The 53,933-nt window shown below is 72.2% G+C and carries 53 protein-coding genes and 3 pseudogenes (2 of these 56 cut by a window edge); 28 read left to right on the top strand and 28 right to left on the bottom strand.

The window, feature by feature from the left end; translation table 11 throughout:
* The 3 genes and pseudogenes from ACZ6B8_RS26080 to ACZ6B8_RS26090 all read left to right on the top strand — a co-directional run.
* Positions 1-91: the 3' end of an alpha-hydroxy-acid oxidizing protein gene (locus ACZ6B8_RS26080; RefSeq protein ID WP_471608834.1), read on the top strand. The gene continues 1,109 nt to the left of window position 1, outside the view; the window shows 91 of its 1,200 coding nt (coding positions 1,110-1,200); its start codon lies off the left edge, out of view; it ends in the stop codon at positions 89-91.
* Complete coding sequence (locus tag ACZ6B8_RS26085; protein ID WP_471071049.1) at positions 88-885, top strand: class I SAM-dependent methyltransferase; 798 nt, start codon at positions 88-90, stop codon at positions 883-885. The genes ACZ6B8_RS26080 and ACZ6B8_RS26085 overlap by 4 nt, the downstream gene beginning before the upstream one ends.
* 212 nt (positions 886-1,097) lie before the next feature.
* Positions 1,098-1,328: pseudogene (locus tag ACZ6B8_RS26090) on the top strand (hypothetical protein); the annotation flags it as partial.
* A 144-nt stretch (positions 1,329-1,472) separates the two neighbouring features.
* Here ACZ6B8_RS26090 and ACZ6B8_RS26095 read toward each other — a convergent pair.
* The 3 genes from ACZ6B8_RS26095 to ACZ6B8_RS26105 all read right to left on the bottom strand — a co-directional run bounded on the left by ACZ6B8_RS26095 (position 1,473) and on the right by ACZ6B8_RS26105 (position 4,390).
* On the bottom strand, positions 1,473-2,495 hold the full coding sequence (locus ACZ6B8_RS26095; RefSeq protein WP_471071046.1) for a glutathione S-transferase family protein: 1,023 nt from the start codon (positions 2,493-2,495) through the stop codon (positions 1,473-1,475).
* A complete protein-coding gene (locus tag ACZ6B8_RS26100; RefSeq protein WP_471071043.1) occupies positions 2,492-2,800 on the bottom strand; it encodes a hypothetical protein in 309 nt (102 codons plus the stop codon). The genes ACZ6B8_RS26095 and ACZ6B8_RS26100 overlap by 4 nt, the downstream gene beginning before the upstream one ends.
* Before the next feature lie 87 nt (positions 2,801-2,887).
* Positions 2,888-4,390, bottom strand: a complete 1,503-nt coding sequence (locus tag ACZ6B8_RS26105; protein WP_471608835.1) for a cytochrome P450 — start codon at positions 4,388-4,390, stop codon at positions 2,888-2,890.
* A gap of 108 nt (positions 4,391-4,498) precedes the next feature.
* Between ACZ6B8_RS26105 and ACZ6B8_RS26110 the strand changes: the two genes are divergently transcribed.
* The gene (locus tag ACZ6B8_RS26110; RefSeq protein WP_471071037.1) at positions 4,499-5,107 is read left to right on the top strand and encodes a TetR/AcrR family transcriptional regulator; all 609 of its coding nucleotides are present in this window, start codon (positions 4,499-4,501) and stop codon (positions 5,105-5,107) included.
* Between the two features lie 28 nt (positions 5,108-5,135).
* Here the strand turns inward: ACZ6B8_RS26110 and ACZ6B8_RS26115 are convergent, their stop codons facing one another.
* The 6 genes from ACZ6B8_RS26115 to ACZ6B8_RS26140 form a co-directional block, all read right to left on the bottom strand.
* Positions 5,136-5,591, bottom strand: coding sequence for a hypothetical protein (locus ACZ6B8_RS26115; RefSeq protein ID WP_471071034.1), 456 nt, complete (start codon positions 5,589-5,591; stop codon positions 5,136-5,138).
* Positions 5,588-6,178 (bottom strand): hypothetical protein, encoded by a 591-nt coding sequence (locus ACZ6B8_RS26120; protein ID WP_471608836.1) that lies wholly within the window; start codon positions 6,176-6,178, stop codon positions 5,588-5,590. The genes ACZ6B8_RS26115 and ACZ6B8_RS26120 overlap by 4 nt, the downstream gene beginning before the upstream one ends.
* Positions 6,179-6,382: 204 nt before the next feature.
* Positions 6,383-7,771, bottom strand: coding sequence for a GH1 family beta-glucosidase (locus ACZ6B8_RS26125; RefSeq protein WP_471608837.1), 1,389 nt, complete (start codon positions 7,769-7,771; stop codon positions 6,383-6,385).
* 20 nt (positions 7,772-7,791) lie between these two features.
* On the bottom strand, positions 7,792-8,700 hold the full coding sequence (locus tag ACZ6B8_RS26130) for a carbohydrate ABC transporter permease (protein WP_471608838.1): 909 nt from the start codon (positions 8,698-8,700) through the stop codon (positions 7,792-7,794).
* Positions 8,693-9,688 (bottom strand): carbohydrate ABC transporter permease, encoded by a 996-nt coding sequence (locus tag ACZ6B8_RS26135; RefSeq protein ID WP_471071022.1) that lies wholly within the window; start codon positions 9,686-9,688, stop codon positions 8,693-8,695. The genes ACZ6B8_RS26130 and ACZ6B8_RS26135 overlap by 8 nt, the downstream gene beginning before the upstream one ends.
* A gap of 10 nt (positions 9,689-9,698) precedes the next feature.
* A complete protein-coding gene (locus tag ACZ6B8_RS26140; RefSeq protein WP_471608839.1) occupies positions 9,699-11,018 on the bottom strand; it encodes an ABC transporter substrate-binding protein in 1,320 nt (439 codons plus the stop codon).
* Positions 11,019-11,191: 173 nt separating this feature from the next.
* On the opposite strand from ACZ6B8_RS26140, the gene ACZ6B8_RS26145 reads away from it, so the two are divergent.
* Entirely contained in the window at positions 11,192-12,520 is a 1,329-nt protein-coding gene (locus ACZ6B8_RS26145; RefSeq protein ID WP_471608840.1) for an ROK family protein, read from the top strand.
* A 124-nt stretch (positions 12,521-12,644) separates the two neighbouring features.
* Positions 12,645-13,433 (top strand): SDR family oxidoreductase, encoded by a 789-nt coding sequence (locus ACZ6B8_RS26150; RefSeq protein ID WP_471608841.1) that lies wholly within the window; start codon positions 12,645-12,647, stop codon positions 13,431-13,433.
* A 164-nt stretch (positions 13,434-13,597) separates the two neighbouring features.
* On the opposite strand, the gene ACZ6B8_RS26155 is transcribed toward ACZ6B8_RS26150, so the two are convergent.
* Positions 13,598-14,494 (bottom strand): LysR family transcriptional regulator, encoded by an 897-nt coding sequence (locus ACZ6B8_RS26155; RefSeq protein WP_471608842.1) that lies wholly within the window; start codon positions 14,492-14,494, stop codon positions 13,598-13,600.
* A 175-nt stretch (positions 14,495-14,669) separates the two neighbouring features.
* On the opposite strand from ACZ6B8_RS26155, the gene ACZ6B8_RS26160 reads away from it, so the two are divergent.
* The 4 genes from ACZ6B8_RS26160 (at position 14,670) to ACZ6B8_RS26175 (ending at position 18,392) form a co-directional block, all read left to right on the top strand.
* Positions 14,670-15,482, top strand: a complete 813-nt coding sequence (locus tag ACZ6B8_RS26160; protein ID WP_471608843.1) for a maleylpyruvate isomerase N-terminal domain-containing protein — start codon at positions 14,670-14,672, stop codon at positions 15,480-15,482.
* 257 nt (positions 15,483-15,739) lie between these two features.
* On the top strand, positions 15,740-16,981 hold the full coding sequence (locus ACZ6B8_RS26165) for a serine hydrolase domain-containing protein (RefSeq protein ID WP_471608844.1): 1,242 nt from the start codon (positions 15,740-15,742) through the stop codon (positions 16,979-16,981).
* Positions 16,982-17,137: 156 nt separating this feature from the next.
* A complete protein-coding gene (locus ACZ6B8_RS26170) occupies positions 17,138-17,989 on the top strand; it encodes an aldo/keto reductase (RefSeq protein ID WP_471608845.1) in 852 nt (283 codons plus the stop codon).
* 40 nt (positions 17,990-18,029) lie between these two features.
* Positions 18,030-18,392: a hypothetical protein gene (locus ACZ6B8_RS26175; RefSeq protein WP_471070998.1), complete on the top strand. Its 363-nt coding sequence runs from the start codon at positions 18,030-18,032 to the stop codon at positions 18,390-18,392.
* 80 nt (positions 18,393-18,472) lie between these two features.
* On the opposite strand, the gene ACZ6B8_RS26180 is transcribed toward ACZ6B8_RS26175, so the two are convergent.
* Positions 18,473-19,243, bottom strand: a complete 771-nt coding sequence (locus tag ACZ6B8_RS26180; protein ID WP_471608846.1) for a response regulator — start codon at positions 19,241-19,243, stop codon at positions 18,473-18,475.
* 109 nt (positions 19,244-19,352) lie between these two features.
* Between ACZ6B8_RS26180 and ACZ6B8_RS26185 the strand changes: the two genes are divergently transcribed.
* Positions 19,353-20,963, top strand: a complete 1,611-nt coding sequence (locus tag ACZ6B8_RS26185) for a sensor histidine kinase (protein WP_471608847.1) — start codon at positions 19,353-19,355, stop codon at positions 20,961-20,963.
* Positions 20,960-22,156: a PP2C family protein-serine/threonine phosphatase gene (locus ACZ6B8_RS26190; protein WP_471070991.1), complete on the top strand. Its 1,197-nt coding sequence runs from the start codon at positions 20,960-20,962 to the stop codon at positions 22,154-22,156. The genes ACZ6B8_RS26185 and ACZ6B8_RS26190 overlap by 4 nt, the downstream gene beginning before the upstream one ends.
* Positions 22,157-22,207: 51 nt before the next feature.
* Here the strand turns inward: ACZ6B8_RS26190 and ACZ6B8_RS26195 are convergent, their stop codons facing one another.
* Positions 22,208-23,167: an alpha/beta hydrolase family protein gene (locus tag ACZ6B8_RS26195; protein ID WP_471608848.1), complete on the bottom strand. Its 960-nt coding sequence runs from the start codon at positions 23,165-23,167 to the stop codon at positions 22,208-22,210.
* 198 nt (positions 23,168-23,365) lie between these two features.
* Between ACZ6B8_RS26195 and ACZ6B8_RS26200 the strand changes: the two genes are divergently transcribed.
* Positions 23,366-23,965 carry a TetR/AcrR family transcriptional regulator gene (locus ACZ6B8_RS26200; protein ID WP_471608927.1) on the top strand — a complete coding sequence of 200 codons (600 nt, stop codon included), beginning with the start codon at positions 23,366-23,368 and terminating at the stop codon, positions 23,963-23,965.
* 76 nt (positions 23,966-24,041) lie between these two features.
* Here the strand turns inward: ACZ6B8_RS26200 and ACZ6B8_RS26205 are convergent, their stop codons facing one another.
* Positions 24,042-24,461: an ATP-binding protein gene (locus tag ACZ6B8_RS26205; RefSeq protein WP_471073413.1), complete on the bottom strand. Its 420-nt coding sequence runs from the start codon at positions 24,459-24,461 to the stop codon at positions 24,042-24,044.
* A 255-nt stretch (positions 24,462-24,716) separates the two neighbouring features.
* On the opposite strand from ACZ6B8_RS26205, the gene ACZ6B8_RS26210 reads away from it, so the two are divergent.
* Both ACZ6B8_RS26210 and ACZ6B8_RS26215 read left to right on the top strand, forming a co-directional pair.
* Positions 24,717-25,772 (top strand): hypothetical protein, encoded by a 1,056-nt coding sequence (locus ACZ6B8_RS26210; RefSeq protein ID WP_471608849.1) that lies wholly within the window; start codon positions 24,717-24,719, stop codon positions 25,770-25,772.
* Positions 25,772-26,878, top strand: coding sequence for a hypothetical protein (locus tag ACZ6B8_RS26215; RefSeq protein WP_471608850.1), 1,107 nt, complete (start codon positions 25,772-25,774; stop codon positions 26,876-26,878). The genes ACZ6B8_RS26210 and ACZ6B8_RS26215 overlap by 1 nt, the downstream gene beginning before the upstream one ends.
* 144 nt (positions 26,879-27,022) lie before the next feature.
* On the opposite strand, the gene ACZ6B8_RS26220 is transcribed toward ACZ6B8_RS26215, so the two are convergent.
* The 3 genes from ACZ6B8_RS26220 to ACZ6B8_RS26230 form a co-directional block, all read right to left on the bottom strand.
* Complete coding sequence (locus tag ACZ6B8_RS26220; RefSeq protein WP_471608851.1) at positions 27,023-27,319, bottom strand: DUF1330 domain-containing protein; 297 nt, start codon at positions 27,317-27,319, stop codon at positions 27,023-27,025.
* A gap of 167 nt (positions 27,320-27,486) precedes the next feature.
* Complete coding sequence (locus ACZ6B8_RS26225) at positions 27,487-28,470, bottom strand: zinc-binding dehydrogenase (RefSeq protein WP_471608852.1); 984 nt, start codon at positions 28,468-28,470, stop codon at positions 27,487-27,489.
* 71 nt (positions 28,471-28,541) lie between these two features.
* Positions 28,542-29,120 carry an NADPH-dependent FMN reductase gene (locus ACZ6B8_RS26230; protein ID WP_471608853.1) on the bottom strand — a complete coding sequence of 193 codons (579 nt, stop codon included), beginning with the start codon at positions 29,118-29,120 and terminating at the stop codon, positions 28,542-28,544.
* Positions 29,121-29,522: 402 nt separating this feature from the next.
* On the opposite strand from ACZ6B8_RS26230, the gene ACZ6B8_RS26235 reads away from it, so the two are divergent.
* A complete protein-coding gene (locus ACZ6B8_RS26235; protein ID WP_471608854.1) occupies positions 29,523-30,395 on the top strand; it encodes an ABC transporter substrate-binding protein in 873 nt (290 codons plus the stop codon).
* 74 nt (positions 30,396-30,469) lie between these two features.
* On the top strand, positions 30,470-30,799 hold the full coding sequence (locus ACZ6B8_RS26240; RefSeq protein WP_471070972.1) for a DUF952 domain-containing protein: 330 nt from the start codon (positions 30,470-30,472) through the stop codon (positions 30,797-30,799).
* 73 nt (positions 30,800-30,872) lie between these two features.
* Here the strand turns inward: ACZ6B8_RS26240 and ACZ6B8_RS26245 are convergent, their stop codons facing one another.
* The gene (locus ACZ6B8_RS26245) at positions 30,873-31,715 is read right to left on the bottom strand and encodes a TioE family transcriptional regulator (protein ID WP_471608855.1); all 843 of its coding nucleotides are present in this window, start codon (positions 31,713-31,715) and stop codon (positions 30,873-30,875) included.
* Between the two features lie 64 nt (positions 31,716-31,779).
* Positions 31,780-32,103, bottom strand: a pseudogene (locus ACZ6B8_RS26250) (CGNR zinc finger domain-containing protein); the annotation flags it as partial.
* A 198-nt stretch (positions 32,104-32,301) separates the two neighbouring features.
* On the opposite strand from ACZ6B8_RS26250, the gene ACZ6B8_RS26255 reads away from it, so the two are divergent.
* Positions 32,302-32,688, top strand: coding sequence for a PPOX class F420-dependent oxidoreductase (locus ACZ6B8_RS26255; protein ID WP_471070969.1), 387 nt, complete (start codon positions 32,302-32,304; stop codon positions 32,686-32,688).
* Here ACZ6B8_RS26255 and ACZ6B8_RS26260 read toward each other — a convergent pair.
* Together ACZ6B8_RS26260 and ACZ6B8_RS26265 are read right to left on the bottom strand one after the other, a co-directional pair.
* Positions 32,678-33,712 carry a tetratricopeptide repeat protein gene (locus ACZ6B8_RS26260; protein WP_471608856.1) on the bottom strand — a complete coding sequence of 345 codons (1,035 nt, stop codon included), beginning with the start codon at positions 33,710-33,712 and terminating at the stop codon, positions 32,678-32,680. The genes ACZ6B8_RS26255 and ACZ6B8_RS26260 overlap by 11 nt on opposite strands.
* A gap of 168 nt (positions 33,713-33,880) precedes the next feature.
* Positions 33,881-35,047, bottom strand: coding sequence for a hypothetical protein (locus tag ACZ6B8_RS26265; RefSeq protein WP_471608857.1), 1,167 nt, complete (start codon positions 35,045-35,047; stop codon positions 33,881-33,883).
* A gap of 162 nt (positions 35,048-35,209) precedes the next feature.
* Between ACZ6B8_RS26265 and ACZ6B8_RS26270 the strand changes: the two genes are divergently transcribed.
* Entirely contained in the window at positions 35,210-37,177 is a 1,968-nt protein-coding gene (locus ACZ6B8_RS26270; protein ID WP_471070961.1) for a M13 family metallopeptidase, read from the top strand.
* 79 nt (positions 37,178-37,256) lie between these two features.
* Here ACZ6B8_RS26270 and ACZ6B8_RS26275 read toward each other — a convergent pair whose 3' ends face one another.
* Positions 37,257-38,018 (bottom strand): PIG-L family deacetylase, encoded by a 762-nt coding sequence (locus tag ACZ6B8_RS26275; RefSeq protein WP_471608858.1) that lies wholly within the window; start codon positions 38,016-38,018, stop codon positions 37,257-37,259.
* 81 nt (positions 38,019-38,099) lie between these two features.
* Here ACZ6B8_RS26275 and ACZ6B8_RS26280 point away from each other — a divergent pair, with 81 nt between their 5' ends.
* Complete coding sequence (locus ACZ6B8_RS26280; protein ID WP_471608859.1) at positions 38,100-38,405, top strand: hypothetical protein; 306 nt, start codon at positions 38,100-38,102, stop codon at positions 38,403-38,405.
* Positions 38,406-38,557: 152 nt separating this feature from the next.
* Positions 38,558-39,982, top strand: coding sequence for an FG-GAP and VCBS repeat-containing protein (locus ACZ6B8_RS26285; RefSeq protein WP_471608860.1), 1,425 nt, complete (start codon positions 38,558-38,560; stop codon positions 39,980-39,982).
* A 2-nt stretch (positions 39,983-39,984) separates the two neighbouring features.
* Here the strand turns inward: ACZ6B8_RS26285 and ACZ6B8_RS26290 are convergent, their stop codons facing one another.
* Positions 39,985-41,070 (bottom strand): alpha/beta fold hydrolase, encoded by a 1,086-nt coding sequence (locus ACZ6B8_RS26290; RefSeq protein WP_471608861.1) that lies wholly within the window; start codon positions 41,068-41,070, stop codon positions 39,985-39,987.
* 95 nt (positions 41,071-41,165) lie between these two features.
* Between ACZ6B8_RS26290 and ACZ6B8_RS26295 the strand changes: the two genes are divergently transcribed.
* Positions 41,166-41,738, top strand: coding sequence for a helix-turn-helix domain-containing protein (locus tag ACZ6B8_RS26295; RefSeq protein ID WP_471070949.1), 573 nt, complete (start codon positions 41,166-41,168; stop codon positions 41,736-41,738).
* 123 nt (positions 41,739-41,861) lie between these two features.
* Complete coding sequence (locus ACZ6B8_RS26300; RefSeq protein ID WP_471608862.1) at positions 41,862-42,401, top strand: hypothetical protein; 540 nt, start codon at positions 41,862-41,864, stop codon at positions 42,399-42,401.
* Between the two features lie 15 nt (positions 42,402-42,416).
* Here the strand turns inward: ACZ6B8_RS26300 and ACZ6B8_RS26305 are convergent, their stop codons facing one another.
* Positions 42,417-44,696 carry an FUSC family protein gene (locus ACZ6B8_RS26305; protein ID WP_471608863.1) on the bottom strand — a complete coding sequence of 760 codons (2,280 nt, stop codon included), beginning with the start codon at positions 44,694-44,696 and terminating at the stop codon, positions 42,417-42,419.
* 197 nt (positions 44,697-44,893) lie between these two features.
* Between ACZ6B8_RS26305 and ACZ6B8_RS26310 the strand changes: the two genes are divergently transcribed.
* Entirely contained in the window at positions 44,894-45,364 is a 471-nt protein-coding gene (locus tag ACZ6B8_RS26310; RefSeq protein ID WP_471070940.1) for a peroxiredoxin, read from the top strand.
* A 1-nt stretch (position 45,365) separates the two neighbouring features.
* On the opposite strand, the gene ACZ6B8_RS26315 is transcribed toward ACZ6B8_RS26310, so the two are convergent.
* Positions 45,366-46,106 (bottom strand): SDR family oxidoreductase, encoded by a 741-nt coding sequence (locus tag ACZ6B8_RS26315; RefSeq protein WP_471070937.1) that lies wholly within the window; start codon positions 46,104-46,106, stop codon positions 45,366-45,368.
* Positions 46,107-46,197: 91 nt separating this feature from the next.
* Here ACZ6B8_RS26315 and ACZ6B8_RS26320 point away from each other — a divergent pair, with 91 nt between their 5' ends.
* The gene (locus tag ACZ6B8_RS26320; protein ID WP_471608864.1) at positions 46,198-46,704 is read left to right on the top strand and encodes an RrF2 family transcriptional regulator; all 507 of its coding nucleotides are present in this window, start codon (positions 46,198-46,200) and stop codon (positions 46,702-46,704) included.
* A 21-nt stretch (positions 46,705-46,725) separates the two neighbouring features.
* Here the strand turns inward: ACZ6B8_RS26320 and ACZ6B8_RS26325 are convergent, their stop codons facing one another.
* Positions 46,726-47,463 carry an alpha/beta fold hydrolase gene (locus tag ACZ6B8_RS26325; RefSeq protein WP_471070931.1) on the bottom strand — a complete coding sequence of 246 codons (738 nt, stop codon included), beginning with the start codon at positions 47,461-47,463 and terminating at the stop codon, positions 46,726-46,728.
* A 152-nt stretch (positions 47,464-47,615) separates the two neighbouring features.
* Here ACZ6B8_RS26325 and ACZ6B8_RS26330 point away from each other — a divergent pair, with 152 nt between their 5' ends.
* From ACZ6B8_RS26330 to ACZ6B8_RS26340, 3 genes are all read left to right on the top strand, one after another.
* Entirely contained in the window at positions 47,616-48,179 is a 564-nt protein-coding gene (locus tag ACZ6B8_RS26330; protein WP_471608865.1) for a PadR family transcriptional regulator, read from the top strand.
* A 95-nt stretch (positions 48,180-48,274) separates the two neighbouring features.
* Entirely contained in the window at positions 48,275-49,999 is a 1,725-nt protein-coding gene (locus ACZ6B8_RS26335) for an acyl-CoA dehydrogenase family protein (protein ID WP_471608928.1), read from the top strand.
* A gap of 179 nt (positions 50,000-50,178) precedes the next feature.
* Positions 50,179-50,559: a hypothetical protein gene (locus ACZ6B8_RS26340; protein ID WP_471608866.1), complete on the top strand. Its 381-nt coding sequence runs from the start codon at positions 50,179-50,181 to the stop codon at positions 50,557-50,559.
* 55 nt (positions 50,560-50,614) lie between these two features.
* On the opposite strand, the gene amaB is transcribed toward ACZ6B8_RS26340, so the two are convergent.
* From amaB to ACZ6B8_RS26355, 3 genes and pseudogenes are all read right to left on the bottom strand, one after another.
* The gene (gene amaB, locus ACZ6B8_RS26345) at positions 50,615-52,141 is read right to left on the bottom strand and encodes an L-piperidine-6-carboxylate dehydrogenase (RefSeq protein ID WP_471608867.1); all 1,527 of its coding nucleotides are present in this window, start codon (positions 52,139-52,141) and stop codon (positions 50,615-50,617) included.
* Positions 52,142-52,160: 19 nt separating this feature from the next.
* Positions 52,161-53,552, bottom strand: coding sequence for a 2-oxoadipate dioxygenase/decarboxylase (gene hglS / locus ACZ6B8_RS26350; RefSeq protein WP_471608929.1), 1,392 nt, complete (start codon positions 53,550-53,552; stop codon positions 52,161-52,163).
* Between the two features lie 73 nt (positions 53,553-53,625).
* Positions 53,626-53,933 (bottom strand): annotated as a pseudogene (locus ACZ6B8_RS26355) (NAD(P)/FAD-dependent oxidoreductase); it runs 812 nt beyond the window's last position.

The following is a 53,933-nucleotide window of genomic DNA, read 5'->3' on the forward strand; positions in this document are numbered from 1 at the left end:
GCTCGCTCTCACCGGCCACCACCGCTGCGACACCTTGTCGCCGCGGGATCTCACCCCCGTCATCCCACCGCACCTGAAAGGAACGCCATGAGCACCCGACCGGCACACACCGACCTCCCCTACACTCACGCCGGTGACGAGGACCAGGCCCGCCTGGAAGCCCTGAGCGAGGCCCTCGACCCGATCACCATCTCCGTTCTGGAAGCTCTTCCGGACACCGGCGACGCGGCCTGCCTGGAGCTGGGCGCCGGAAGCGGCACCATCGCCCGCTGGATGGCCGACCACTTGCCCTCCGCGCAGGTCACCGCAACCGAGCTGGACCTGCGCCACCTGGAGGCCGAAGGCCGCAAGAACCTCGACTTCGTCCGCCACGACGTGACCCAGGACCAGTTCCCCGAGGCAGCCTTCGGCCTCATCCACGCCCGCTGGCTGCTGCACCACCTGCCGGTCCGCGAACGTGTCCTGTCCGAGATCACCAAGTGGCTGGCCCCGGGCGGCCACCTGGTCCTGGAGGAGCCGGCTCTCTTCCCCCTGCAGGCCACCCAGGACGAGACCTACCGCCGTGTCTCCCTCGGCGCTCTCACCGTGCTCGCGCAGCGCGTCGGCACCGACTGCGGCACGCCCTCCCTCAACCTGGCCCACCAGCTGGCCGAACTCGGCCTGAGCGACGTCACGATGCGTGTCACCTGCCCCACCGTCGCAGGCAACACTCCGGCAGGCCGGTTCTGGCGACTCACCCTCCAACACCTCGCCGACGACATCGCGGAGCTGCCCGACATCCACCGCGACGACGTCACCACAGTCATCGACCGACTCTCCCAGCCCGGGTTCCTCGAGCTGGGCATGGCCACGGTCACAGTGACAGGAACGAAACCGCGAACCTGAAGCGTCTTCAAAGCCCCATCGAGCAGGCATCGTGCCTGAGGAAGGATCCCTGTCGGACGAAGCGGCGGCTTACCAGCACAGGCCCCGACCGGAGTCTTGGTCGGGGCCACCGCCTCAGACCTTCTCTGAACGCTCTGAACGAGCGCTGTCCCGTAGCCCGAGCGGCCGAGTGACGAGGCGGGACTACGGGTCGGGGTGGAAGAGTTCCAGGCATGACCGAAAGCGCGTATCTGTACATGGCGAAACCCCGGATCACGGTGCTCGGTGTCCAGCCCGGACACCCGCCGTTCCGCATCGTGGAGATCGACGGTGAGGTCGTCGGCAAGGCGAAGACCGTGACGGACGTCCTGGACGCGGCCGCGATGGCGGGCATCACCGTGCACGACCTCGACGACCCGGACGCGGTGCGGTGGGTGGGCGGCGACAAGTTCACCTGGCGTCCCGGCAAGGAGCCGTTCCCGGAACGGCCCCGGGAAGGGACCCAGGAACGGCTCATCGACCCGGCCCAGGGGCCGCTCGCGGACCCGGGCAACGCGACGGGCTGAGAGGGCCGCCGCCCGGCGGGGGCCCGAGGCCACCGGAAGTGCTCAGGCCCCGGGCCACCCCGTGGCCGGCACCTCCTCCCCGGCGGGTACCGGCCCCGGCGGTGTCCCGTCGCCGAAGGGGCGCCCGCCGAGCTCCTCCCGGTGATGTTGCGTCAGCCAGCCGGAGAGGTCCGGGCCCAGCGGCACGATGGCCGTCGGGTTGATGCCGGTGTGCACCTGGTAGTAGTGCCGCTTGATGTGGTCGAAGTCGATGGTGTCGCCGAATCCCGGGGTCTGGAACAGATCCCGGGCGTACGCCCACAGGACCGGGTCCTCGGACAGCTTCCTGCGGTTGCACTTGAAGTGGCCGTGGTAGACCGCGTCGAACCGCACCAGCGTGCTGAACAGGCGGATGTCCGCCTCCGTGATGGTGTCCCCGACCAGGTAGCGGCGGCTCGCCAGGCGCTCCGAGGTGAGTTCGAGGCGGCGGAAGAGATCGCGGTACGCCGACTCGTACGTCGACTGGTCGGGGGCGAAGCCCGCGCGGTACACGCCGTTGTTGACGTCGCGGTAGATGCCCTCCATGACGGTGTCGATCTCGTCGCGCAACGGCTCGGGGTACAGATCGGGCGCCCCCTCGCGGTGCAGCGCGGACCACTCCGTGGCGAGGTCGAGCGTGATCTGCTGGAAGTCGTTGGTGACCAGCTTGCCGCTCGGCACGTCCACGATCGCCGGGACGCTGACCCCGCCGGGATACCCCGTCTCGCGGGCCTCGTACGCCTCGCTGAGGAAGCGGATGCCGAGCACCGGGTCCCGGCCGTCCGGATCCAGTGTGAAGCGCCAGCTGCGGTCGTCCTGGACCGGGTCGGTGACGCCCAGGGAGAGGGCGTCCTCCAGGCCCAGCAGCCTGCGTGCCACCATCGCGCGGCCCGCCCAGGGGCAGGCCCGGCTCACCACCAGGCGGTAGCGCCCCGCCTCCACGGGCCAGCCGTCCGCGCCGTCCGCCGTGACGCGGTCCGCGAAGTGGCTCTTGGACCGCTTGAACTCCTTGTGCCCGTACGAGGCGTTGCCCTGCTCCGAACTCATGACTGGCTCCTCTCGCGCGCGCAGGACCGGGTCATCGGTACCCGCTGATGACGAGTGTCCTCGGCGGCGGCGCGGGATGGCGGAGGCGGGGCCAGATCGTAGATGCGGTCGATCAGTGCCGCCTCGTTGCCCGCGAGGCCCGCGCGGCGCAGCGCCTCGTCGGCCTCCGCGATCGGACCCGCCAGCAGCGTCGCCGCGGCCACGGGGGAGACCGATGCGGAGTCGGAGAGCGCGGCGCGCGCCGTGTGCAGCAGACGCAGGCAGGCCTGGGCGGCGAGCAGTTCCTCGGACGTCGTGCCGGTCATGTCGTGCGACTCCTCTGCGCTGGGGGGCGTGTACGGCATTGCGGGATGCCACCTCCCACTCTCGCGCACGGGTCTGACAACGGCGCTCTACGCGGCCGGGGCGCGGCGGGTGAGCCGCAACGTGAGGCCGTCCGGCATCAGCGTGAGCCGCTCCGCGACGCGCAGCCGGTAGGCGGGATCGGCGTGCAGGTCGTAGCGGCGCAGCAGCAGGCCGAGCACCAAGGTCGCCTCGTGCAGGGCGAACTGACGTCCGATACAGGCACGCGCGCCGGTGCCGAACGGCTTGAAGACATGGGCGGGCCGGGCCCGTACGGCCGACGGGGCGAACCGGTCGGGGTCGAACTCCTCGGCGTGTTTGCCCCAGGCCGCCGGGTCCCGGTGCAGCATCGTCGCGAGCACCAGCGCCCACGCGCCCCGGCGCATCGGATGGACGCCCCCGAGGACGGTGTCGGCGCGCGCCTCGCGGGCGAACGCCGGCGCCGTCGGCCACAGCCGCAGGGACTCGTCGAGCACCCGGCGCAGGTACCGCAGTTTGGCCACCTGTTCGTACGCGGGCTCGCCCGCGGCGCCCCAGACCTCGTCGACCTCGGCCCGCGCGCGGGCGAGCACCTCCGGGTGGCGCGACAAGTAGTGCAGCGCGAACGACAGGGCGCCGGACGTCGTCTCGTGACCGGCGACCAGGAACGTGATGACCTGGCGGCGGATGTTCTGCGGGGTGAGGCGCTCGCCCGTGTCGGGGTGGGCGACCTCCAGCATGCGGTCGAGCAGGTCGCCGTGGCCGCCCGATCCAGAGGCCGTGCGGCGGGCGGCGACCACCGCGTCGACGGTGCGGTTGAGGTAGGCCATGTCGGCGTCGTTGCGCCGGTCGGCGCCGCGCAGCAGCAGCGGGGTCAGCAGGGGCGGTACGACGTTGCGCCGCTGGGCGAAGGAGAGGGTGCCGACCATCGCCGAGACGAAGGGGTGCGGTGCGGACCGTTCGAAGGAGCCGAAGTCGTGGCCGAAACCGGTGCGGGCGATCGTCTCCAGGGTCAGCTTCGTCATGTCGCCCGGCACGTCCACCGCGCGGCCCGCCGCCTCCCGCTCGTCCCAGCGCGCCGTCAACTGCCGGGCCACGTCCAGCATCAGAGGGTGGTAGCCGGCCATCGCCTCGCGGCTGAACCCGGGAGCGAGGATGTCGTGGGCCAGCTGCCAGTTGGGCTCGTGGTTGTACGCCGTGAAGAGGCCGTCGCCCGCGACCGGCCGCAGGTTGGCGACACCGAGGCCCACGTGCTTGGCGAACCGCGACTCGTCGGCCAGGTCCGCCGCCAGCTCGGCGCCCCACACGAACACGAACTCCTTGCCGAACGCCTTGCGCCGGAAGATGGGCCCCAGAACACGCGCCATCTTCATCGAGTCCTGCAGAGGCGTACGGACGTCGGCGCCCAGGATGTCGCCGAGCAGCGGGATCCGACGCGGCGGATGCGGGATCCGGTGCAGCTCGGGCCAGCCCAGCTCGGCGCTGCGGAACCCCTTCTCCGGGGCGGCCGGTGCCCCCTGCCCGCCCGGTCGGCCGGAACCCGGTGCCGCCGCGGACCGCGTCGTCTGCGCCATCTGCCCATCTCCCTTGTCCGACGGGCCCGTTGGGCCTGTTGTACGTGGATTCAATAGGAGCTTCCAGTCTGGTACCGCTATTGAATTCGCGTCAAGTAAAGTGCCCGCATGGCCGCGAACCCCCAGGAGCGCACCCGCCGCAGACTGAGCACCGAAGAGCGCCGTGAGCAGCTGCTTTCGGTCGGGGCGCGGCTGTTCGCGCAGAAGCCGTACGACGATGTGTGGATCGAGCGGGTGGCGGAGATCGCGGGCGTCTCACGCGGGCTCCTGTACCACTACTTCCCCACCAAAAGGGACTTCTTCGCCGCTGTCGTGCACCGCGAGAGCGCGCGCATGCTGCGCCTGACCGCGGCCGAACCCGGCCTTCCGGTCGACGAGCAGATCACCGCGGGCCTCGACGCGTTCCTCGGCTATGTGGAGAGCCACGCCGAGGGATTCCGCGCCTTCCACCGGGCCGAGGCGGCGGGTGACCCGCTGGTGCGCGAGGTCTACCGCAACGGCCTCGCCGCCCAGGAGCGGCAGATCCTCGCGGCTCTCGCCGCGGACCCGGACGCCGCGGACATCACCCAGGACGCGCCCGCGCTGCGCCTCGCGGTGCGGGGCTGGCTCGCGTTCATGGTGGCGGTCTGCCTGGAGTGGCTGGCGGAGCCCGGGCTGAGCCGGGACCAGGTGCGCGACCTGTGCGCCAAGGCGCTGCTCGGCGCGATCACCCGCTGAGGCCCGACCGCGGCGGGCACAGCCGGGGTCACGGCGGGGCGAAGCCCGTCAGGAAGTGGGCGAGGAGCGTACGGCGGGACGCTTCGGTGGCCAGGCGGTCCGCCGCCCACAGGAAGAAGTCGTCGGCGACCGCGTCGAGCCAGTCGTAGGCCGGGTCGAAAGGGCCTGGATCCGGTGCGGGGTAGGGGAGTTCGAACCGCGCGGCGCCGTCGGGCCCGGTGACGGTGAACCGGCGGCCGCCGCCGGGAAGGGAGAGCTGCCGGACGGTCACCGTCGCGCAGTCCCAGCGCCGCGCCCCGTACTGCAGCCAGAGCGTCCCGGCGCCGGGGCCCGTCGCGTACACGGCGGTGGCCGCGTGCGCGTCGGGCCCCGGCAGGTGGACGAACCCGTGGCAGTGTCCGCCGGGTGCGGGGGAGAGGAGCCCCGTCACGGGGGCCAGTTCCCACACCCGGCCGTGCCGGTCGTAGTCCGCCAGGAGGGTCATCGGCCGCGGGGCGCCAGACCGAGTTCCTGGTCCACGGCCGCGCTGCTGCGGGTGGCGGCCTCGATGACCGCGCCCCAACTGCCGTACCGGGCGAACTGCTGGTCCGCCGTCGGGCCCAGCGGGTTGCCGTACTTCTTCATGTTCCGCTCCTCCAGGGCCTTCACCGCCTCGGGGGACATGCCCGCGCGGGTGATGTCCTTCGCGTCGTTGCGCATGTCGACCAGTGTGCGGGCGATCTCCTCGTCCGAGGCGCCCGCGGCCCGCATCTCGTCGGCCACGCGCTCCATGTCGTCGAGGAGCCCGTGATAGCGGATCCGGACCTCACGCGCCTGCTCGCGCTGTTCCGGGGTCATCTCCCGGATCATGCAGACGGCCGGGTCCTTGCTGGTGCAGGCTTCGTCGGCGGCGGCCGAGACCGTCGACAGCCGGTCCACGGCGGGCACCTGGGCGGCGTGCGCCTGTCCGGGGGCGACGAGGAAGCCGCTCGCCGCGGTGAGCAGCGCGAGAAGGAACAGTGTGAGGGAGCGGGTCAGCGGGGCCGCGCGATGGGCCGGCGGTCCGGCGCAAGCGGGTGCACATGTCGGCATGGGGGAGGGGTCTTCCTTCGCCTGAGTCACGACGGTCGGGGGACGAATCGGACGTTACGGCGGGAAGGCGGGGGCTCGCGCGCGTGTCGAACGGGGCGTCCGGGTGACCGTGTGAGCACGACGCAGACCGGACGGCCGCACAGGACGCTGCCCGGCCCGCGCGTGGACGGGACCGGGCAGCGACCGGCGGAGGCGGGTGGTGGCTCAGGCCGCCCGTGCCGCGCGGTGCCGGTGGGACCGGACGAGGTCCGCGTAGTGGCGGCCGCTGGACTTCACCGTGCGGCGCTGCGTCGCGTAGTCGACGTGGACCAGGCCGAAGCGCTTGTCGTAGCCGTACGCCCACTCGAAGTTGTCCAGGAGCGACCACGCGAAGTACCCGGCCAGCGGGGCGCCCCGGCGGGCGGCCCGGGCACACGCGGCCAGGTGCTCGCGCAGGTACTGGGTGCGCTCCTTGTCGTCGACCGTGCCGTCGGCGCCGACCACGTCGGGGTAGGCCGAGCCGTTCTCGGTGACGTACAGCTTTCGTGCGCCGTACTCCTCGGTCAGCCGCATCAGCAGGTTCTCCAGGCCGTCCGCGTCGATCTCCCAGTCCATGCCGGTGTGCGGCACCTCGGGCCGGTACACCTGGCGGGCGAACGGCGCCGGGCCCGCCGGGTCGTGGGCGATCACGGCCGGGAAGTAGTAGTTGAGGCCCAGCCAGTCCAGGGGCTGCGCGATGGTCACCGCGTCGCCCGCCCGCTCCGGCAGGTCGACGCCGTACACCTCACGCATGTCGGCGGGGAAGCCGAGCCCGTGCAGCGGGTCGAGCCACCACCGGTTGGTGTGCCCGTCGACGCGCCGGGCCGCGGCGATGTCCTCCGGCCGGTCGGAGGCGGGCCGCACCGGGGAGAGGTTGTTGACGATGCCGACCTGCGCGCCCGGGGCGGCCGCGCGGATCGCCTGCGTGGCGAGCCCGTGCCCGAGCAGCAGGTGGTACGAGGCCCGTACGGCGGCCGTCAGATCGGTGAGCCCGGGCGCCATGCGGCCCTCCAGGTGCCCGATCCAGGCGGAGCACAGCGGCTCGTTGAGCGTGGCCCAGTGGCCGACCCGGTCGCCGAGCCGCTCGGCGACCACCGAGGCGTACGTCGCGAAGTGCTCGGCGGTCTCGCGCTCCGGCCAGCCCCCGCGGTCCTGCAGCGCCTGCGGAAGGTCCCAGTGGTAGACCGTCGCGCTCGGGGTGATGCCCGCCGCCAGGAGCGCGTCGACGAGCCGGTCGTAGAAGTCGAGGCCCGCCGCGTTGACCGGTCCGTCGCCGCCCGGCACCACGCGCGGCCAGGCGAGAGAGAAGCGGTAGGCGTCGACGCCGAGCTCCCGCATCAGCGCGATGTCCTCGGGCCAGCGGTGGTAGTGGTCGCAGGCCACGTCGCCGGTGTCCCCGCCGTCGATGGCACCGGGCACACGGGAGAAGGTGTCCCAGATCGAGGGCGCCCTGCCGTCCTCGGCGACGGCCCCCTCGATCTGGTACGCCGAGGTGGCCACGCCCCACGCGAAGTCCTGCGGCAGGGCGGAGAGGTCCAGGGGCGAGGGCTCGGTGCGGGGGGAGGGGTCGGTCACGGAATTCCTTTCGGGGAGGGTCACTTGACGGCTCCTGCGGTGAGTCCGGCGACGAGGTAGCGCTGCAGCAGCAGGAAGCCGGCGACGACGGGGACGCTCACGACGAGCGAGGCGGCCATGACCTGGTTCCAGTACACGTCGTTCTGGGTGGCGTAGCCCTGCAGGCCCACCGCGAGCGTGCGCGTGGTCTCGTTGGTCATGACAGAGGCGAAGAGCACTTCTCCCCAGGCGGTCATGAAGGCGTAGACGGCGACGGCGACGATGCCGGGGATCGCGGCGGGCACCACGACGCGGAAGAGCGCGCCCAGCGGCCCGCACCCGTCGACCAGCGCCGCCTCGTCCAGCTCCCGCGGCACCGAGTCGAAGTAGCCGATCAGCATCCAGATGGAGAACGGCAGGGAGAACGTGAGGTAGGTGAGGATGAGTCCGGCCCGCGAGCCGAACAGGGCGATGCCGGTGGCGTCGCCGACGTTGACGTAGATGAGGAACAGCGGCAGCAGGAAGAGGATGCCGGGGAACATCTGCGTCGACAGGACGGTCACCGTGAACACCCGCTTGCCGCGGAAGCGGTACCGGCTCACCGCGTACGCCGCGAACACCGCGACGACCACCGAGCACAGCGTCGCCGCGCCGGCCACGATCAGCGAGTTCACGAAGTAGTCCGCCAGCGGCACCGTCTTCCAGATGTCGAAGTACGGCCGCACGGTGAACCCGCTGGGCATCCAGCGGAACGACCCCGACACGTCCTGCAGCGGCTTCAGCGAGCTGCTCACCATCACGTACACCGGAAGCAGCACGAACCCGGTCAGCAGCGTCAGGAAGACGCGCCGCGCCCAGAGGAAGGAGCGGGGCGGCGCGCTCGGGGAGCGCGCCGGGAGGGACGGGGCCCGCGGCACGGACGGAGCCCGCGTCTTCAGGGACTCAGACATCGGCGGTCTTCCTTCCCCGCGAGGTGACGAGCAGATAGCCGGCCGTCACCAGGAGCAGGAAGAGCAGCAACAGGACCGACATGGCGGAGCCCGTACCGAAGTTCCAGGTGACGAACGACGACTGGTAGATGTGGATGGAGATGAGGTCCGCCGCCTCGGGCGCCGACTTGCCGAACAGCACGTACGGCGTGTTGAAGTCGTTGAACGTCCACAGGAACAGCACCAGGACGAGCACCTGGTTCACCGGGCGCAGCGACGGCAGCGTGATGCGCCGCACTTGCTGCCACCTCCCGGCGCCGTCGATCGACGCCGCCTCGTACAGCTCCTTGGGGATGTTCTGCAGCCCCGCCATGACGATCAGGAAGGCGAACGGCCAGCCCTTCCACACCGACACGGTCAGCAGCGCGACGAAGCTGTTGTCGCCGATCAGCCAGAACGGCGGGCTGTCGGTGAGCCCCAGTTGGTCGTGCACGACGTGGTTGATCAGCCCCGTGTCCCGCTGGAACATGAACGACCAGGTGATGACGGCGGCGTACACGGGCAGGGCGTACGGCGTGAGGAAGACGGCCCGCAGCAGGCCGCGGCCGCGGAAGTTCTCCTGCATGAAGACGGCGGCCGCCGTGCCGATGAGCCAACAGAGGCCCACGGACAGGACGGTGAACGCCACGGTGACGAAGAACGAGTGCAGCAGCGCCTCGCCGACCGGGGCGTCGAAGTCCACCGCCATCTCGTAGTTGTCCAGGCCGCTCCACGGCGCGGAGCCCCAGTCGCGGATGAAGAACTGGGTGAGCTCCTTGAAGCTCATCACGATGCCGACGCCCATCGGCACCAGATGGACGATGAGTTCGAGGAGCAGCGCGGGAAGCAGCAGGAGGTAGGGGAGCGAGACGCGGCGCAGCCGGTCGGGCAGCCGTGGGCGCTTCGGGCGCCGGCCGGAGGGCGGCGCGGCGCCCTCCTCGGCCGTGGGGGGAGTGGTGAGCGTGGTCATGGCACCGCTCTCAGCTCTTGGGCATCTGCTGCTGGGCCTTGGTCAGTTCGGCCGTCACGGACGCCGTGGTGACCGGCCTGCCGGCCGCCGCGTCGGCGAACAGCGCCTTGATGGCCGTGCCCACCGTCGTCTCGAACTGCGACTCGTTGGGCACCTGCGGCAGCGGGGCCGCGCTCTTGCGCAGGGTGTCGCGCAGCACGGCCGTGTCGGCCCGGTCGAAGGCGGCGTCCCGCTGCGCGGTCTTGACCGGCGGTATGGATCCGTACGCCTTGTTGAGCAGGGCCTGTTCGGCGTCGCTCGTCATGAACTTCACGAACTTGCGGGCGCCGTCGAGGTTGTCGGAGTTCTTGAAGACGGCCATGTTGATGCCCGCGACCATCGAGTTGACCTGCCGGTCCGCGCCGGGCTTGCCCGACTCCACGGGGACCGGCGCGACGCCCCACTCGTCGGGCTTCATGCCCTGCGCGGCGAAGGTGGTCGCCGCGGCCTGCCAGAGCACCATCGCCGTCCTGCCCTGGGCGAAGTCCCGCAACGACTGGTTCTGCGCGTACTCGGCGTTGCCCGGCGCGATGATCTTGTCCTTGGCCATGAAGTCGACGTACTGCTTCACCGCGGCCACCGCACCGTGCGAGGTGAACGTCGGCTTGCCCTGCGCGTCGAAGAAGTCGGCGCCGTGCTGCTTGCCGAGGGCGAAGGCCTGGTGGATGTTGTTCACGAGGTTCGAACCCTCGGCCCCCAGCGCCCACTTGCCGCCCCTGGAGAGCTTCTTGCCGGCGGCGACCAGCTCGTCCCAGGTGGCCGGCGGCTTGCTGATGCCCGCTTCCTTGAACATCGCCTTGTTGTAATAGAGGGCGTACGACAGCGAGTACAGCGGCACCGCCGCCGGGTCCTTGCCCGCGGCGCCGGTCGAGCCGAGGGCCGCGTCGACGAAGCGGTCCCGGCCCCCGATCGCCTTGAAGTTCTCGGCGTCCCAGGGCAGCAGCGCGCCGCTGGCCTGGAGCGACGACGACCAGGTGTTGCCGATGTTGAGGACGTCGGGGCCCTGGCCCGACGTGGTCGCCGCCAGGATCCGGTTGAGCAGGTCGGACCAGGGGACCACCTCCAGCTTGACCTTGATCCCCGTCTCCTCCTCGAACTTCTTCAGCTCGGGAGTGAGGATCTTCTTGTCCGCGGAGACGCTCGGACCTTGGTTGGAGGCCCAGTACGTGAGGGTCTTGGGCGAGGCATTGCTGCCCTCGCCGCCGCTGGTGCCGCCCCCGCAGGCCGTGAGGGCGGCACCGGTGAGAGCGGTCACGGTGGCAAGGGCTGCCACGGCTCGGAATCTGCGCATGGCGGATCCGTCCCTTTCGTGGTGGATGACAGGGATTGAGAACGGGCAGGTGAGCGCGCCGAGTTCGGCGTCCGAACGGATTCACGGCTTAATTTAGGACGTGAGTTAAAACCTGAGAGATAGTCGCGTCAAGAGGTGGCGCACGGGTATGTTGCCGGACGGAGAGGAGCCACATGGCCGAGCGGAGCAGCAGAACGGTGCGCGACCTGCGCGTGGGCAACCGCGCCTCGGTACTGCAACGGTTGTATTTCGACGGCCCGATGAGCCGTCAGGCGCTCGGGCCCGCGACCGGACTCAGTTCGGGTTCCGTGAGCAACGTCGTCGCCGAACTCACCGCGGACGGCATCCTGGAGGAGGCGGGCAGCGTCGAGTCCGACGGCGGCCGCCCGCGCACCCTGCTCCGCGTCGCGCCGTCGAGCGGACGCCTCATCGGTGTGGATGTCGGGGAGACCCGGGTCCGCGTGGAGGCGTTCGACCTGGCCCTCACCGAACTGGCCCGCACCGAACGTCCGTTGACCGACAGCGGCTATGACGTGGAGACCATCGTCCGCCACATCGGCGAGGGCGTGGCGCAGGTCGCGACGGAGGCGGGCATCGAAGTCGACGCCCCCTACGGCTCGTTGATCGGCGTGGGCGTCGGCGTGCCCGGCATCGTCGACCGTGACGACGCGGGCGGCACCGTGGTGCACGGCCAGACCATCGGCTGGGACGCCGTCCCGCTGGAACGGATGCTGCGCGAGACGATCCCACTCCACGCCGACACCGCCTACTTCGTCGACAACGGTGCCCGGGCCCTCGGTCAGGCCGAGATGTGGTTCGGCGGCGGACGCGGGGCGCAGGACGCGGCGATCGTGCTGATCGGCTCCGGCGTCGGCGCCTGCGTCGTCACCGGCGGGGTGATCCATGGCGGTGCGCGCGGCGGGCCCGCCGAGTGGGGCCACTTGACCGTCAGCGTCCGCGGTCGGCGCTGCCGCTGCGGGGCGCGGGGCTGCCTGGAGGCGTACGCCGGAGCCGAGGCGCTCCTGGCGCGGTGGCGGGAAGAGGGCGGCAGGGTGCCGGCGGGCGCGGACGAGGAGACGGCGCTGAGCGCCCTGCTCGCTGCGGCGCACCCGCAGGACGGCACGGCACCGGACCCGGTCGCCGCGGCCGTCCTCGACGAGACCGCCGAGTACCTCGGCGCCGGCATCTCCGACCTCGTCAACCTCTTCGGCCCGGAGCGTGTACTCGTCGGCGGCTGGGCCGGGCTCCAACTGGGCCCGCATCTGCTGCCCGCGATCAGGCGGTACGCCGAGGCGTACTCGCTGCGCCACCCCGCCGCCCGCGCCACCGTCACGCTGGGGCAACTCGGCCCGGACGCGGTCACGGTGGGCGCGGCGACGCTCCCGCTGGCCGACTTCTTCACCCGGGGCGGCCGTCGGCGGACCGATGCGGCCCGGACGGAGTCCTCGGTGGCCGGGGTGCCGGGCTGGCAGGCGGTGCTGGAAGGGCGGGGGGCGCGCTGAGCCCTCTGCCATAGGCCCTCTCTATACCCCCTGCTGAATCTACGTCTTTGTCGCGCCCTCTTTCCCGGACGTACCGTCAATACATCGTTACGGGAACACATACGGAATTGAGAGGGCCGGTGGCATGACCACAATGGAAAGCGTTACGGGTAGGCGGGAACTCGCGGGAAAGCGGGCCCTGGTCACGGGCGGCACGCGCGGAATCGGCGCCGCGGTCGTGCGCCATCTTCTCGACGCCGGCGCCGAGGTGCTCACGACCGCGAGGTCGGAGGCGGGCACGCTGCCGGAGGGGGCCGCCTTCGTGAAGGCCGACGTCGGGACACGGAGCGGCGTGGAGGCGCTCGCCGCGGCCGCCCAGGAGAAGCTCGGCGGCATCGACATCGTCGTGCACAACGCGGGCGGAGCGCGGCCGCACGAGGGCGCCGTGGCCATCCCGGACGAGGAGTGGCAGGACGCGCTGGACCTGAACTACCTGGCGGCGGTGCGGCTGGACGCCCTGCTCGCGCCGGGGATGCGGGAGCGGCGGTCCGGGGCGATCATCCATGTGTCCTCGGCCGCGGTCCTCGCCCCGCCGGGTCCGTTCCTGCACTACACGGCGGCGAAGGCGGCCCTGGAGAACTACAGCAAGGGACTGGCCCTTGAGCTGGCCCCGTTCGGCATCCGGGTCAACACGGTGTCGCCGGGCAGGACCGCCACGCCCGGCGGCGAGGAGACGCGGGAGAAGTGGGCGGAGGTGTCCGCGCGCATGGGCGGGGGGCCGGTCATGACCAATGCCGACGACAGCACGCCGCTCGGGCGCGACGGACTACCGGAGGACATCGCCCAGGCGGTGCTGTTCCTGGTGTCCGACCGGGCGAGCTGGCTGACGGCGAGCAACCTCGTGGTGGACGGGGGTGAATTCCCCAGGGGGTGAACGGGAAGGAGAGGGTGATGGGCGTCGCCGAAACGACTCTGTATTCCTCGTCCGTTATTCCTCGTCCGGTCGACCGACTCCAGATTTCCGGATGTGGTCATGGCGGCTCGGAATTCCAATGAACGAGGGGAAGAAGGCGGCGGCGCCCGCTCACCTTTCGTCCGTCAGGACGCCGAAGAGAGGGCAGTGGAATCGGTCCAGGTCTCCTGCCGGAGGAGTTCGAGCAGCGCCGTCTCCGCCGGGCCCGCCTCCTGCCGGAGTACGGCGATGACGGGCTGGGACACCGACGGCGACGTCGGACGCACGAGGTGCTCGTGCCCCTGCGGCACCGCGGAGGCCGGGACCAACGTCACCCCGAGCCCGTGGGCCGCCCAGCGCACGGCGGTGGCCGTCTGGGAGACACGGGCGGCCGTGACCGGGGCGAGAGCGTTGTCCCGCAACACGCTGAGCATGACACCGTCGAGCGCGCTGTCGCGGTCGAACCGCACCCACGGCTCACCGTCCAGCTCGCGCAGCTCGACCCGGTCCGCGGCGAGCTGCGCGTGCCCGGCCCCCAGCACCACCACGAACTCCTCCGCGCCCAGCCGGTGGGCGTCGGCGGGGGTCCGCTCGCACGCCGCCATCAGGGCGAGGTCCAGCACACCCTTGGCGCAGAGCCGGTCCAGCTCGGCGGAGCTCTGCTCCTCGAAGACGGTGACCTCCAGCCGCGGGTAGCGTCGCCGCAGCGCCGCGAGCGCGCCCGGCAGTTGCCGCGTGCCGAAGCCCATCTGCACCGCGACCGTCAGCTCGCCCGTCAGCTCGTCGGCCCCGGCCCGCGCCGTGGCCCGCGCCCGGCGCGACGCGCTCACCGCGACCTGTGCCTCGCGCAGGAACGCCCGGCCGACCACGGTGGGCACGAGGCCCGTCGGTGTACGGGCGAACAACTGCACACCGAGCTCCCGCTCCAGGCCGCGGATCTGCTGGGACATCGACGGCTGGGCGACGTGCAGCAGCTCGGCCGCGGCCGTCACCGAGCCCGCCTCGGCGACAGCCAGGGCGTACTCGTACTGACGAAGGCTCATCGGGCTCCCCGCTCGTCTCGATGCAGTGACCCTGCGATGCCCCTGCGCCAACGTCGTCATGATAAGTCGCCGCCGCCGGGCGTCCCGGCGGCACATCCGCGAACCGTCGGCGGTGCGCCTCAACTGCCGCTGGAACGCGCCCGGTACGCCGCCATACGTGGTCTACCGTGACGTCATGACGCGTCCGAGCCCCGCCGCGGTCCACGACCGCTACGCCGACCGAATCATCGACCAGACCGCCCTGCTGACCTCCGCCGTCGCCGGCGCCGAGGCCACCGCGCCCGTCCCGGGATGCCCCGGCTGGACCCTCGCCCATCTGCTGCGCCACGTGGGCGGCGCGCACCGCTGGGCCGAGACGGTGGTGCGGACCCGCGCCACCGAACCCGTCTCCGACGAGCAGGTCAACGCCGTCACTCCCGAGGCGGACGACGACATCCCCGCGCTGTCCGCCTGGCTCACCGAAGGCGCCGCCCAGTTCGCGGAGACGCTGCGGGAGGCGGGGCCCGAGGTCAAGGTGTGGACCGTCGCCCCGGGCGGCACCCCGCTCTTCTGGGCCCGCCGGATGACGTACGAAACCGTCGTGCACCGCTTCGACGCCACGGCCGCGGTGGGCGGCACGTTCACGCTGACCGCGGACGTCGCGCTGGACGGCCTCGACGAGTGGATGGAGTTCAGCACCCTGCCCCAGGCCTACGCGTCCGAGGAGGCGCACCGCGCGCTGCTCGGCCCCGGCCGCACGCTCCATCTGCACGCGACGGACGCACCCGAGGGGACGGGGGAGTGGCTGATCGACCTCACCGAGGAGCCGGTCACCTGGTCCCACGCCCACGAGAAGGCGACCACCGCCGTCCGCGGCACCCTCGCCGACCTGCTGCTCCTCCTCTACCGGCGCCGCAGCGCGACCGCCGCTGACGGCATCGAGGTCCTGGGGGACGAGAAGCTGTTCACGGAGTGGGTCTGGGGTGCCGGGGACTGGCTGAGGGGCTGACCCGGGCCGGAGACCCGCGCCCACTCCTCCCGGCTCCCGCCTCGCCCGCTGTTCCCACGCCCGCCCGTCCACCGAGGGTGGGGTTACCCGTAGCGCCCCTCAGGGGGGTTCCTCCATGGCCGTCCGCCGCTCCCGCATGGGTCAATGATCTCCAGGCGGCCGCACGGTCGACCGCTCGCGCACCGCCCTCCAACGCGGCCTGAAACACGCTGGGTTGGCGGATGCCGCGCACCTTCCAGCGATGTGAGGAACCCGCCATGACGCAGCCGCGAAGCTCCGTACCCCGCGCCGACGGCACCACCGCCGTCCGCCCCCGGACCGCCCCCGTACGACGCCGGGTCGCCCTCGGATCGGTCACGGCGATCGCCGTCGCGGCGACGCTGGCGATGCCGGTCTCCGGTGCCTGGGCCCGGTCGGACACCGGCCCGGGTGGAGGGTACGGCCGCGCGGAGCTCCAGCGGGGCCTGGACGACATCGTCCGCAAGGACGGGGTGGTCGGCGCCGAGGCGACCGTCGTGGACGGCGGCCGGCGCACGTCCGCACGCAGCGGCAGCGCCGAACGCGGCACCGGCCGCCCGATACCGCGCCAGGGCTACTTCCGGATGGGCAGCAACACGAAGACGTTCGTCTCCACCGTCGTGCTGCAACTGGTCGCCGAGGGCCGCATCCGGCTCGACGACACCGTCGACCGGTGGCTGCCCGGGGTGGTCGAGGGCAACGGCAACGACGGCGGTCGCATCACCGTACGGCAGCTGCTCCAGCACACCAGCGGTCTGCCCGACTACGACGACGACCTGCCCATCACCGACGAGAAGGAGTTCCAGAAGCACCGCTTCGACCGCTTCGAGCCGCGTGATCTCGTCGACATGGCGCTGCGGCACCGGCCCCTCTTCGAGCCCGGCAAGGGCTGGGGGTACTCCAACACCAACTACATACTGGCCGGGATGATCATCGAGAAGGCGACGGGGCACGCCTGGAGCGACGAGGTCCGCCGACGGATCATCGAGCCCCTCGGTCTCCGGCACACCTTCTCCGCGGGCACGCGTACCGGCCTGCCCCGGCCGCACGCCAAGGGCTACCAGCAGTTCAAGCCCGGCGGCCGGCTGGTCGACAGCACCGAGGTGAGCATGACCTGGGGCGGCTCCGCGGGTGATCTCGTGACCACCACCCATGACCTGACCCGCTTCTGGCGGGCTCTCCTCGGCGGCGAGCTGCTCGCGCCCCGGCAGATGGCGCAGATGCTCGACACCGTGCCCGCCCCCGACGACAGCAGCGAACTGGTCCAGCGGATGGGCCTCGGCATCTTCTGGACGCAGCTCAGCTGCGGAGGCGGCTACTGGGGGCACGGCGGCACCACCCTCGGCCACCTGAACTCCAACGGCTTCGTCGACAAGGGCAGGCGCGGCGTCGTCGTGATGCGCTCCACCAACCTGGCGTCGGAAGACCGCGACACCCGCACCGACCAGCTCGTCGACGACGCGCTGTGCGCGCGGAAGTGAGCGTGCCGCAGGGCCGCCCGCGCCCGGTCGGCCGTCTGGGCGAGCGCGCGCCGGGGGCGCGGGTCACAGTGGATCCGTGAGTGGTCGAGGGACCGCCGGCACACCTGCCCCGGCACCGAAGCCCGGCATGCCTGCCCCGGCACCGAAGGAAGGCTCATGCAGCACGTCACCCTGAACAACGGCGTCGAGATGCCGATCCTCGGATTCGGCGTCTACCAGATCCCGCCGGAGGAGACCGAGAAGGCTGTCTCCGAGGCCCTCGCCACCGGCTACCGGCTGCTGGACACCGCCGCGGCCTACGGCAACGAAGCGGCCGTGGGACGGGCGATCAAAGCCAGCGGCATCCCGCGCGAGGACCTGTTCGTCACCACCAAGCTGTGGGTCCAGGACGCCCCCGCCGAGGAGAACACCCGCCGCGCCTTCGACACCTCACTGGGCCGGCTGGGCCTCGACCACCTCGACCTGTACCTGATGCACCAGCCCTACGGGGACGTGTACGGGCAGTGGCGCGCCATGGAGGCCCTCGTGCGCGAGGGCCGGGTCCGGGCCATCGGCGTCGCGAACTTCTACCCCGACCGGCTGCTCGACCTCATCCTCAACAACGACATCACGCCCGCGGTCGACCAGATCGAGACCCACCCCTTCTTCCAGCGCTCCGCGGATCACCACCTCATGCGCGAGCACGGCGTCCAGCTCCAGTCGTGGGGCGGCTTCGCCGAGGGCAGGAACGGCCTGTTCGCCACCCCGCTGCTGCGGGAGATCGGCCGGCAGTACGGGAAGTCCGTCGCACAGGTCGTCCTGCGCTGGCTGACCCAGCGCGGCATCGTCGCGATCCCCAAGTCGGTCCGCGCGGAGCGCATGGCGCAGAACATCGACGTCTTCGACTTCGAGCTCTCCGACCATCAGATGGCCCAGATCAGCACCCTCGACACCGGGCGGTCACTGTTCTTCGACCACCACGACCCGGAGATGGTCGCCCAACTCGCCGGGCGACGCATGGACGGCTGAACCGGCCATCGGTGTTCCGCCAGCGTTTAGGCTTCGAGGTATGGAGCAGCGCGAGATCATGCAACGAGTCGTCGGCATCCTGACCGAGGCGATGGAAATGCGCCGCCAGGCCCGCGAGAATCCGGACGGCGAGATCGAGAACAGTGGCGCGGTGGGCGCGATGCTCGAGGAGATGCTGCCACGCATCGAGATCCCCTCCGAGGCGACCCCCATCGAAGTGGCGGCGGTGGTGGGGCAGGAGCTGGGACCCGTCATCGAGCAGATCACCTCCGCCTTCGCCCTCTCCTTCGCCCAGCTGGCCGAGGTCCATGACGAGGGGCACACGGAGGTGTCGTCGGCGGACGTGCTCCGGTCCATCGCCCTGCACTTCGAGCACGAGGAGAGCGACGAGAGCGAGGAGTAAGCGAGAGCAGGGGCAGCGCACGACGACGGGGCGGCCGCGGAAGGATCCGCGGCCGCCCCGTCGTCGTGCCGGACGGCTGTTCAGGCGCGGGGGCGCGTCGCCGTGTCGAGGTAGAAGGCGTCGATGCTCTGGACGGCCGTCTCGAACTCCTCGAGGTTAACCGGCTTGGTCACGTACGCGTTGGCGTGGCTGCTGTACGCGCCCGTCACGTCCTCCGGGGCGGTGGACGTGGTGAGCACGACCACGGGGATGCTCTGCAGGTTCTCGTCGGCCTTGAGCACCTTCAGCAGGTCCCGGCCGTTCATCCTCGGCATGTTCAGGTCGAGGACGATGAGGTCGGGGCGCGGGGTGCCCGGGGTGCGCAGGTGCTCCAGCGCGGCGACCCCGTCGGTGACCTGAACCAGGTTGCGGGCCCCGCGCTCGGAGAGGGCTTCCTCGATGAGCATCGCGTCGGCGACGTCGTCCTCGACGAGCAGGACGTCGAAGGGGCGGGCGGGGGTCGTCATCATTGAACGCTCCGTGCGTTTCTCGTTGGAGTGGTTGAAGAGCCCCGGCCAGCGGCGTCGTGCGCCTTGGCGGGTCATGCCACAGGCGGCGCCGATCTGGGGGTATCCGGCGCCCGCTTGGGCGGCGGCCCCGGCCGCCTCCCGCTGGAGTCGCTCAGTGGCCTGCTGAAGCTGGTCCAGCACATGGAGCAGCAACAGAGCCTGTGCCGGGTCGTCCGACGCGATCTGTGCGGGGCCGTCCAGCAACTGCCAGGCGAGGCGCTGCGCGACGTCGCCGACCGCCGTGTCCGCGATGGCGGCCGTCTCTTGCGGCGTCGCCCGCAACTCGAAGTGCTTGCCTGACATGTCAGGCACTCTAGGTCTTCATGACCACTGGCGACAACAAGTGTTGTCAGCCTTTAGAGTGTGCGGGCCGCACTCTGCAACGCGGCTTTCGCAACAAGGAGTCCACAGGATGACCGGCGAGGAAAGGCAATCAGGCGTGCGGACGCTTTCTGCGTGGACGACCCGCAGGTGGCTCCGCGTGGGCGTCGCCGCGTCCCTGGTGGTGCTGACGCTGCTCGGCGTGACAGGCGCATGGGTTCTGGCGCGTACCGCGGACATCAGCAAGGATCTGGTGGACGTGCGCTCGCCCACGCTGACGACCGCGATCCGCCTCGAGGCGGCCATCCTCAACCAGGAGACCGGCATACGGGGGTACGGCCTCACCGGGACGCCCGCCTTCATCGACCCCTACCGGCGCGGGGTCACCGAGCAGCGCGAGAACGCCCGCCGGCTCGAGACCCTGCTGGAGGGCGACACCGAGGGCGAGAAGGACCTGAAGGCCGTCCAGGAGGCCGTGGCGAGCTGGCAGAAGAGGATCGCCCGGCCGGTCGCCGCCGAACCCTCCGGTTCGCCGTCCCAGTTGGCCACCGACCGGGCGACGGAGGGCAAGGAGTCCTTCGACCGCGTCCGGGTTGCCCTGGACCGGCAGCAGAAGCGGCTGCGCGCGGAGCGTGCCGAGGCCAGGGACGAGCTGATGGCCACCACCACCCTGCGCAACTGGGTGTTCTCCGCCATCGCGCTGCTCATCCTGCTGCTGACCGCGCTCGTCTTCGAGGGGCTGCGCCGCGGCATCAACCGGCCGCTCGAACAGCTCGGCACCGAGGCCAGGACCATCGCCGCCGGCGACTTCGACCACCCCATCACCCCGACCGGCCCCGCCGACCTGCGGCAGCTCAGCGGCGAGATCGACTTCATGCGCCGACGCCTGGTGCGGGAACTGGCCTTCAGCGAGGAGGCGCGGCTGCGCCTCGACGCGCAGGCCGCGGACCTGCAGCGCTCCAACGCCGAGCTGGAGCAGTTCGCCTACGTGGCCTCGCACGACCTCCAGGAGCCGCTGCGCAAGGTCTCCAGCTTCACCCAGCTCCTGCAGCGCCGTTACGCGGGACAGCTCGACAGCCGGGCCGACCAGTACATCGACTTCGCGGTCGACGGGGCGAACCGCATGCAGACCCTCATCAACGACCTGCTGGACTTCTCCCGGGTGGGCCGGCTGCACCACGCCCACCAGAGCGTCGACCTCGACACCGTGCTGGAGCGGACGCTGTCCGCGCTGAGCGTATCCATCGAGGAGGCCGACGCGAAGATCACCCACGATCCGCTGCCCACCCTGGTCGCCGACCCCACCCAGATGGGCATGCTCTGGCAGAACCTCGTCGGCAACGCCGTCAAGTTCCGCAGGCCGGGAGTGGCACCGGAGATCCACGTGGCGGCGGTCCGGGAAGGCGAGTTGTGGCGGTTCACCGTCACCGACAACGGCATCGGCATCGAACCGGAGTACGCCGAGAAGGTCTTCGTGATCTTCCAGCGGCTGCACACGAAGGACACCTACTCCGGCAGCGGCATCGGCCTGGCGATGTGCAAGAAGATCGTGGAGTTCCACGGCGGCACCATCCACGTCGACCCGGACTACACCAAGGGCGCCCGCATCACCTTCACGCTGGCGCCCGAGCCCCCGGAGACCCACGGCCCCTCGACGCTGCCGGAGGCGACCCGCCGTACCGACGCGGAGCCCGCACGATGACCGCAGCCGTGCCGGTCGCTCCGGACGAGCAGCTGTACCGCATCCTGCTGATCGAGGACGACCAGGGGGACGCCCTGCTCGTCGAGGAACTCCTCTACGACACCGGGCTCCGGTTCGAGCTGACTGTCCGTACGACGTTGGACGAGGCCCGCGCGGACCTGGCCGGCGGGGCGGTCGACTGCATTCTCCTCGACCTCCACCTGCCCGACGTGTCGGGCGTCGACGCCGTCACCTCGGTCCGGGGTCTCGCCCCGCACACCGCGGTCATCGTCCTGACCGGGCTGTCCGAGGCCAAGGCGGGCGCCGAGGCGATGACCGCCGGGGCGCAGGACTATCTCGTCAAGGGGAAGGTCGACGGGGACCTGCTGCACCGCACGGTGCGCTACGCCGTCTACCGCAGCCGGACCGAGCGGACGAACTCCGAGGCCCAGGCAGCCCGGCTGCGGGCCGAGGAGAACGCACGCCTCGAACGCGGCCTGCTGCCCCAGCCCATCCTCGACACCTCCATGGTCAGGGTCACCACCCGCTACCTTCCCGGCGCCGCGTGGGCCCTGCTCGGCGGGGACTTCCTCGACGTGGTGGAGGGGGACGACGGGCTGCTGCACGCCGTCGTCGGCGACGTCAGCGGGCACGGTCCCGACGCGGCGGCGCTGGGCGTCTTCCTGCGCATCGCCTGGCGCTCGCTGGTGCTCGGCGGGCACCGCGGCAACGATCTGCTGCACCTGATGGAACGCATCCTCATCGCGGAGCGCGGCAGCCAGAACCTGTTCGCCACGTGCACGATCCTCACCCTCGACCAGAGCGCCGCCACCGCCACCCTCCACCTGGCCGGTCACCACGAGCCCCTGCTCACCACGGGAGACGGGACCCAGGAGCTGGCGGCCGCGCACGGCATCGCCCTGGGTGTCGTCCCCGGTCTGCGCAAGTGGCCCTCCACGGTCGTCCCGCTGCCGGCCTCCGGCGCCCTGACCCTCTACACCGACGGCCTCACCGAGGGGCACAACGGCGCCACCGGCGAGCGGCTCGGCGTGGACGGCTTGCTGACGCTGATCGGGAACCTGCCGACGGCGGACCCGGCCGCCCACGTCGATCTGCTCATCGAGGAGACGAACGCGCTGAACGCGGGGCGGCACTCCGACGACCTCGCGGTGCTCCGCCTGGACTGGGGGAGCCAGCCCGGCCGGCGTGCGTGACCCGGTCCGACCGGGCCGGAGTGGCCGGGCCCGACTGCCGCCGGGGCGGGGCTACTTGGACTCGACCCGGCCCACCGCCTCGGGTCCGGTGGTCAGCGCCTGGGCCGCGGTCGGCCAGGTCGGCGCGCCGGGGTGGAGCCGGGTGTGCAGGTAGGCCGCGGTGAGCCGGGCGACGGCGGCCACGCGTGCGGGGTTCTCGTCGGTGGTCTCGGCGGCGTCGTATCCGGAGATCCCGCCGAGTCCGTGCTCCGCGTCGAACAGGGTGAGCAGGGTCTTGGGGCCCGGCGCGAGGGTGTAGGGGTCGGCGTGCCAGTCCGGCCCCATGTCCGTGAAGTGCCGGGGGTCGTCCTTGTCGCCGGTGACGACCAGCGCGGGCGTGGTCATGGTGGAGAAGTCGACGGCCCCGATGACCGGCCACTGCGCGGCCACGGGTCCGTTGTAGACGTCGCCGCCCCTGCCGGGCGGGGCGAGCAGTACACCCGCCTTGATGCGGGGCTCCGCGAGACGCACCAGTTGCCCCGTCTCGGGGTCGGTGACACCGGCGCCCAGGAGGAGGGAGGCGGTGAAGCCGCCGAGCGAATGCCCGGCGAGGGCGACCTTGTCGGGGTCGACGCGGCCGGCGAGCTGGGGCACGGCGTTCTCGACGACGTCGAGCCGGTCGAGGATGTCGCTCATGTCCTGGGCGCGGGAGCGCCAGAAGACGGGCGCGCCGGGGGCGTCGGCGACCCGCTCGGTCAGGGTGCGCGAGGTGAGGTGGGTGGGCTGGATGACGACGAATCCATGAGCCGCCCAGCGGTCGGCGAGGGGAGCGTAGCCGTGCAGCGAGGAGAGGTGGTTCGAGGGTCCGTGGCCGTGCGAGAGGAGGATGACGGGCAGGCCGGATCCGGTCGCGGGCGCGGTGACGCGCAGCTGGAGGTCGACGGGGCGCCCGGGGACGGGTAGGACGACCGGGCCGAAGGACAGCACCGGAACGGTCGTGTTCTGGAGATCGGCAAGGGTGGATGTGCTCACGAGGTGGCTCCCTTTGGGTGACGCCTGCCGCCTTCCGGTCTCCTGGACCGGTGGCGGGCACGGCGGACAGGGGGTTCCGTTTCGGCTAAGCTGAAACGGAACGCCGCTCCACTTAGTATCCGGAGCGCTGTTCCGCTTTGTCAATCGACGTGGATGTGGAAGAGGTGGGCGGTGGCCGCCGATGGCCGTGCGGAAGCTGTGGCCCAGGAGGCTGCGGGCGAGAGCGCTACGGGGCCGACCCCGCCCCGAGGCAAGCGGGCGGATGCCCAGCGGAACCGGCAGACGGTGCTGGAGGCCGCCGCGGAGGTGTTCGTCACCGCCGGGGTGGACGCGCCGATCCGGCAGATCGCGGCCCGGGCGGGTGTCGGAATGGCGACGATCTACCGGCACTTCCCGACCCGGGCGGATCTCGTCACCGCCGTCTACCGCCATCAGATCGAGGCGTGCGCAGAGGCCGGTCCGGGCCTGCTGGCGGACGCGGACTCACCGTTCGACGCGCTCCGCCAGTGGATCGATCTCTTCGTGGACTTCCTGGTCACCAAGCACGGACTCGCCGACGCCCTGCAGTCCGACAGCGACCGCTTCGCCGCGCTGCACGCCTACTTCCTCGACCGGCTGCTGCCCGTGTGTGCCCAACTGCTCGACGCGGCGGTCGAGTCCGGTGACATCCGGTCCGGGACGCAGCCCTACGAGCTGATGCGCGGGATCGGCAATCTCTGCGTCGGGCGTGACAACGATCCCCGTTACGATCCGCGCCGCCTGATCGCCCTGCTCCTCCGGGGGCTCCAGGCGTCCTGACACCGACGTGCGGCAGCACGTGCCGGCGCGGGTACTTCTGCCGAGCCTCGCCGTGTGTTGGTGTCGTTGGCCGCGGTCAGGACCAGCCGGGGTTCTCCGTCAGCGCGATCACCGCGGTGATCCGCTTGCCCACGGGCTCGCGGTGCACCGAGAAGCTCTGGCACAGGGCCATGACGATCTCGAGCCCGTGCTGTCCCACCCGGCTCGGATCCGGCGGCAGGATCAGGGGCAGCGCCGTGCTGCTGTCCCACACGCTCACCTCGACGGTGCCGCCCCGCGCGTCCAGGGTCAGCAGCGACGGGCCCGGCGCGTACTTGCGGGCGTTGGTCACCAGCTCGCTGACCACCAGCTCCACCATGCCGACCGCCCGGCCGGACACGGGAAGACCGTGCGCGGACTGCACGTCCGTCAGGAAGCCGCGGGCCAGATCGCGGGCGGCGCCGATCTCCTCGCTGTCCTCGAACGCCGCAGACACCGATAGGAACTCGCTCACCAGCGACTCCCGGTCGCCCTCGCCCGCCGCCCGGTCACAGACGGCCTCGTCACCCACGTACTCCTGTTTCACAGGAGCCCGCCTACCCGGAAATAGCCGAAGCAGTAGTGCCGACGCGAGGTGATTTTCAGGAATCTTCTCCCTCCTTCGGCGCAGCCCCGTCCGCCGCCCTCATCGGCCGGATGCGGCCCTGTTCATCGCGTGTGAACGCCAATAGCCTGTGCGACTCTCGCGTACCGGCGCGTTCTGGGGGGTCTCGTGAACGGTCTCCGTGCGGTCATCGTCTGCCTCGTGCTCGCCTGCACCGCCTCGGTGTCGCCGGCCGTCGCCGCGACCCCCGGTTGGGCGGCGCTCCCGGTGCCCGCGGCCGCCCCGCCCGTGACCGTGTCCGACCTGGCCGCCCGCGATCCGGGGGAGGCCTGGGCGACGGGGTACGAGCACGCCGCCGACGGCCTGCTGCCGATGCTGTACCGGTGGAACGGCACGGCGTGGAGCCGGGACACGAGCTTCCCGGGGGCCGGTGAGCCGGGCTGGCTCGGCAGGGTGCAGTTCGTCGGCGACGAGATGTGGGTCCTCCACAACCGCGCGGGGGAGGGGGAGATCCTGCGCCGGTCGGCGGGCGCGTGGAGCACCGTCCCGCTGCCGCGGACCCTGTGGACCTACCAGGACTTCGCCGCGGTGCCGGGTGCCGCATGGGTGGTCGGGGAGGACGACACCGGCCTGAAGGTGCTGCACTACGACGGTTCCGGCTGGACGACCCAGTCGACGCCGGACGGTGTGCTGTACCTGATGGGGATCACCGCACGCACGGCGAGCGACGCCTGGGCGTGGGCCGACACCGACACCGGGCCCACGGTCCTGCGCTGGGACGGCACGGCGTGGCGGGACGCGGAGGTGCCGCTGCCGTCCGACAGCAACGTGCACACGATCCTGCTCGAACCCGGGGGACGGGCCACGATCGGGGGCAGCCAGTACGTGGACGGCTCGGCCCGCACGTACCTGATGACCTGGGACGGACGCGCCTGGCGCACCGACCGCCCGCCGCTGGGCGACACCTACACCGAGGCCATGGTGCGCGGCCCGGACGGCGCGCTGTGGCTGCCGGTGCGCAGCGACCGCGCCTTCCGGTCCCGGTACGCGCGCCTCGACGGTGACCGCGCCACCTTCTCGTACGGACCGAAGCGCACGAACGCGATCGACGTCGCCCCGCGCGCGCTGGCGAGGACCGGGACGTCCCTGCTGTCCTTCGGCACCGTCGAGATCTACGGCGCGAAGCCGAACCTGATGAGCGAGCGGCTGGGAGGCCGACCTTGATGCGCAGACTCCTCGTCGCGGCCCTCGCCGTCGCCATGACCGTCGTGACCGTCCTCGCCTCGGCCGCAACGGAACCTCGGACCTGGCGGCACGTCCCGGTCCCGGCCCAGGTGCGACCGCAGGCCGGACTGAACGAGGCCGTGGCGTTCGGCCCGGCCCGGGCGTGGGCGGTGGGCACCGACGCCGTCGGCCGAGAGGCGCCGGGCTTCCCGCTGCTGCTGCGCTGGGACGGGGCGAACTGGCGGCGCCAGGCGCTGCCCGGAACCCGGTGGCAGGGCGAGCTGCTCTCCATCGCCGCCACCTCACCCACCGCGGCCTGGGCGGCGGGACGTGACACGGCGGGCGGCGCCCGCCTGCTCCGCTTCGACGGCAAGGCCTGGCACGAGAGCCGTCCACCGGCCGGTGTCGTCCTGACCAAGGTCTTCACCGGTGGCGGCGAGACCTGGCTGCTGGGTGCGCGAAGCGGCGCACAGGTACTGCTGCGCCGGGACGGGGGCGGCTGGATGGACGTGCCGGTGCCGCCGGGGTCCGTGTACGGACTGCACGTCTTGGCGGCCGACGACGTCTGGGCCGCCGGCGACACCGCGTCGGGCGCCGCCGTGTCGCACTGGAACGGGCAGGCGTGGCAGCAGACGATCGTGGACGGATTCCCCCGCTCGTCCGTCGGCAGCGTCCTCGCGGTCTCGCCGACGGAGGTGTGGGCGGGCGGCACGGCCGGGTTCGTCGGCGGCCCGCCGGGCAAGCCGATCCCGCCGCTGCTGGTCCGCTGGGACGGGACGTCGTGGAGCCACGTGGACGTTCCCACCGACTTCGGCTCGGTCAGCTCTCTGACGGCCGCCGCGTCCGGCGGCCTGGGCTGGGTGTCGGTGGCCCGCTCGCAGAAGCTGGGCGCGCCCGGGACCTTCCCGCCGATCGTGCCAGGGCCGGACTTCCTCGCCTGGGACGGGCAGGCGTTCACCCCGTACAGCGAGCCGGCGGTGGCGGGGGAGGGCGAGTCCTCGACCCTGCGCCTGGCACCGGTGCCGGGCACGGAGTCGGTGTGGTCGGTGGGCAGGGCGGACGGCCCCGAGGGCACGTTCGCACCGCGCATCCTGCGGTTCGAGTGAGAGCGAGGGCCTGTCCGGCGGATCGGGGCGTACGGGAGGGGCGGCGCCCGCACCACGATCCGCCGGCGCCTCAGACGACGGCCGCCGGGAGGGCAGGCCGGTCCGCAATGGGCGGTAGGCCAACTATCGCTAGGCCGACTACCGCTAGGCCGGCTTCCCTTCGGCGAACAGCAGACGCATGTCGATCGCCGAGTCCCGCACGGCCCTCGCCTTCGTGTACTCGGGCGAGTGGTACCACTCCTTGAGCCGGGCCATGTCCGGGAACTCGACCACGGCCACGATCCGCGAGGCGGGCCACGCCCCCTCCGCTGCCTCCGGAATGGCGCCTTCGATGAGGTAACGGCCGCCGTACCGCCGCACGGACGGTTCGGCCAACGTCCGGTACTCGGCGGCCCGTTCCATGTCCAGGACCTCGGCGTCGACGATGACGTACGCAGGCATGCGGAGCTCCGATCGGTCGGCCGCGGTCGCCGCGGACATGGCGTGCCGCGACGGAGAAGGGGACATGCCGCATCGTCGTGCAACGGTGTGGAGCGGGCGTCGAGCGGGGGTGGGGCAGCGGTCGAGGCGGGCCCGGCGCCGACGCCGCCTCGGACCTGCCCCTCCCCCTACGGCACCAAGACGACCTTCCCCACCGTCTCCCTGTCCTGCAGCGCCCGGTGGGCGGCCGCCGCCTCCCAGAGCGGGAAGCGTGTCACCGCGGGAACCAGGCGCCCTGCCGCGGCCTCCGCGATGGCCCGGTCCTGCGCGCCGCGCAGCCCACCGGGCACCGTGAGAAGACGGGGCCCGAGCGCGGCCGTGACCTGGAGCATGCGGTCGTACACGTCCTTCCCGGACAGCTCGGTGGCCTCTCCCGACGACCAGCCGAACAGCAGCAACCTCCCGCCGGAACCGATGAGTTCGAGGGCGTCGCGTCCCTGCCTGCCGCCCACTCCGTCGAGTGCCACCGTGACCTCGCGGCCGCCCAGGGCGTCACGGACCGTCCCGGGCCACCCGGGATCGTCGTAGTCCACGGCCACATCCGCGCCGAGGGCCCCGACCCGCTCCACCTTCTCGGCGCCGCCCGCCGCGCCCACCACCGTCGCGCCGGCATGGCGGGCGGCCTGCACGAGGAGCGTCCCGATGCCACCCGCCGCGGCCGTCACCAGTACCACGTCGTCGGCGGTCAAGTGGGCCTGGTGCAGGATCGCCAGTGCGGTACGGCCGGTGCCGACCATGGCGACCGCCGTGTCGTACGCGACCTCGTCGGGCAGGGGATGCAGCTCCTCGACCTCCCGTACGGCGAAGTCGGCGTAGCCGCCGCCCGCGAGGCCCAGGTGCGCGGCGACGCGCCGCCCCAGCCAGGACTTCTCGACCCCCTCGCCGAGCGCGTCGATCACTCCGGCGACTTCGCGGCCCATAAGGAACGGCAACTCGGGAAGAGAGAAGGGGAGTTGGTCGGCCGCGCCGTCGCGCAGTGCGGTGTCGAGCAGGTGGACGCCGGCCGCCTCGACGGCGATCCGTACCTGCCCGGCCGCCGGGGTGGGATCGGGGGCCTGCTCGTACACGAGGTTCTCGGCGGGCCCGAAGGCGTGCAGACGTACGGCATGCATGGTGGTCGACTCCTGATCTGGTGCAACACGGAGATGCGGGGGGGGGAGAGAGAGAGAGAGGCGTGGGGGCGTCAGGCGGCGTAAGGGCGGGCGGCCTTGCCGTCGCGCAGGGCGCGGCCCCACCAGATGAGCTGGTCGATCATCGTCTTGGCCGCGGCCTCCGTTCCCGCGGGGTCCTTCGGCGCGCCGGACGCGTCGAAGCGGTCCCACACCTCGTGGAAACTGACCGTGTCGCGCACCGTCACCGCGTGCAGCTCCGCGAAGACCTGCCGCAGATGCTCGACGGCGCGCAGGCCGCCCGCCAGCCCGCCGTAGCTGACGAAGCCGACTGGCTTGGCGCGCCACTGGGCGTAGTGCCAGTCGATCAGGGTCTTCAGCGAGGCCGGGAAGCTGTGGTTGTACTCGGGGGTGATGACGACGAAGGCGTCGGCACCGTCGAGGCGGCGGGTGATGTCGGTGACCTCCGGGCCCGGAGCCCCGGACAGTCTGTCGGGGAGGCCCGCCTCCGCCAGGTCGATCACGTCGACCTCCAGATCGGGGCGCTGCGCGGCCAGTCCGGTGAACCAGTCGGCGATGGTCGGCGCGAAGCGGCCCTCCCGGGTGCTCGCCACGACGACGGCCACCGTGAGGGTCTGCTGGCTGCTGCTCATGTCTGTTCCGTCTCCTCGGTTGGGTGCGGCGGTGCTTCCGCGCTCCCGCGTGACTGCGCGTCTCTGCTGCGGGCGTCGGCCGCTGTTCTCCGACACCGAGAAAGCTACGAAGGCGTGACCCGCTGACACATCTGTCGCACGACCGGGATCGGTACCTGCGCAAGGACTAGGCCGGATCCTCGCGAGGACTAGGCCGACGGGAGGAGCCCGGCCGGATCGCGCGACAGGGGCGAGGACGACGTCACCGGATTCACGTCCCAGGCCGGCCCCCGCGGTGCACGGAGCGGTCGAGGGGCGCGCGAAGCCGTCGCCGTGTACTCCGGGGTGCGCCCGGGCAGGTAGCACCGCAACGGCCGCGGCGCGACGGGCCGCGGCCCGGGACGGCAGGAGGAGTGGGAGACCATGGCACAAGACACGGCCCGGGAATGGGAGTTCACCGACGACCGGAACCACCTGGTCAGGACCGCGCGCCGCCCGTCCCGGCCGGTCGCCTACCTGCCGACCGGCGCGGCGCTGCACGACCACGGCATAGAGCTCGCCGGACTGTTCGGTTCCGCGCATGACGATCCGGCCGTCCCCGATCCGGCGAAGGCCGGCAGCCTCCCGATCGCGGACGTGCCCTACTTCGGCGCGGGATCGGCGCTCGACCTGGACGCCCTCCTCGCCGCAGGACCGGATCTGGCCGTGGCGCTCACCTACGGCACCGGTCAGGTGTACGGCATCGACCCGGAGGCGGCCAAACACCTGGAGGAACAGGTGCCGTTCGTGGTGCTCGACGTCGGCGGCGGGCGCAGCTTCGCCGGGATCAGGGACCGGCTCACCGCGCTCGCCCGCAGCCTGGGCGCCGCGCCGCAGCCCGAAGCCGAGGCCGAACTCGCTTCGGCTGAACGACGGTTGGCGGACGCCGCCGCCGGCACCGCGCGGCCGCGCGTGCTCGCCCTCTCCCCGGCGGGGCCGGACTCCGTCCACCTGGCGAGGCCGTACGCCTGGCCGGACCTCGCCGCGCTCGCCGGTGCCGGGGTGGGGCTCGTGGACCCGGAGCCGGGACAGGGCGCCAACTGGTCCACCACGGGCTGGGCGGAGGCGGCCGCGCTGGAGCCCGACATCGTCCTGACCGACGTGCGCAGCAACGCCGCGGTGCTGGGCGACGCCTTCGGGCCGGGCGTCCCCGTCCTGCCGTGGAATCCCGAACTGCCGCCCAGCGCAAGGGAGCACGCCCGATACCTGACCCTGGTCGCCGAAGCCCTGGAGGCCGCGCAGCCCCTGCGGCCCTGACCCGGCACGCCGGGGCAGGGAGCCGAGCGAGAGCCCGCACCGGATGTGCACCGGGCGGCACGTACGGTTGATCCATGACGCCACTGCTGCACATCACCGAGCGGGCCCTGTGGGACGCGGCCCGGGAGTCGGGGACGTACGAGATGTCGACGCGCGGGAAGACGCTGAGCGAAGTGGGCTTCATCCACTGCTCGACGCCGGCCCAGCTGCGCGGCGTCGCCGAGTTCCTCTACGGCGACTACGACGGCCCCGACGACCTGGTGGTCCTCACCATCGACAGCGAACGCCTCACGGCTCCGCTGCGCTATGAGGCCGCCGAGCCCGGGGGTGCCGAATTCCCGCACATCTACGGCCCGTTGCCGGTGGACGCGGTGACGGAGGTGTCCCCGTGGCCGGCGGCGTGAACGGGCCGAAGGCCACGGTCTCGCGGAGGTCGTCGTCGCCCGTCTGCGCCGGGGACACTCCCGCGACGGCACTCTAGGGACCGCAGGAGGCCGACGCCTCCTCTCCCGAGGCCCGGTCCGCGAGGTAGTCGTGCAGCTGGGCCGCTCCCTCCAGCATCGCCCGCGCCCGCACGTGCAGTGCCCTCTCGCGCTGTGCGAGGGCCGTGCGGAGCGCGTCGACGCCGCCGCTGCGCCGCAGGTCGTCGAGGACCGGACGGATCTGCGGCAGCAGGTGGTGGCTCTGCCGGAGCAGGTGGACGATGCGGGCATCGCGGACATCGGCGGGCAAGTAAGAGCGGTAGTGCGTGCCCGGATCGCGTGACGGCGTCAGGAGCCCCGCGGCCTCCCAGACCCGCAGGGCCGACGTGCGCACGCCGAGGTGGGCGGCGACCTCACCGATGCGCAGCCGAGTGCGGGGCAGGGGCGGGGCGGACGGCCCGTCCTCCGCGACGGCCCGCAGCGCCTCCCCGGTCGCCCGCAGGGAGCCGCGCTGCCCGTGCAGCTCCGCATGGCCGGCGTCCAGTAGAGCGAGCGCCCCCGGCACGTCATCCGCGTGCACGGCCCGCATGACCTCCCGCGCCGCGCCCGGGCCGTACCCACGGGCCAGCGCCCGGTAGACGAGCAGGGCCTGCCGGTGCCCCGCGTCGAACCTGCGGTACCCGGCGGGGGAGCGTGGGGCGGGCGGCAGGATGCCCGCGTCGGCGTAGTTGCGGATCTGCTGCGGCGAGACACCGGCCGCGCGCGCCAGATCGACGGGCCGCAGCGCTCCGGCGCCGGACGCCGAGTCTCTGCCGCGCCCTTCGCGCGGGGCTCCCTTGCCCGCTCCTGAGCCCCGGGCGACCGTCCCCGGCCGTAGCCCCCTGCTCTGGCTGCTCATCAGTGACCTCCCGGCGGCGCTCTCCCGGCCGGTCGGCACCGGGCCTGCGTCTCGCCCCGGAATCCTACGAGCAGGGCCGCGGAGCCTCCGCGCGGCGAGCGCGCAACGTCCGTACCTTGTGGCGATCGCCGCAGTGTTCCATCGAGCACCAGCGGCGGCGGCCGGGGCGGGAGGTGTCGACGTGGATCAGGGCGCAGTTCTCGGCCGAGCACATCCGGATGCGGTGGACGAGCGGGTCGGTCAACAAGTCCACGGGGTCACGTACGACCGTGGCGAGCAGGCGGGTGCCGTCGGCGCCCGCCGCCCAGCCGCGCTCACCGCCCGGCGCGCTCGCGGGGATCAGTGGAGGGCGGGCGGCCGCCTCATTGACGACGCAGATGCCGGAGGGTTCGGTACGTGGAACCGCTGCGGGAGCGCATCGGGATGCCGGGGGGCCGGAGCCGAGGCGTGGGCGGGTCCGGGGGCTGCGGGGCGGGCACGGCAGACCGGGGCGGTTCCATGTGACCAACCTGAGAGGTTGCGTGCGCCGGCCCGGTGGCCGGGCCCGGGGCAGGCCACCGGAGCGGGGCGGTCCTAGACTCTCGGCATGGTCGACACCCTGCTGACGCAGCTCAGCGCCGGAAAGTACCTGCTGGTCAGCAGCTACCGGAAGGACGGCACCCCGGTTCCCACCCCGGTCTGGGTCGTCGGGGACGACGACGCGCTCGGGATCTGGACGCCCGGCGACTCATGGAAGGTGAAGCGGATCCGCCGCCGCGCGGACGTCACAGTCGGACCGTGCGACCGGCGGGGCAACCCCACCGGCGAGCAGGTGCCCGCCACCGCCGAGATCTGCGAACCGGACGTCACCGCCCGCTACCGCACCCTCATCCTGCACAAGTACGGGGTGCTCGGCTTCCTCACCCTCTTCGGCAGCCGCATCCGGCGCGGCCTGAACGGCACCGTCGGGATCCGCATCACCCTCACGCGCTGACGGCCGTCGCGGGCGCCGCTGTCTCGGCGCGGAAGGCGACCACCGTCTCGCGGGCGTGCCGCAGGCCCATCCGCCCGAAGTCGGCCTCCAGCTCTGCCAGTTCGGCGAGTGTCGCCCCCCTGTCCCGCCCGAGCCTCGCCCGGCACTTCGCCAGACCGAGCCGCGACAGCGCCGAGCCGCGCGGCTCGCGCATCGTGTCGAACTCCGCCAGCGCGACGCCGTACGTCTCCTCCGCCTGCGCGTAACGCCCGGCGCGGTAGAGGACGTTGCCACGCATCTTGTGGTTGTAGGCCAGCGCGCTCGTCAGGTTCATGGCGCGGCACACCACCTCGGCCTCGGACAGCAGCTCCAGCGCCCGCTCCGGCTCGCCGCGCAGTGACAGTACGTCGGCCACGCCCCGCAGCGACCAGGCGCGCCCACGCGCGTCGTCCGCGTCGGTGGAGATCCGTACCGACTCCTCGAACAGCTCCAGAGCCTTCGCGTGGTCGCCGCGGTTGCGGTGCATCTGCGCTATCCCGGTCATCGCCCAGACCATGTGCCGCGCCTCACCGTGCCGCCGCCCCTGCTCCAGCAACTCCTCGTGGAGCGCTGCGACGGCCGCGTAGTCCCCCTGGATGCGCCCCGTCTCCGCGAGGCCCGCGAGCGCGTACCCGTGCGCGAGCCGGTCGCCGCCCCTTCTGGCCAGCTCGACGGAGTGCGCGAGGAGGCGCCGGGCCAGGGGCAGCGCCCCGCACTGGCGCGCGAGGGTGCCGCCGCTCCACAGGGCCCAGGCCATCGCGCCCGCGTCCCCGGTGGTGCGGGCGCTGCGGTAACTCTGCCGCCACGCGGCGCCCGCGTCGTCGACCCGCCCGAGGCGCCTGTTCGCCTCGGCGAGCGCGAGGGCGGCACGCGCCCGCTCGGCGGGACCGTCCGCCCGGGCGAGCGCGCGCCGGGCCGTCGCGCGCACGTCCTCGTACGAGGAGTTGACGGTCAGCTCCGAGCCCAGTTCGCCCTGGTACTCCGGCGCGAATGCCTTGACGTCCATGGATCCGAGGCCTCTCGATCGGTGGCGATGTGACGTGATCAAGAAGCTACGAGCCGGGGTGGGGGCGGCGAATCCCTCCCGCTACGGGTCATCGCGTACGACTCGAGTGCTACACGGGCCGACCGTGATCAATCTCGGGACGTACGGGACGCCGGTACGCGGACGCCATCAGGAAGCGTTCTGCGCCTGCTGGTCGGGCTCCGACTGATGCTCGGGCTCCGGGTGCTGGGCGGACTCCGGCTGCTGGGCGGTCGCGGCCTGCTGTGCGGTGGCCGTCTGCAGGGCGCTGATGCACGCGCCGATGGCCTGCTGGAGGTCTTCGAGGCGGCGCACCATGTCGTCCTCGTAGATGTCGTCGATGTCCTCCACGTCGTCGAAGGTCAGCTCCTCGAAGACCTTCGTGGCCTTCTGCAGACTGCTGTAGAACTTCGCGCGCCGCTCCTGCACGCGCAGCTCGGGGTCGCTCTGCACGGTCTGCGCGACCATGTCCTTGACGGTGTCGTACGCCTCGCGTGCCCACTCGCCGGCCCCCTCGCCGGCGTCCAGCTCGTCGATGAGGGACAGGTGGCGCTCGGCCTCCTCGCGCAGCTCGGCCGGTGCGTCGATCATCTGCCCCGCGGGCGTCTTGACCTGGCCCTTCTCCACGATCTGGCGGACGTATCCGACCTGGTCGCCCGCCTTCGCCTCGGCCGCCACGGCCTTCTTGAGGTCGTCGGTGCGGACGATGTCGCGGACCAGCTCGGTGCGCAGGGCCGGGTCCTCGTCGAGGCGGTCCATCAGGGCCTTGCGGGCCGCTTCGGCGGTGCCGGGGTCGGCGAGGATGGCGGCGCGCAGCGCGGTGGGGTTCTCCGCGACCTCCAGGGCCTTGGTGGGGCGGATGCCCTCGGCCTCGGCCGCCTCGGAGATCGCCTCGCCGCGCTGGGTGAGGGCGCTGGAGCGGGCGGTGTAGTACGACAACCAGACGTCGGCATCGGGGAGTTCGACCTCCATGCCGGGGGAGAGCGCCTCGAAGTGCGGCACCATCCCGTCGTCGGCGGCCTTGTCCCAGGCCTTGTAGTAGCGCATGACGCGGTCGGCCGAGCAGCCGGCCAGCTCGGCGAACGCCTTGGCCGAGACCTTGGGCGTCTCGTCGGCGCCCTGCCCGCCGGGCCGCACGCTGCGGGCGACCTTGAGGCCGAAGGCCCAGCCGCCGGTGCGGGCGTAGACGCCGAAGTCACGGGCGTCCTCGGCGATCAGCTCCGCCGCGTCGGGCTCCGCGGACCACATGGCTTCCTCGGGGGCGGCGCCGGCCTCGGGGGCGGTGGCGTCCTCGGAGGGGGAGAAGGCTACGGTCACGGGGGCTCTCCTGGGTGTCACAGGCGTACGGAGGTTGACGCAATACCTTATCTCTCCTATTGGGATGTTTTGCGCGCGAGTTGGCGGGCTCCTGTGACGCCGCCCGGCCACCGCCCCAGGATGGCCGTCGTGCCGGGGCGGCCGCTCGCATAGGCTGCCCGGATGAGCATTCTGGATGACGCCCGCCCGGGCATGAACCCCGAGATCCGGCCGCAGGACGACCTCTTCGGCCACGTCAACGGCGTGTGGCTGGACACCGAGAAGATCCCCGAGGACCGCTCCAGCTGGGGCCCCTTCGTGCAGCTGGCCGACACCGCAGAGCAGCAGGTCAAGACGATCATCCAGGAGCTGGCGGCGCAGGCGGCGGCCGATCCCGGAGCGGCCTCCGAGGACGCGCGCAAGATCGCCGCCCTCTACGCCTCCTTCATGGACGAGGAGACGGTCGCCGCCCGTGGCCTGGCGCCCGCCCAGCCCCTGATCGACGAGGTCGCGGCGGTGCGGGACACCCGTGAGCTCGCCGCCTTCCTCGGCCGCTTCGAGCGCATCGGCGGCTCCGGCCTCTTCGGTTCGTACATCGACACGGACGACCGCGACTCCGACCGCTACCTCTTCAACATCCTCCAGGGCGGACTCGGCCTGCCCGACGAGTCGTACTACCGCGAGGAGAAGTTCGCCGAGATCCGCGAGAAGTACCTCGCCCACCTCACCGAGCTCCTCACCCTCGGCAAGCACGCGGACGCGGCGGGCGCCGCCCGGACCGTCCTCGCCCTGGAGACGAGGCTCGCCGAGGGACACTGGGAGCGGGCCGAGACCCGTGACGTGCAGAAGACCTACAACCTCACCACCCTCGACGAACTGGCCGCGCTGGCGCCGGAGTTCGACTGGCGCGCTTTCGTCGCCGGACTCGGCGGCTCGGACGCCGCCATCGCCGAGACCTGCGTCCGTCAGCCGTCCTACCTCGCCCACCTCTCCACGGTCCTCGCCGAGGTGCCGATGGAGCAGTGGCGGGACTGGGCGATGACCCGGGTGCTCCGCGCCTGCGCGCCGTACCTCTCCGACGAGTTCGTCCGGAACAACTTCGAGTTCTACGGCCGCACGCTGAACGGCACCCCGGAGCTGCGCGCCCGCTGGAAGCGCGCCGTCTCCCTCGTCGAGGGGGCCATGGGCGAGGCCGTCGGCAAGGAGTACGTCGCGCGGCACTTCCCGCCGTCCTCCAAGGCGATCATGGACGACCTCGTCGCCAACCTCCTCGAGGCCTACCGCCAGTCGATCGCCCGCCTGGACTGGATGACCGACGAGACCAAGGAGCGGGCGTACGAGAAGCTCGCCACGTTCCGTCCCAAGATCGGCTACCCGGACACCTTCCGCGACTACTCCGCGCTGGAGGTCTCGGCGGACGACCTGCTCGCCAACGCGCAGGCGGCCGCCGCGTTCGAGACCGACCGGCAGATCGCCAAGATCGGCGGGCCGGTCGACCGCGACGAGTGGTTCATGCTGCCGCAGACCGTCAACGCGTACTACAACCCGGGCACCAACGAGATCTGCTTCCCCGCGGGCATCCTGCAGAAGCCGTTCTTCTCGCCCGACGCCGACCCCGCGGAGAACTACGGCGGCATCGGCTCGGTCATCGGCCACGAGATCGGCCACGGCTTCGACGACCAGGGCGCGCAGTACGACGGCAAGGGCAACCTGAACGACTGGTGGACCGCCGCCGACAAGACCGCCTTCGAGGCGAAGTCGAAGGCGCTCGTCGAGCAGTACAACGGCTTCTCGCCGCGCAATCTCCCCGGCGAGTCCGTCAACGGCTCGCTGACCGTCGGCGAGAACATCGGCGACCTGGGCGGCCTGACCATCGGGCACACGGCGTACCTCATCTCGCTCGACGGTGCGCCGATGCCCGAGAGCGACGGCCTCACCGGCTCGCAGCGGCTCTTCATGAACTGGGCGTACTGCTGGCGCACCAAGCGCCGCACGGAGCAGGAGCAGCAGTACCTCACCATCGACCCGCACTCGCCGCCGGAGTTCCGCGCCAACATCGTGCGCAACCTCGACGAGTTCCACGAGGCGTTCGGCACGGCGAAGGGCGACGGGCTCTGGCTCGACCCCGCGGAGCGCGTCCGGATCTGGTGACGCACGCACGGTGATCCGGACGCGGTGGCGTCGCGGGGCCTCGTCCCGCGGCGCCACCGCGTCGTTCGAACCGAGTCGTTCAGAGGGTGAGAGCCGTCTGCGGACCCGCGACCGGGGCGAGGTCGTGACGGATGTACCACTCCATGGAGAACAGCCGCTCCCGTTCATGGCGGGGGAGAGCGGCGACGATCCCCGGCAGGGCTCCCCGCTCCACCTCGCTGCGGTGCGCCAGGACCGCGGCGACCTTCCGGTCCAGCCAGGCGCCGACGTCCACGGTCGCCGTGACCTGCTCGTCCGGCGTGCCGTACACCGCCTTGCGCGCGCCGGCCACGTCGCCGAGGGCCGCCACGGCCGATGCGGGGAACGTGGCCAGGTAGAGGGCGCTCGGCTGCCAGGGCTCGCCGGCCTCCGGGTAGAGCCGCCCGAGCCCGGCAGCCCGGGCGGCGAGCACGGTGACCCGGTGCGTGTGCACGTGGTCCGGGTGGCCGGTCGGCCCGCCGTACGCGTCATGGGTGACCACGATCCGCGGGCGGAACTCCCGGATGTGCGCCACCAGGCGTCCTACGGCCTCGTCGAGCGGCGCGTCGCACCATCGGGGCGCGCCGGGGGCCGACTCGGGGACGCGTGCGTCGGCGTAGCCGAGCAGCCGCGGACCGCCGGCGCCGAGGATGCGCAGCGCCTCGGCGAGCTCGGCCGCGCGGTGCGTTCCTTCGGCCCAGGTCGCCGTGGTGACGGCGGTGCGGGCGCCCGCGGCCGCGTGCCGGGCGAGCACGCCGCCGGCGGCCAGGGACTCGTCGTCGGGGTGGGCGAAGACCGCCAGCAGACTGGGCTCGGTGGGCATGGGCGAGGCTCCTCTCCGAAGGGAGTGCGCAGCATAGGCCGGTGCCGGTGCCGGTGCCGGTGCCGGTGCCGGTGCCGGGTCATGGCCGAGCTGGCGGACTTGGAGGACCCGAAGATCCGCCGGGTGAACGAGGGGCACGGCGACGCGCACGGGGTGAACCTCGGCAAGCTGCGCGCTCTCGTGAAGCGGCTGAAGACGCGGCACGAACGCGCCCGCGAGCTCTGGACGACCCAGATCGGGATCGAGCACCCCGGGCACCGCGACCGGGCGGTCGGCATCGGGGAGCGTCTCGGGGTGCTCAAGGATTACCCGACCCCCGCGAGCTGCACGTCTCCGTACGCGCCCACCTGGATCGCCGAGATGGTGCGCCGGCAGAAGACGACGTGACCGGCCCGCGCTGAACCAGCCGATTGACCTGATGTGCTCGTACAACCTGTCGATGTCGGTGTGTGTCTTGTCCATGCCGCATCTCTCGTACCGAAGAGCGCCACGACTTCGGTACGACCGCCGTCGGCGCACTCACCGACAGAGAAGGGTCCATGCACCACCGCCACCTGCACCGCACCGCCCCTGCCCTCGCCGTCGCTCTCGCGGCCGGCCTCTTCGTCTCCGTACCCGCCGCCCACGCAGCGCCCGCCGCCACCCCCGGTGGACAGAGCGACGTGAACGGAGACGGCTACGGCGACCTCGTCACCGCATCCGAAGCGACCGTGTCGGGCGTCGAGGGCGCCGGCGCGATCGTCGTGAACACCGGATCGTCCGGCGGGATCTCGGCCGATCGCGCCCGGATCGTCACGCAGAACTCGGCCGGCGTCCCCGGCGCCGCGGAGCAGCGCGACCTGTTCGGGTCGGCGCTCGCCACCGGTGACCTGAACGGTGACGGCTACACCGACGTGGTCGCCGGCACACCGCACGAGAAGGTCGGCGACGACGTGGACGGCGGGACCGTGACGGTCCTGTGGGGCTCGAAGTCCGGGGTGTCCGGCGGTACGACGCTGGCCGACCCGGCGCCGGCCGCCCACCACCTGTTCGGCAACCGGCTGGCCGTCGGCGACTTCGACGGCGACGGCAGCCCCGACCTGGCCGTCGGCACCGGCGGCAACGACGTGTGGATCCTCGACGGCATCACGAAGTCGGGCGCCCACGGGCAGCGGCAGCTGAAGACCGCCATCGTCGCGGACAGCTCCGAGTACTACCGCTCCCTGGCGGCCGGTGACTTCGACGGGGACGGCAAGGACGACCTCGTGGTCTCCGGCCGCTATGACGAGGACGGCAGCTACGACGGGGCCTCGCTCGTCTATCCGGGAGCAGCCGGCGCCCATACCGCCCTGCCGGACGAGGGGCACTCGGCGGCTGCCGGGGACTTCGACGGGGACGGCAGGGACGACCTGCTCCTCGGCTCGCCGGACGCCGACGCCGTCACCGCCTACCCGGGCGGCGCCGAGGGCCTGACGGCGTCCCACCGCCGCACCCTCACCCAGGACAGCCCGGGCGTGCCCGGCGTCACCGAGGACGGAGACGCCTTCGGCGAGGCCGTGGCGGCCGGCGACGTGGACGGCGACGGGCGCGCCGACGCGGCCGTGGGCGTCGAGTTCGAGACGGTCGGCTCGGTCGCCAACGCAGGTGAGGTCGTCGTCCTGCGCGGCTCCACCGACGGGCTGACCGGCACCGGCGCGCAGGTCGTGCACCAGGACAGTGAGGGCGTGCCGGGCGCGAACGAGGCCTACGACCGCTTCGGCTCCGCCCTGCGGCTCACCGACACCGACCGGGACGGACACGCCGACCTGGCCGCCGCCGCGCCCATGGAGAACACGGGCAACGGCGCACTGTGGAGCCTGCGCGGCTCCGCCTCCGGTGTGAGCTCCGCGCACGGCGTCAGCTTCTCGGCGGCGACCCTGGGCCTCTCCAAGGCCCCGTACACGTACTTCGGCCGGTCCATGCCGACCGGCGCGTACGGTTCCTGACGTCACCCGGCGGTGAACGAGAGGATCTCGCGGGTCACCGCCGCGGGGTTCTCCTCCGCCAGCCAGTGTCCCGACCCGGGGATCTCCACCGCCCGGACGACCCTGCGCAGCATCGGCGCCAGGGTCGGCCGGGTGGCGGCGAGCGAGCCCGTCGCGGTCAGCAGCAGCGTGGGGGTGTCCACGGGCGTGGCCGCGGAGTTGTCGCGCTCGTCCTGGTCCAGGGTGCGGTAGAGCTCGAATCCCGCGTGCCGGGCGTCCGGGCGGCCGTAGGTACGGAGGTACTCGTCGGTCTCCGCCCCGGTGAAGGGCGGCCGGGTCCGCGTACCGCCGAACGCGGAGCCGCCGTACGCGACTTGGGTGGAGAACGCGGTGAGGTAGGCGCGCATGTCGCCCCGGTCGTCGACGAGTTTCTCGGGCAGCGCGGGCTGGCTGTTGAAGGCCATGTGCCAGGAGAAGGTCCGGTACCGCGCGGCCGGAAGCGCGCCGCCCGGGAGCGGGTAGTCCATGTGCACATAGCGGTTCACCTCGCGGGGGAACTGCGCGACGTACTGCGCCCCGACACCGGCGCCGAGGTCGTGTGCCACCAGGTCGACGTCCCTGAGGCCGAGCCGGTCCCGCAGCAGCCCGTGGACGTAACGGGCGAGCGTCTTCTTGTCGAAGCCCGAGGGGCGTCCCTCGCTGTCGCCGAGGCCGGGAAGGTCGAGGGCGTACACGGTGTGCCGCTCGGCGAGCGCCGGCATGATCTTCCGCCACTCGTACCAGGTCTGCGGCCAGCCGTGCAGCAGGACCAGGGCAGGGCCCTTGCCGCCCGTCACGTAGTGCATGCGCACACCGCGCACCGTGGCGAACTTGTGCTTGAAGGTCGCGCCGAACTTCTTGTCGTGCCGGGTCGCGGCATCGTACGAGGCCGCCGCGTCGGCGGACTTCACTGCGGTCGCGGGAGGCGCCGCCACGGCGGCTTCGTCGACGGCGTTCCACCCGGCCGTCCCGCCGACGGTGAGAGTCAGGGCCAGGGCGCCTGCGCCGAGGGCCAGGCGGCGGCGGAGGAGGGGATGTTCCTTGCTTCGGTTCGGTGTCGTCGCTGTCATGGTGCGATCCTCGGGGGGAGCCTTGCGGAACAGCCCGGGTTTTTGCAGGGTTGCAAGAGGCAGGTGCGGACCGAGGTCGAGGGGGAGCGTCGGCAGTGACGGATGACCAGGTGGTCCTGCGGAACGTCGGGCCCAGGCTGCGCGGTTTCCGCCAGGCCCTCGGCCTCACCCTCGCCACCCTGGCGGAGCGGACCGGGCTCTCGCAGAGCACCCTCTCCCGCCTCGAACGCGGCCACATGCGCCCGACGCTGGAGCAACTCCTGCCGCTCGCACGCGCCTACGCCGTGCCGATCGACGAACTCGTCGCCGCGCCGGCCACCGGTGATCCGCGGGTCCACCTGCGTCCCTTCCGCAAGGACGGGCTGACGTTCGTGCCGCTGGGCGTCAGGACGGGCGGCATGCGAGCGTACAAGGTGATCTACCCGCCGCTGTCGAAACTCCCGCCGCCGCAGTTCCACGTGCACCCCGGCCGCGAGTGGTTCTACGTGCTGCACGGCACGGTCCAGCTCGTCCTGACCGACACCCGGACGGAACTCGCGGCGGGCGAGGCGGCGGAGTTCGACACCGAGACCCCGCACTGGATCGGCAACGCCCGCGACGACATCCCGGCCGAGACCATCGCCATCTACGGGCAGCAGGGCGAACGGGTGCATGTGACCGACGTCTGACACGAGGCTGCGACGGCGACGCGCCGCCGTCGCCGATCGTGCCGTGCTCAGGTGCGTTGACCTGGTCGGTTTGTGGCGTGGGGGCTTGAGGAGCCGGGCACGTTGATCGTTAACATGTGCCAGATGGGCGTAAACAAGCAGGAATCGGGCGATCAGGTCGAGGCGGCCGCGGCGCGGGTGCCCGGGGCGCGGCTCTCCGACGAGCAGGTGTCGGCGGCGCAGGTGGCCGAGGCCAAGGCACGGGCGGCGCGGCTGCTGCTCGCGTTCCGGCACGGGAACCAGGTCGCGTACGACGCCCTCGTCGCGGAGTTCGACACCGACGAGCCGGCCACCGATCTGATCTCGGCGCTGTGCTGGATCGCCAACGAGGGCGTGCGCAAGGCGTACTTGCCCGAGGCCGGTGACCGGGTGCTGCGGCACATGGTGCGCCGGGCCGACCTCGGCGACCGGTCCGTGCTCACCGAGGACGGCACGGGGCCGGACGCCGCCGGACTCCTGGAGGCCGTCGCGGCCGGGAACGTGGCGGAGGTCCAGGACATCGTGCGCAGAACCCCGGACACCACCTTCCTGCTGGGGAAGTTCGTGCTGGCCTTCGCGATGCTGCTGCCGGACATCCCCGCTCCCGTACTGCGCGAGGTCGTCGCGGAGCTGCGCGAGTCGTAACCGGGCGCCGTGCTCTCAGACCCCGCGCGCGGCCGTCGCGCCGCTCTCGTCGGGCACCGCGAGCGGGACCCCGAGCGGGCGGGCCAGACCCACGATCCCCTCGTCGAGCCGCTGCAGATGCCGCAGCACCCGGAAGGCCACCGAACCGGTGCGCAGCACCTCGTGACGGCCGCTGTCCAGCATCGAGGCGATGCTCGCACCCGACTCGATGGTGCCGTCGGCCTCCCCGTCGCGCACCCGCGCCGCGATCAGGTCGATGTTGTGCGTGATGCGCCGCCCGGCGAGCGCGAGCCGCGCGTCGGCCGCGACACTCTTGCTGGACGGCACCAACTCGGCCGTCGCCGCCAGCGAACGGGCGTGATACGCGCAGGTCTCCAGCAGCGCGACGATGTAACGGGCCGTCTGCCGCCGGGCCCGCAGCGGGGCGATCGGATGCGTCAGCGGCTTGGTGGACCTGCGCAGGTCGTCCAGGGCCGTGTCCAGGTCCCGCGCCAGGTCCACGAGGTCGATCGCGGGACCACCGCTGAGCTGGGAGACAGCCGCCGACACCACGTCGCGCAGCCGGGCGAGGACGGTGCCGAGCTCCTCGTCGGTCCGGTGCGAGGTGCGCACCGGAAGGACCACGACCGCCGCGATGATGCCGCAGGCCGCGCCGAGCGCCGTCTCCTCGACGCGCAGCACGAGGACGTCGAGGCTGTAGGTGTTGAGCAGGGTGTAGAGCAGGCCCAGCATCGCGGTGACGAAGAAGGACATCAGCGCGTACGACAGCGGCGCGGTGAAGAACATCCCGAAGACGCAGAGCAGCACGAGGGCGAACGCGGCCCACGTGTGGTTCCCGACGGCGCCGGCCAGCGCCACACCGGCCACCACGCCGAGCACCGTGCCGAGGAGACGGCGGTAGCCCTTGACCATGATCTCGCCGGTCGACGCGGTGTTGAGGAAGACCACCCAGCAGGTCAGAACCGCCCAGTACCACCGCTGCGTGGACAGGAACTCGCCGCCGACGATGGCCAGCGCCGAGCCGACCGAGACCTGCACGGCGGCCCTGGTGGTGGGGCGCCGCAGACCGGTGGGCTCCTCCTCGGCGGCCTCCGCCGCCTCACCGGAGATCGAGATCTCCTCCGCCTCGAACTCCTCGCGGGACCGGGCGGCCTCCGGGCTGTCGTACTCCTCGTCCTGCGCCCCGTCGACGGCCAGGCGCAGACCGGAGATGGCGCGGGCTGCCTCACCGACCGCGCGGAAGCAGTCCTGGATCGCCGGTGACCCCTGCGGCAGCCCCTGCTCCTCGCGGTAGCCGAGCAGCCGGTTGCGTACGTACGGCAGGGCCGTGCCGTGGTCGTCGGGGACCAGCCGGACCACCAGCAGGTGCAGCGCCCGGAGGTCGCGGCGCAGGGCCGTGCCGGCGTCCTGCCCGATCTGGGCGCGCCGCGGCATGGCGAGCGGGGCGCTCGGCAGGTGCAGGGTGAGGGTCTCCACGCGCTCCGCGCTGCGGGCGTTGAGCAGCAGGACGCCCAGACGTTCCGCGGCGATCTCGGCGTCGGCGACCCTGCGTTGCAGCAGCGCCGCAGCGGCCGCGTCCCGTGTGCCCTCTTCCAGGCGGCCCTGGATCATCAGCGCCGCCTCGTGCAGCCGGGCGGTGCTGCGCCGCAGGTCGTCCAGGACCTTTTCCTGGCCGTCGGAGGAGCCGGCGTCCGCGTCCAGGAGGTCGATCTGGTGGGCGATCAACTGCGCGAGGCTGGCCCGGAACGCCTCGCGCAGCCGCGCCAGGGTGCGCTCCGGCGTCTCCGGCACGACGGCGAACCGTACGACCGCGCTGCACGCGAAGGCCACGGTCAGCGTGAGGAAGAGCCCGGGCAGCTTGCCGGTGGTGGCGCTCACGAAGAGCGAGACGAAGTAGACCTGGAAGCCGATGAGACCGAGCGCCGTGCCCCGGTCGCCGAACCGGCGCGAGTAGACGGCGCCGAAGATCAGCAGGATGAAGAAGGCGTCCCCGGTCACCACCCGGTGGTTGAGCAACGCCCCCAGCGAGATCGCCGCGAGGGCCACCGGCAGACCGAGGGCCAGCGTGATCGCCTGCCCCCGCGTCTCCTTCTCCTGGATCGCGAACGTGGCCACCATCGCCGTCATCGCGCCCGCGACGAGATGGGTCACCGAGGTGCCGAGCAGCGCGAGCACGGCGAGCGCGAGAAGGATCGCCCCGACCGTGCGCAACCCCGCCATGAGCCGCAGCAGTCCGGGGTCGGATGCCGAGTAACGGTCCCAGATGCCCTTCGCCGTCCGTCGTGCCACTGCCATCGTGATGCCGTGCTCCCCGTCGTCGCTCTCGTCGTGCCTCCGGCGTGGCCCCAGCATCGCACGACGGCGTTCGGGGGGATCAAGCCTGGTCGGGAGGGCTGCGCAGGCGTGGGCCCGGCCATCGAGTAGGGTTTCCCTCCCGCCAGTGGAGGAGGCACCGTGTCGCCGATGGACCGTACGCCGCAGGGGAGTCGGGCATGACGGCGCGCGTGGCGGTCGGTGACACCGTCGAGGACTTCACACTGCCGGACGAGACCGGCACGCCCCGGCAACTCTCCGAACTCCTGGCCGACGGCCCCGTGGTGCTGTTCTTCTACCCGGCGGCCCTGACGTCCGGCTGCACGGCCGAGGCCTGTCACTTCCGAGACCTGGCCGCCGAGTTCGGCGCCGCGGGCGCCCGGCCGGTGGGGGTGAGCGGCGACGAGGTGGACAGGCAGCGCGAGTTCACGGAGCGGCACAGCCTCGGGTTCCCGCTGCTCTCGGACCCCGAGGGCGAGGTGCGCGGCCGGTTCGGAGTGACGCGCGGCTTCTCGCTCGCGCCCACCAAACGCGTCACCTTCGTCATCGGCCGGGACCGCGTCGTCGCCGAAGTGGTCCGCAGCGAGCTGCGCATGAGCGCGCACGCCGACCGTGCCCTGGCCGCCGTGCGGCGCCTCGGCGAGGGCTGAGCTACCGGGCCGTGGCGAGCCAGTCCTCGTAGCGAGTGGCCGCCACGCGCGCGTCCGGCCCGCCGACCAGGACGTCGCCGTCCACGGCGGCGAACATGCCCGCCTTCTCGTCGACGACCACCCGGCGATGGTCCTCGCGCGCCGCCAGCGTGACGCGGCCCAGCGCGTCGAGGGTGAAGGTGTCGGGGCCGACGACGTCGAGTGTGCCGTTCAGCGGAGCACCCGTCGTGACGTCGGCGAGGGCGGTGACCACGTCGGCCGTCGCGATGGGCCGGACCGGCGTGGCGGGCAGCCGGACGGTGCTGTCGTCGGAGGTCCAGGACATGACCGCGTCCATGAACTCGAAGAACTGCGTCGCGCGCACGATGGAGTACGGCGTGGGTCCCTGCTTGAGCAGGTCCTCCTGGAGCGTCTTCGCGCGGTAGTAGTCCAGCTGCGGCACCTGGTCGACGCCGACGATGGACAGCGCGACCTGATGACGGACGCCCGCCCGCTCGCCCGCGGCGAGCAGCTGCCCCACGGTGGTGCGGAAGAACTCCGGCGAGGCCTCGTCGAACGTGGGCGAGTTCGACACGTTGACGACCGTCTCCGCGCCGTCGAGCGCTTGGTCGAGCCCCGCGCCGGTGAGCAGGTCCACGCCGGTCGACAGGGAGGCGGGGGTCACCTCGTGGCCGGCCCCGCGGAGCGTGGTGACGAGCTGGGAGCCGATCAGCCCGGTGCCGCCGATGACCGTGATCTTCATGATGGGGCCCTTCCGTGAGCGTTTAAACTCGGATATCTGATGTCCGAGATAATACTCGGATATTGTGTGTCCGAGTTAATCGGGAGGGCGCATGAAACTGTCCGGCGGTATCGAGTGGGCGCTGCATTGCTGCGTGGTGCTGACGGCGGCGACCGAGCCGGTCCCGGCTGCCCGCCTGGCGGAGCTGCACGACGTGTCGCCCAGCTACCTGGCCAAACAGATGCAGGCGCTCTCCCGGGCGGGGCTCGTGGAGTCGATCCAGGGCAAGACGGGCGGATACGTGCTGACCAGGGCCGCCGCCGAGATCACCGTCCTGGACGTGGTCCAGGCGGTCGACGGGGCGAGCCCGGCGTTCACCTGCACGGAGATCCGTCAGCGCGGCCCGTTCGGCACGCCTCCCGAGGACTGCACGCGGCAGTGCCCCATCGCCCGCACGATGGGTGCCGCCGACGCCGCCTGGCGGGCGTCCCTGCGGGGGGTCACCATCGCCGACCTGGTGGGATCGGTACGACGGGACAGCGGGCCCGAGGCCCTGCCCCGCATCGGAGCGTGGCTGAACACGGGGGGTGCGCCCGAGGAGGGCGGCGGCCAGGGGTAGGGGGGCTGCCCTGTGAGGGCGTCAGTTTTCGTTCTCGCGCAGGAAGGTGTCGAGCCGGTCGGCGAAGCCCGGTGCCGCGGCGACGAAGTGCCCGGCGCCCGGGTGCACCGTGCGTTCGCCGCCCAGCGCGATCGCCAAGGCGTCACACATCCGCTCGTGCGCGGCCGCGTGGTCTCCCGACGCGACGAGCACCGGGACGCGGGCCTGGCGGATGCGGTCGAGCGGCGGACGCGCCTCGCCGGGCAGCCGGGCGCCCTGCGCCCGACGGACGCCCGCGGCGACCTCCTTCGGGAGCGGGCCGTCGTCGACGGGGGCGCCCGCGAGGCGGAGGAACTCGCGCAACTCGGCGGGGTCGGTCTGAAGTCCGTGGGTGAGGACCGCGTCGCCGATGCGCTTCAGCCGCGCCACCTCGGGATCGTCCGGTACGAGGGAGGCGAGCGGAGGCTCGATCAGGGTGAGAGAGCGCACGCCACCCGGGGCGTCCGCGACCGCGGCCAGCGTCCCGAGGGTGCCGTAGGAGTGGGCGACGACGTGCGGCCGGCCGGCGAGCAGCGGCGCCAGGTCCAGGGCGTCCACCTCGAAGTCCTGCCCCGCACACGGCGCGGGACTCGGCGGATAGCCGCGCCGATGGACGTACGCCAGCGTCCATCGCCCGGCCAGTCCGGACAGTCCGCCCCACGTCCTCCGCGGGCCGGCGCCCCCGTGCACGAGCAGGACCTCGGGCCCCGAGCCGACGCGCACCACCGCGATCTCGTCCATCGGGCGAGCGTAGCGGCGCGCGGCGCGCGAGTCCCGCCGTTGCCGCAGGGTTCGGTGCGGTCCGCGGTGGGTGAAGGGTGGGCGTCGTGAGCCGTGTCTCACCTGCCCGGCGCGACTTGTCTATGCAACTAGTTGCATAGAAGGATTCGGGCATGGCGCTTGAGCACGCGATCCTCGTCTCCCTGCTGGAGCAGCCGGGTTCCGGATACGAGCTGGCCCGGCGGTTCGACCGGTCCATCGGCTATTTCTGGGCCGCCACGCACCAGCAGATCTACCGCGTCCTCAAGCGCATGGAGGGTGACGGCTGGGTCGACGCCCGCGCGGTGGCGCAGCAGGACCGGCCGGACAAGAAGGAGTACTCGGTGGCCGCCCTCGGGCGGACGGTGCTCTCGCGGTGGCTGCAGGAGCCGATCGAACCCGAGAGCGTCCGGCACGAGCTCGCCGTGAAGATCCGCGGTGCCGCCTTCGACGACCCGGCCTCGCTCATCCACGAGGTGGAGCGGCACCGCCAGGCACACGCCGACCGGCTCGCCCACTATCTCGCGGGGGAGCGGCGCGACTTCACCGGACCCGAGGCCCCGGCCCCGAAGGCGCCGGACGCCGGACGGGAGCTCCAGCACGTCGTGCTGCGCGGCGGCATCGCGTACGAACGCATGACGCTCGACTGGCTCGACGACGTGCTCGCCACCCTCCGCCGACTCGGCGCCGAACGCTGAACCGGCCCACCCTCAGCGCCTCGCTCCGCACCCCCGGTCAGCCTCCGTCCCTCACCCCTCCCTCCCGACACCCCACCTCCGAAAGGCAGATGAGCATGGCCGACGCGCTGCTGTTCAACCCGCACACCTACGACCCGAAGCACTTCGACGCGGAGACCCGCAGGCTGCTGCGCGCGACCGTCGACTGGTTCGAGGCGCGCGGCAAGCGCAAGCTGATCGAGGACTACCGCACCCGCGCCTGGCTCGCGGACTTCCTCGCGTTTTCCGCCGAGGAGGGGCTCTTCGCGACCTTCCTCACCCCGGCCACCGCTGCGGGGGAGGGGCAGGGCGACAAGCGCTGGGACACCGCACGGATCGCCGCGCTCAACGAGATCTTCGGCTTCTACGGCCTCGACTACTGGTACGCCTGGCAGGTCACCATCCTCGGCCTCGGCCCCGTCTGGCAGAGCGACAACGAGGCCGCCCGCGCCCGCGCGGCCGAACTCCTGGACCAGGGCGAGGTGTTCGCGTTCGGCCTGTCGGAGAAGGCCCACGGCGCCGACATCTACTCCACCGACATGCTCCTGGAGCCGGACGGCGACGGCGGCTTCCGGGCGACCGGCTCCAAGTACTACATCGGCAACGGCAACGCCGCGGGCCTCGTCTCCGTGTTCGGCCGCCGCACCGACGTCGAGGGCCCCGACGGCTACGTCTTCTTCGCCGCCGACAGCCGCCACGACGCCTACCACCTCGTCAAGAACGTCGTCGACTCGTCCAAGTACGTCAGCGAGTTCCGCCTGGAGGACTACCCGGTCGGCCCCGACGACGTCCTGCACACCGGCCGTGCCGCCTTCGACGCCGCGCTGAACACCGTGAACGTCGGCAAGTTCAACCTCTGCACCGCCTCCATCGGCATCTGCGAGCACGCGATGTACGAGGCCGTCACCCACGCCACGGGCCGCATCCTCTACGGGCGCCCCGTCACCGCCTTCCCGCACGTGCGCCGTGAGCTCACCGACGCCTATGTGCGCCTCGTCGGGATGAAGCTCTTCAGTGACCGCGCCGTCGACTACTTCCGCTCCGCGGGCCCCGACGACCGGCGCTACCTCCTCTTCAACCCCATGACGAAGATGAAGGTGACCACCGAGGGCGAGAAGGTCATCGACCTGATGTGGGACGTCATCGCCGCCAAGGGCTTCGAGAAGGACAACTACTTCGCGCAGGCCGCCGTCGAGATCCGCGGCCTGCCGAAGCTGGAGGGCACGGTCCACGTCAACCTCGCGCTGATCCTGAAGTTCATGGGCAACCACCTGCTGAACCCGGCGGAGTACGCGACGGTGCCGACCCGCCTCGACGCGGCCGACGACACCTTCCTCTTCGAGCAGGGCCCGGCCCGCGGCCTGGGCGCCATCCGCTTCCACGACTGGCGCACCGCCTTCGACGCGTACACCGAGCTGCCCAACGTCGCTCGCTTCCGCGAACAGGCGGACGCCCTCTGTGAGTTCGTCACCACGGCCGCGCCCGACGAGAAGCAGAGCCGCGACCTCGACCTGCTCCTCGCCGTCGGCCAGCTGTTCGCCCTGGTGGTGCACGGCCAGCTGATCCTGGAGCAGGCCCGCCTCACCGACCTGCCGCAGGACGTGCTCGACGAGCTCTTCGCCGTCCTGGTACGGGACTTCTCCGCGCACGCCGTCGAGCTGCACGGGAAGGACTCCGCCACGGAGCAGCAGCAGGCCTGGGCGCTGGGCGCGGTACGCCGCCCGGTCGTCGACGACGCCCGCTTCGCGCGCGTGTGGGAGCGGGTCGAGGCGCTGGCGGGGACGTACGAGATGGCGCCGTAACGCCGCGGGCAGGAACGCCGGTTGATCGTGGTGTCCTCCCGCTTCCCAGCGGGAGACACCACGATCGGCCGTCCGCTCCTCCTGAAGCGGCGCCCCCTGCCGACAGGCACATCTCGCAGGCTTCGTCTGGGATGCTGAAGGCCGGACTCGACAGGGGGCAGACGGTGTATACGGAACCTATGGCGAGAGCCGTCGTGGAGCCGGCGGTGCTCGAACTGCTGCGGCAGCACCCCCGTGGCAGGCCGTTCGCCACGACAGTCACCTTCGGCGGGGACGACTTCACCATGTGCGCGCACGTACGCGCGCAGTGGGCGGTACCCGGCCAGGCGAAGATCGCACTGGCCTGCTGGGTCGTCAACATGGACACCGCGCGCTATTTCGGCGACAACCCCCCTGTGAGGGCCGAGTCGCGACTGCCGCCGGAGGGCACCGCGGAGTGGGACGAGGAACTGACGGGCCGGGTCATCGGCCACCTCGCAACCCGGATGAAGGCACTCGCCGGCGCCAAGCCGACCACCGACGAACACCTCACCATCACCGTGCCCGTCGTCCTGACGTAGCGTGGTCGAGAGGGCGGCCGCGCGGCTGGCCCACCCTGCGCCCCAGCCCCGTCCGTCAGAGAAAGCTGACGTTCTGGGCGAGGGAGAGGTGGCTCGAGTAGTTGACCGTGTTCGTCGCCGAGCGCATGTACGCCCGCCACGCGTCGGACCCCGACTCGCGGCCGCCACCGGTCTCCTTCTCGCCGCCGAACGCACCCCCGATCTCCGCTCCCGACGTGCCGATGTTCACGTTGGCGATGCCGCAGTCGGAGCCCTCCGACGACAGGAACCGCTCGGCCTCCTGCTGGTCGCGGGTGAAGATGCTCGACGACAGGCCCTGCGGCACGTCGTTGTGCAGGGCTATCGCCTCGTCGAACGTGTCGTACGTCAGGACGTACAGGAGCGGTGCGAAGGTCTCCTCGCGGACGGTGTCGCTCTGCCGGGGGACGTGCACCAGGGCCGGCTCGACGTATGCGGCGTGCGGGGCGCCCGGGACCGCTCTGCGGGCGCCGCCCGCGAGGAGCTCGCCGCCCTCGGCGCGCACCCGGTCGAGCACCCCCTGCATGGTGTCCAGCGCGCGTGTGGAGATCAGCGGCCCGACCAGCGTGCCGTCGTCGAAGGGATCGCCGATGGGCAACTTCCGGTACGCGGCCGCGAGGCGCTCGGTGAGCGTGTCCGCGATGTCGCGGTGCACGATGAGCCGCCGCAGCGTCGTGCACCGCTGCCCGGCGGTGCCGACCGCGGCGAACACGATGCCCTGCACGGCGAGATCGAGGTCGGCGGAGGGCGCGACGAGCGCCGCGTTGTTGCCGCCGAGTTCGAGCAGGCAGCGGCCGAACCGGGCGGCCACGCGTGGCCCGACCTCGCGCCCCATGCGGGTCGAACCGGTGGCGCTGACCAGCGCGACGCGCGGATCGTCCACGAGCCGTTCGCCGACGGCGTGGTCGCCGAGCAGCAGCCGGTGCACGTCGCGGGGCGCCCCGACATCCTCGGCGGCTCGGGCCAGCAGGCGGTCGCAGGCCAGTGAGATGAGCGGGGTCAGCTCCGAGGGCTTCCACACCACGGTGTCGCCGCAGACCAGGGCGACCGCGGTGTTCCACGACCAGACGGCGGCCGGGAAGTTGAACGCGGAGATGACACCGACGACGCCGAGCGGATGCCAGCTCTCCGCCAGCCGGTGCCCCGGCCGTTCCGAGGCGATGGTGCGGCCGTAGAGCTGCCGGGACAGGCCCACGGCGAAGTCGCAGATGTCGATCATCTCCTGGACCTCGCCGAGCGCCTCGGAGCGGATCTTGCCCGCTTCGACGCCGATCAGGTCGGCCAGGTCCTCCTGGTGCTCGCGCAGCAACTCGCCGAGCCGTCGCACCAGTTCGCCCCGGCGCGGGGCAGGCGTGGTCCGCCAGGCTAGGAACGCCGCGTGGGCGGCGGCGAGCGCCGCCTCGGTCCCGGCCGCGTCGGACACGGCCAGGCCGAAGAGGTCCTCGCCGGTGATCGGGGTGCGGGCGCGCAGCGCGTCGCCCTCGGGGAGAACGACGCCGACACGGTCGAGTGCGGCGCGGACGCGGGTGCGCAGCGTCTCGGTGGTGGGCACGACGATGGTCATGGGACTCCCTGGACGGTGGTCATGGGAACGGCTGGGGGCGCAGGTCGCGCGGTAGCCGGGCGAGGGAGCGGTCGCGTTGCCGCTCGTACAGCGTGTAGGGGTCGAGGACGTCCCGGCCCATCGCCTCGGAGAGCCGGCCGGCGTCGTACGCACTGCCTTCCCGGCCGCTGTGCCAGGACCCCGCCTCGCCGAGGTTGGACCGGAAGATGCCCGCGGCCGACCGGGGGAGGAAGTCCTCGTACACGATCGGCTCGGCCCGCAACCAGCCCTGCTCCAGGAGCCCGCCGAGACCGGCCGGCGGGCGCCCGCCGGCCGCCGCGCGGGCGGGCACGGCGGCGTGGTAGGTGAAGAACCCCCACCCCTGTGCGGCCAGGCCGTGTTCCGTTGCGGGCAGGTGCTCGGTCCATACGGCGCGGGCGACCTCGGAGCGTGCGGCCGCGGTCCGGTCGGCGGCCCGCTCGTCGACGAGGGCGAGCAACCGGTCGTACAGTGCACGGCCCTCGCGGGTCAGGGCGATGCCGCGGGCCTCGACCTCACCGAAGCGCACCCGCAGCGCGCCCCGGGACACGCTGCCGTCCGCGGCGCGCAGGGCCCGTGGCTCGGCGAGCGCCCGGAAGGAGGTCTGCCGCAACAGGACGTCCGGGCCGTCCCAGCGCGGCGGCCCCTGGATGGTGTCGATCATCTCGACGCCGCGTTCGGTCATGCGCCGGTAGAGCTCGTCGATGTCCAGGACGCGCGGGGTGAGGTGGTTGATGTGGGTGCTGCGCACGCCGCCGATGTCCGCGGCCACTGCGGAGACCCGCTCCAGAGCCGCGTACCAGTCCGCGTCGATGGGCTCGGCGGACAACTCAAAGGCGGCCACGGCCAGTTCGAGGAAACGCTCGGCGTCCGTAGCGGGCAGCTCCTGTTCCGCTTCCGCCCGGTCGGTCAGAGCGAGCAGCTCCGGCCCGAACAGTTCACGCCCGGCGAGGAACGCGGTCAGGCGCGAGCGCAGCTCCGGGTCGAAGAAGCGGGCGTCCGAGACGGTGAGCATGGAGGTGAAGACGCGGAACGGATTGCGGGCCAGCTCGTCCTCGGCCACGGGCCGGAACGCCGTCGACACCACGGGCAGCGCACCGCCGGGGGTGTCGCGCAGGTCGTAGAAGCCCACCGGGCGCATGCCGAGGGCGCCGAACACGCGCGCCACCTGCCCCAGCTCCTGCGGGGTGCCGACCCGGATGGCGCCGTGCCGTTCGGCGGTGACCCGGGTGATGGCCCCGAGGCGCTCGGCGTCGGCTCCCCGCGTGCGCAACACGTCCTCGTTGACCTCGCGCGAGACGTCCACCAGCGTGGTGTACGCGGGGACTTCGCGCCCGTACATCCGCGAGAGCCGCGCGGCGAACGCGGCGCGCAGCTGCCACTGCTCGACCATCGGCACGGAGATCGTCCTTTCGGTGCGGGGCCCACGTCACGCGACACATGCCACACGATTCGCCTCACGCGACTCACACCACGTGGGCCTCCGGGCGGCTCCGCCTCCCGGAATGGAAGCGGTCGATGCCGAGGGGGGTGACGTCGACGCGGGACGGCCTCCCCAGGTACAGATCGCGCACGACCTCGCCCACTGCGGGCGCCTGGAGGAAACCATGGCCGGAAAAGCCGGTCGCGTAGAGGAAGTTGACCGGCGAGGAGCAGCGGCCGATCAGGGCGTTGTGGTCCGGAGTCACCTCGTACAGGCCGGCCCAGCCCCCGGCGGTCGCCAGCTCCGCGAGGGCGGGCGCCCGCCGCCGCGCGACCGCCCGGAACAGCTCGA

The organism is Streptomyces sp. NPDC041122, from assembly GCF_055592445.1.

Bases quoted from the DNA above. Each gene is read 5' to 3' on its own strand.
- ACZ6B8_RS26140 (WP_471608839.1), bottom strand. From the start codon at position 11,018: ATGCGCAGATTCCGAGCCGTGGCAGCCCTTGCCACCGTGACCGCTCTC.
- ACZ6B8_RS26245 (WP_471608855.1), bottom strand. From the start codon at position 31,715: ATGAGCAGCCAGAGCAGGGGGCTACGGCCGGGGACGGTCGCCCGGGGC.
- ACZ6B8_RS26085 (WP_471071049.1), top strand. From the start codon at position 88: ATGAGCACCCGACCGGCACACACCGACCTCCCCTACACTCACGCCGGT.
- ACZ6B8_RS26320 (WP_471608864.1), top strand. From the start codon at position 46,198: ATGAAACTGTCCGGCGGTATCGAGTGGGCGCTGCATTGCTGCGTGGTG.
- ACZ6B8_RS26215 (WP_471608850.1), top strand. From the start codon at position 25,772: ATGCGCAGACTCCTCGTCGCGGCCCTCGCCGTCGCCATGACCGTCGTG.
- ACZ6B8_RS26150 (WP_471608841.1), top strand. From the start codon at position 12,645: ATGACCACAATGGAAAGCGTTACGGGTAGGCGGGAACTCGCGGGAAAG.
- ACZ6B8_RS26145 (WP_471608840.1), top strand. From the start codon at position 11,192: ATGGCCGAGCGGAGCAGCAGAACGGTGCGCGACCTGCGCGTGGGCAAC.
- ACZ6B8_RS26190 (WP_471070991.1), top strand. From the start codon at position 20,960: ATGACCGCAGCCGTGCCGGTCGCTCCGGACGAGCAGCTGTACCGCATC.
- hglS (WP_471608929.1), bottom strand. From the start codon at position 53,552: ATGGTCGAGCAGTGGCAGCTGCGCGCCGCGTTCGCCGCGCGGCTCTCG.
- ACZ6B8_RS26300 (WP_471608862.1), top strand. From the start codon at position 41,862: ATGGGCGTAAACAAGCAGGAATCGGGCGATCAGGTCGAGGCGGCCGCG.
- ACZ6B8_RS26175 (WP_471070998.1), top strand. From the start codon at position 18,030: ATGGAGCAGCGCGAGATCATGCAACGAGTCGTCGGCATCCTGACCGAG.
- ACZ6B8_RS26335 (WP_471608928.1), top strand. From the start codon at position 48,275: ATGGCCGACGCGCTGCTGTTCAACCCGCACACCTACGACCCGAAGCAC.
- ACZ6B8_RS26105 (WP_471608835.1), bottom strand. From the start codon at position 4,390: ATGGCGCAGACGACGCGGTCCGCGGCGGCACCGGGTTCCGGCCGACCG.
- ACZ6B8_RS26170 (WP_471608845.1), top strand. From the start codon at position 17,138: ATGCAGCACGTCACCCTGAACAACGGCGTCGAGATGCCGATCCTCGGA.
- ACZ6B8_RS26110 (WP_471071037.1), top strand. From the start codon at position 4,499: ATGGCCGCGAACCCCCAGGAGCGCACCCGCCGCAGACTGAGCACCGAA.
- ACZ6B8_RS26115 (WP_471071034.1), bottom strand. From the start codon at position 5,591: ATGACCCTCCTGGCGGACTACGACCGGCACGGCCGGGTGTGGGAACTG.
- ACZ6B8_RS26330 (WP_471608865.1), top strand. From the start codon at position 47,616: ATGGCGCTTGAGCACGCGATCCTCGTCTCCCTGCTGGAGCAGCCGGGT.
- ACZ6B8_RS26185 (WP_471608847.1), top strand. From the start codon at position 19,353: ATGACCGGCGAGGAAAGGCAATCAGGCGTGCGGACGCTTTCTGCGTGG.
- ACZ6B8_RS26310 (WP_471070940.1), top strand. From the start codon at position 44,894: ATGACGGCGCGCGTGGCGGTCGGTGACACCGTCGAGGACTTCACACTG.
- ACZ6B8_RS26120 (WP_471608836.1), bottom strand. From the start codon at position 6,178: ATGCCGACATGTGCACCCGCTTGCGCCGGACCGCCGGCCCATCGCGCG.
- ACZ6B8_RS26095 (WP_471071046.1), bottom strand. From the start codon at position 2,495: ATGAGTTCGGAGCAGGGCAACGCCTCGTACGGGCACAAGGAGTTCAAG.
- ACZ6B8_RS26230 (WP_471608853.1), bottom strand. From the start codon at position 29,120: ATGAGCAGCAGCCAGCAGACCCTCACGGTGGCCGTCGTCGTGGCGAGC.
- ACZ6B8_RS26160 (WP_471608843.1), top strand. From the start codon at position 14,670: ATGACGCGTCCGAGCCCCGCCGCGGTCCACGACCGCTACGCCGACCGA.
- ACZ6B8_RS26130 (WP_471608838.1), bottom strand. From the start codon at position 8,700: ATGTCTGAGTCCCTGAAGACGCGGGCTCCGTCCGTGCCGCGGGCCCCG.
- ACZ6B8_RS26165 (WP_471608844.1), top strand. From the start codon at position 15,740: ATGACGCAGCCGCGAAGCTCCGTACCCCGCGCCGACGGCACCACCGCC.
- ACZ6B8_RS26155 (WP_471608842.1), bottom strand. From the start codon at position 14,494: ATGAGCCTTCGTCAGTACGAGTACGCCCTGGCTGTCGCCGAGGCGGGC.
- ACZ6B8_RS26100 (WP_471071043.1), bottom strand. From the start codon at position 2,800: ATGACCGGCACGACGTCCGAGGAACTGCTCGCCGCCCAGGCCTGCCTG.
- ACZ6B8_RS26305 (WP_471608863.1), bottom strand. From the start codon at position 44,696: ATGGCAGTGGCACGACGGACGGCGAAGGGCATCTGGGACCGTTACTCG.
- ACZ6B8_RS26220 (WP_471608851.1), bottom strand. From the start codon at position 27,319: ATGCCTGCGTACGTCATCGTCGACGCCGAGGTCCTGGACATGGAACGG.
- ACZ6B8_RS26280 (WP_471608859.1), top strand. From the start codon at position 38,100: ATGGCCGAGCTGGCGGACTTGGAGGACCCGAAGATCCGCCGGGTGAAC.
- ACZ6B8_RS26135 (WP_471071022.1), bottom strand. From the start codon at position 9,688: ATGACCACGCTCACCACTCCCCCCACGGCCGAGGAGGGCGCCGCGCCG.
- ACZ6B8_RS26325 (WP_471070931.1), bottom strand. From the start codon at position 47,463: ATGGACGAGATCGCGGTGGTGCGCGTCGGCTCGGGGCCCGAGGTCCTG.
- ACZ6B8_RS26270 (WP_471070961.1), top strand. From the start codon at position 35,210: ATGAGCATTCTGGATGACGCCCGCCCGGGCATGAACCCCGAGATCCGG.
- ACZ6B8_RS26315 (WP_471070937.1), bottom strand. From the start codon at position 46,106: ATGAAGATCACGGTCATCGGCGGCACCGGGCTGATCGGCTCCCAGCTC.
- ACZ6B8_RS26240 (WP_471070972.1), top strand. From the start codon at position 30,470: ATGACGCCACTGCTGCACATCACCGAGCGGGCCCTGTGGGACGCGGCC.
- ACZ6B8_RS26225 (WP_471608852.1), bottom strand. From the start codon at position 28,470: ATGCATGCCGTACGTCTGCACGCCTTCGGGCCCGCCGAGAACCTCGTG.
- ACZ6B8_RS26260 (WP_471608856.1), bottom strand. From the start codon at position 33,712: ATGGACGTCAAGGCATTCGCGCCGGAGTACCAGGGCGAACTGGGCTCG.
- amaB (WP_471608867.1), bottom strand. From the start codon at position 52,141: ATGACCATCGTCGTGCCCACCACCGAGACGCTGCGCACCCGCGTCCGC.
- ACZ6B8_RS26285 (WP_471608860.1), top strand. From the start codon at position 38,558: ATGCACCACCGCCACCTGCACCGCACCGCCCCTGCCCTCGCCGTCGCT.
- ACZ6B8_RS26290 (WP_471608861.1), bottom strand. From the start codon at position 41,070: ATGACAGCGACGACACCGAACCGAAGCAAGGAACATCCCCTCCTCCGC.
- ACZ6B8_RS26255 (WP_471070969.1), top strand. From the start codon at position 32,302: ATGGTCGACACCCTGCTGACGCAGCTCAGCGCCGGAAAGTACCTGCTG.
- ACZ6B8_RS26340 (WP_471608866.1), top strand. From the start codon at position 50,179: ATGGCGAGAGCCGTCGTGGAGCCGGCGGTGCTCGAACTGCTGCGGCAG.
- ACZ6B8_RS26180 (WP_471608846.1), bottom strand. From the start codon at position 19,243: ATGTCAGGCAAGCACTTCGAGTTGCGGGCGACGCCGCAAGAGACGGCC.
- ACZ6B8_RS26235 (WP_471608854.1), top strand. From the start codon at position 29,523: ATGGCACAAGACACGGCCCGGGAATGGGAGTTCACCGACGACCGGAAC.
- ACZ6B8_RS26275 (WP_471608858.1), bottom strand. From the start codon at position 38,018: ATGCCCACCGAGCCCAGTCTGCTGGCGGTCTTCGCCCACCCCGACGAC.